Source organism: Streptomyces sp. NPDC055400, from assembly GCF_053644375.1.
The window spans coordinates 452,124-508,034 of the sequence record NZ_JBSHLM010000006.1; the positions used below are offsets into that span (position 1 = coordinate 452,124).

Consider the following 55,911-nt stretch of genomic DNA (forward strand, 5'->3'; position numbering starts at 1 on the left):
CCGCCGCCGTAGCCGCGATCCCGCTCCTCACCGCCTGCGGCAACGAGGCGCATCCCGGCGCCGCGGCCGTCGTGGGGAGGGACCGCATCACCGTCTCCCAGCTGCAGAACCGGGTGAACGAGGTGCGCGACGCCCAGCAGGCCGCCACCAAGGACGACCAGCAGTACGAGCAGGCCATCGCCAAGTCCGGCAGCCTCACCCGGAACACGCTGCACTCCATGGTCTTCGACCGCGTCCTGCACCGCGCGGCCGCCGACGCGGGCGTCACGGTGTCCCGCAGGCAGGTCCAGGAACGGGAAGCCGCGATGGCGCAGCAGGCCGGCGGCGTCCGGCAGCTCGAGCTCGCCCTGCTCCAGCAGTACAGCATCGCGCCCGAGCGCATCAGGGACAGCGCCCGCACCGACCTCGAGGTGATGGGCCTTGCCCAGAAGGTCGGCGCGAACATGCAGTCCCAGTCCGAGACCGACCAGGCCCCCTTCTGGAAGGCGCTCGACCAGGCCTCCAAGGAGCTGAACGTCGACCTGAACCCGCGCTACGGCACCTGGGACATCGCCAAGAGCCATGGCCGCGCCGACGCGAAGACGCCCTGGGTGCGCGAGGTCACGTCCCCGAAGACGGGTCAGCAGACGGCGTAGGGACTCTCGCCCGGCGTGCGGCGGGCGGCCTGGGTTACGTTCGAGGCGTGAACGCCGAGAACGCACCCGCCGCCGCCCCGACCGGCCGCATCGTCCTGCTCACCACCAGCCACCGTGTCGCGCCCGGCCTGCTGTCGTGGTCGGCCTGGCAGCTCCTGCACGCCGCCGACGAGGTGCTGTGCGCCGACGCCGCGCACCCGCAGCTGCCGTATCTGCGGGAGGCAGGCATCGAGGTGCGGGAGGCCGCGCCGAGTGCCGGTGAGCTCGTCGACGCCTGCGCCGGGGGCCGCACCGTCGTGGTCGTCGCCACCGCCGAGGGAGACCGGCGCCTGACCGACGGCCTCGCCGCGCTCGCCGGGTCGGGCCGCGTCGCGATGCCCGACCTGGAACTGCTCCCGGCCTCCTACGACCTGCCGGGCGCCCGCCTCCTCGACCTGGTCCAGGTCATGGACCGCATCCGCCGCGAGTGCCCGTGGTCCTCGCAGCAGACCCACAAGGGCCTCGCGAAGTACGCGATCGAGGAGGCGTACGAACTCGTCGAGGCGATCGAGGACGGCGACCGGGACGAACTGCGCGAGGAGCTCGGGGACGTGCTCCTCCAGGTCGTCTTCCACGCCCGGATCGCCGAGGAGGCCTCCGGCGAGGAAGGGGACGAGGCGTTCTCCGTGGACGACGTCGCCGGCGGCATCGTCGAGAAGCTCATCCACCGCCACCCGCACGTCTTCGGCGACGACACGGCGCTCACGCCCGAGGACGTGAAGGAGCACTGGCTGCGCACGAAGGCCGTGGAGAAGCAGCGCGAGTCCGTCACGGACGGGGTGCCGGTCGGCCAGCCCGGCCTCGCACTCGCGGCGAAGCTGGGGTCCCGGGTCCGCACGGCCGGCCTCGACGTGCCGGCGCCGGGCGGCGACGGCGTCGGCTACGAACTGCTCGCCCTGGCCCTGCGAGCCGAGTCCGACGGAGTCGACCCGGAAGCAGCGCTGCGGGCGGCGGCCCGGGCGTACCGAGACGCGATCCGCGCGGCGGAGGGGCTGGCCTAGGGCCTGTCTTCACATTCCCGCCTGCCCCGCGGCGTCTGGCACGCGCATCTGCGGCGTTGTCGTCGGTTGCCGACGCTCCGCGTCGACGCCCTCCTCCGCCTTGCAACTGCACGCACCAGACGCCGCGGGGCCCGCCCTTCGGGCGGACGACGGGAATGTGAAGACAGGCCCTAGGGCCTGTCGGCGGCGGGGTCCGGCCAAAGGGCCGCCCCGCGCCGGATACCGTCGACGCGTGACCGAAAAGCCCGCGCAGCGCACCGCTCCCGAACTCTTCACCTGGGAGTTCGCCACCGATCCGTACCCGGCCTACGCCTGGCTGCGCGAGCACTCGCCCGTTCACCGCACCACGCTCCCCAGTGGCGTCGAGGCCTGGCTGGTCACGCGGTACGCGGACGCGAAGCAGGCACTGGCCGACCAGCGCCTGTCCAAGAACCCGGCGCACCACGACGAGCCCGCCCACGCCAAGGGCAAGACCGGGATTCCGGGCGAGCGCAAGGCCGAGCTGATGACGCATCTGCTCAATATCGACCCGCCGGACCACACCCGGCTGCGCCGCCTCGTCTCGAAGGCGTTCACCCCGCGCCGGGTGGCCGAATTCGCGCCCCGGGTACAGGAGTTGACCGACCGGCTCATCGACGAGTTCGCCGCCAAGGGCGAGGCGGACCTCATCCACGACTTCGCCTTCCCGCTCCCCATCTACGCGATCTGCGACCTGCTCGGCGTCCCGCGCGAGGACCAGGACGACCTGCGGGACTGGGCGGGCATGATGATCCGCCACGGGGGCGGCCCGCGCGGCGGGGTCGCCCGCTCCGTGAAGAAGATCCGGAACTATCTCGTCGAGCTCATCCACCGCAAGCGCGACGAGCCCGGCGACGACCTGATCTCCGGCCTCATCCGCGCCTCCGACCACGGCGAGCACCTGACGGAGAACGAGGCCGCCGCGATGGCCTTCATCCTCCTGTTCGCCGGTTTTGAAACCACCATCAACCTCATCGGCAACGGCACATACGCCCTGCTCACCCACCCCGAGCAGCGCGAGCGCCTGCAACTCTCCCTGGGAAAGGGAGAATCGGGCCTCCTCGAGACCGGCATCGAGGAACTCCTGCGTTACGACGGCCCGGTGGAGCTCGCCACCTGGCGCTTCGCGACCGAGCCGCTGACCGTCGGCGGACAGGACATCTCCGTCGGCGACCCCGTCCTCGTCGTGCTCGCCGCCGCAGACCGCGACCCGGCGCGCTTCGAGGAGCCGGACACCCTCGACCTGTCCCGGCGTGACAATCAGCACCTCGGATACGGGCACGGCATCCACTACTGCCTCGGCGCGCCCCTCGCGCGCCTGGAGGGGCAGACCGCTCTCGCGACGCTTCTGACGCGCCTTCCGGACCTGCGACTCGCGGGAGAACCTACCGATTTGCGCTGGCGCGGCGGGCTCATCATGCGGGGATTGCGCACACTTCCGGTCGAGTTCACGCCGCATCAGGAGGGCCCGGACAAAGCCCCGTAACTGACGGATCGTCAAGACTGTGACTTTCACGTGATCTCTGCTGCATCGACTTGTGACAAGCGTTCGACTCCCGCTACGTTCACCAGTCATCGCGGCACCACCCGCCGCAGCATTCCCCGAGCCACCGAAAGGCGCCTCCATGCTCACCGGGAACGGTCGTCACCGTCGCCCCCGCCAGGCTCCCGCGCTCATCGTCGCCGCGGGAGTGGCCGGCTCCGCCATCGCGATCCCTCTGCTCGGCGCGACCAGCGCGAGCGCCGCATCGACGGCCACGTGGGACAAGCTCGCCGAGTGCGAGAGCGGCGGCTCCTGGAGCGCCGATCCGGGCAACGGGTACTACGGCGGGCTCCAGTTCTCCCAGGAGACCTGGGAGAACTACGGCGGCCTCGACTTCGCGCCGCGCGCCGACCAGGCCAGCCGCTCGCAGCAGATCGCCGTCGCCGAGAAGGTCCTCGCCGACCAGGGCCCGAGGGCGTGGCCGGTCTGCTCGGTCACCTCGGGGCTCACGGCGGACGACGCGGCGGCCAAGGTCGATCCCGGGGCGGCCCTGCCGACCCCGTCCGCGTCCGCCGGCGACTCCGGCAGCGACGACGCGGCGAACGGCGACACCGCGAAGGACGACGCGAGCGACGAGCCGGCGGACTCCGCGTCCTCGGGCGCGAAGGACGACTCCCGAGAGATGAATCACGACGGCTCGGGTGATACCGCAGGTAACACCGCGGATGACTCCAAGGGCGACAAGTCCGGCCGGGACGGCTCGACTTCGACCCCCGGCGCGCCCTCGTCGGAGGCCTCCGGCAGCTCGGACTCCACCACGGCGCCCGCCTCCGGCCGGCATCGCGGCGACGCCGCCGAGGACGATGCCACGGGCTCCTCGCGCGCCGACGACAGCTCGGGCCGCCACGCCTCGCGCGGTGGTGAAAACGGGCGCAAGGGCGCTAATGCGGATGAAGGCTCCTATACCGTGCGTGCCGGCGACAACCTCTGGGACATCGCCGACACCCATGACGTGGACGGCGGATGGGCCGCTCTGTATGCCGAGAACAAGAAGACGGTGGGTGCCGACCCGGACCTCATCCTTCCTGGTCAGAGTCTGGATCTTGGGCTCGAATCGGGCGAAAAGTAGCGGCAGTTCGGGCTGAATGTCTGCTTTGGCGAGAGTGAGAGATGGGTCTCAAAGGCCCTGATCGTCTTTGAAATTCCGGCGATCCGCTGCTTACGGTCATCACCGCTCGCCACAGCGGGCCCCGTCGGATGTCACGCCGAATCCTGCCAATGTCCGTACGGGAACAGTCGTCGCGTAAGCGCCGTAGGCAGGAGCGGGGGACCCAAGGTAAGTGCCGGCCCCGGCCGTTGAGAGACGGCCGAACGACCGGCTTGGGGTGAAGTCGCACGCAGGACGTGCGACCGGGCACTCATCCGGCCCGAACCCGACAGCTCACCTCGTAGGCGTCGGTGAGGGGATCTCTCGATGCTGTTTTCCAGCAAGGGCAAGCACCGCCGCCCGACTGCCATTCAGCGGTCTGTCCGCGTCGCCACGCTCGCCGGTGTCGCCGGTGCCGCTGTCGCCGTCCCGCTGATGGGTGCCACCGGCGCCTCCGCCGCCACCGCCTCCGAGTGGGACGCGGTCGCGCAGTGCGAGGCCGGCGGCAACTGGTCGATCAACACGGGCAACGGCTACTACGGCGGCCTCCAGTTCTCCTCGTCCACGTGGGCCGCGTACGGCGGCACCGCGTACGCCTCCACCGCCGACAAGGCCTCCAAGGCGCAGCAGATAGCCGTCGCCGAGAAGGTCCTGGCCAGCCAGGGCAAGGGTGCCTGGCCGAGCTGCGGCGTGGGCCTGTCCGCCGCCTCGACCGGCTCCGCCCCGGCCGCCGCCCCGCAGCCGGAGCGCAAGGCCGAGCAGCCGACCACCCGCAGCCAGGAGCGCACGACGCCTGCCGCGAAGCAGGAGTCGAAGAAGACCGTCGAGACCCCGGCCGGCAAGAAGGTCAAGAAGGGTGACGGCGAGTACAAGGTGAAGGCCGGCGACACCCTCAGCACCATCGCCGAGGCGCACCACACCAAGGGCGGCTGGGCGAAGCTCTTCAAGCTGAACAAGGACATCGTCGAGGACGCCGACCTGATCTACCCGGGCCAGCAGCTCCACCTCAAGTAAGCAACAGAGGAGCAGCAGCCCCCAGGCCGCTCGGGTACCGGCCTTCGGCGGACGGCCGGTACCACGCCAGGTTTCCCCAAGGACTCCCCGCCCCGGGTGCGCATTCCCCCGTCGCGCCCGGGGCGGGGCTCTGGCGCGTGAGGGGTCCTGGGCTTTCGTCCGTTGCCGGCCGGGATTCTTTGTTCCGTTCGGAAACAATTCGCTCTCGGTTTTGTCCACGGGCCGGTCGGTCGGCTGGCCGGTGCCTGGAGCCGGATAGGCTCACGTGTTGCCGGACCATGCGGCCCGGCGTAGTTGCGTCACATCCCAGAAGGAGATGCTCGTGCCGTCCATCGACGTCGTCGTAGCCCGGGAAATCCTGGACTCCCGAGGCAACCCCACGGTCGAGGTCGAGGTCGGCCTCGACGACGGCAGCACCGGTCGTGCCGCTGTCCCGTCCGGTGCGTCCACCGGCGCGTTCGAGGCCATCGAACTCCGCGACGGTGACCCGAACCGCTACCAGGGCAAGGGTGTCGAGAAGGCCGTCCTCGCCGTCATCGAGCAGATCGGCCCGGAGCTCGTCGGCTACGACGCCACCGAGCAGCGCCTGATCGACCAGGCGATGTTCGACCTGGACGCCACCGACAACAAGGGCTCGCTCGGCGCCAACGCCATTCTCGGCGTCTCCCTCGCCGTCGCGCACGCCGCCTCCGAGGCCAGCGACCTGCCGCTGTTCCGCTACCTCGGCGGCCCGAACGCGCACCTGCTGCCCGTCCCGATGATGAACATCCTCAACGGTGGGTCGCACGCCGACTCCAACGTCGACATCCAGGAGTTCATGATCGCGCCGATCGGCGCGGAGTCCTTCTCCGAGGCCCTTCGCTGGGGCGCCGAGGTCTACCACACCCTCAAGAAGGTGCTGAAGACCAAGGGCCTGTCCACCGGCCTCGGCGACGAGGGCGGCTTCGCCCCGAACCTGGAGTCCAACCGCGCCGCGCTCGACCTCATCATCGAGGCCATCAAGCAGGCCGGTTACGTCCCCGGCGAGCAGATCGCGCTCGCCCTCGACGTCGCCGCGTCCGAGTTCTACAAGGACGGCAAGTACGAGTTCGAGGGCAAGTCCCGCTCGGCCGCCGAGATGACCGAGTACTACGAGGAGCTCGTCTCCGCGTACCCGCTGGTCTCCATCGAGGACCCGCTGTACGAGGACGACTGGGCCGGCTGGAACGTCATCACCGAGAAGCTGGGCGACAAGGTCCAGATCGTCGGCGACGACCTCTTCGTCACCAACCCCGAGCGCCTCGCCCGCGGCATCGAGGAGGGCTCCGCCAACGCCCTGCTCGTCAAGGTCAACCAGATCGGTTCGCTGACCGAGACCCTGGACGCCGTCGAGATGGCCCAGCGCAACGGCTTCAAGTGCATGATGTCCCACCGCTCCGGCGAGACCGAGGACGTCACCATCGCCGACCTCGCCGTCGCGGTGAACTGCGGCCAGATCAAGACCGGCGCCCCGGCCCGCTCGGACCGCGTCGCCAAGTACAACCAGCTCCTGCGCATCGAGGAGATCCTCGACGACGCCGCGGTCTACGCCGGCCGCAGCGCGTTTCCCCGCTTCAAGGGCTGACGCCCTGCGCTCTGCGTTTCCCCGCTTCAAGGGCTGACGCCCTGCGCTCGGCGGTCCCTTGTTTCAAGGGCTGAGCCACACAGGCTTCGGTAGAAGCGTCGTACGTACGTCCCCGCACCCGGTCCCGTACCGTGTGCGGGGACGTACGCACGTAAAGGGGAGGCGCGAAGATGGCCGGGAGAGTCCGGGACAGGGACCGTGAACGGTTCTCCACCGCGACCCGGCTGCGTCTGCTCGGCGAGCAGACCGCCGAGCGCGTCTACCGCTCCCAGACCAGACGCCAGGCCCGCCGCTCCCGCCTCACCGGCCGCGCGGCACTCCTGGCCCTCGTCCTGTGCACGCTGGTCGTCGCGCTCGCCTACCCCATAAGGCAGTACGTCTCCCAGCGCGGGGAGATCGCCGACCTCCGGCGCCAGCAGCAGGAGGCCCAGAGCAGGGTCGACAGGCTGCGCGACGAGAAGGCACGCTGGCAGGACGACTCGTACGCGGAGCAGCGGATCCGCGAACGGCTCCACCTGGTGATGCCGGGCGAGACCGGCTACATCGCGCGCGACCCCGACGCGGCGAAGCGCACCCGCCCCGAGCAGGGCGCGGCGGGCCGGCCCTGGTACTCGAACGTCTGGGACGGCGTCGACAAGGCCGACCGCCCCGACAACTGACCCGCCTCACCAATGCCCGAAGCCGAAGCCCGAAGCCGAAGCCCCAAGCTCCGACCCCAAGCCCGAACCCGTAGTACCCCCACCGAAGTTCACTGAAGGAAAGCCCCCAGGCATGGACACGCCCCCGCCCCAGACCGAGCCGACCACGCCCACGGACGCCGACATCCAGGCGTTCAAGGAGCAGCTCGGCCGCCCGCCGCGCGGCCTGCGGGCCATCGCCCACCGCTGCCCGTGCGGCAACCCGGACGTGGTCGAGACGGCCCCGCGCCTCGAGGACGGCACGCCCTTCCCGACGACGTACTACCTCACGTGCCCGCGCGCCGCGTCCGCGATCGGCACCCTGGAGGCGAACGGCGTCATGAAGGAGATGACGGAGCGCCTTCAGACGGACCCCGAGCTCGCGGACGCGTACCGCAAGGCGCACGAGGACTACATCGCGCGCCGCGACGCCATCGAGGTCCTCGAGGGCTTCCCGAGCGCGGGCGGCATGCCGGACCGGGTGAAGTGCCTGCACGTCCTGGTCGGCCACTCGCTGGCCGCGGGCCCGGGCGTGAACCCGCTCGGCGACGAGGCCATCGCGATGCTGCCCGAGTGGTGGGCGAAGGGCCCGTGCGTGTCGGCCGCGCCCGAGGAGAGCGAGTGACCCGCGTCGCCGCCGTCGACTGCGGCACGAACTCGATCCGCCTGCTCGTCGCCGACGCCGACCCCGTGACGGGCGAACTCGTCGAGCTGGACCGCCGCATGACGATCGTGCGGCTCGGGCAGGGCGTGGACCGCACGGGACGCCTCGCGCCCGAGGCGCTGGAGCGCACCTTCGCGGCCTGCCGCGAGTACGCCGAGGTCATCAAGGCGCACGGCGCCGAGAAGATCCGGTTCGTGGCCACGTCCGCGTCCCGCGACGCCGAGAACCGGGACGACTTCGTGCGCGGGGTCATGGACATCCTGGGCGTCGAGCCCGAGGTCATCACCGGTGACCAGGAGGCCGAGTTCTCCTTCACCGGCGCGACGAAGGAGCTGACGGGCCGGGCCGACCTCGACAAGCCCTACCTGGTCGTGGACATCGGCGGCGGCTCGACGGAGTTCGTCGTCGGCGAGGACACGGTCATGGCCGCGCGCTCCGTCGACATCGGGTGCGTCCGTATGACGGAGCGCCACCTCGTGGGGGCGGACGGCACGGTCACCGACCCGCCGACGCCCGCGCAGATCGAGCGGATCCGCGAGGACATCGTCGCGGCCCTCGACCTCGTGACGCAGACCGTCCCCCTGACCGCGGCCCGCACGCTCGTCGGCCTCGCCGGCTCCGTGACGACGGTCGCCGCCCTCGCGCTCGGCCTGAACGAGTACGACTCGGTGGCCATCCACCACTCCCGTATCTCCTACGAGCGGGTCGCCGAGCTCACGGACTGGCTGGTGACGTCCACGCACGACCAGCGCTCCCTGAACCCGGTCATCCACCCGGGCCGTGTCGACGTCATCGCCTCCGGCGCCCTGGTGCTGCGCCTGATCATGGAGTGGATCGGCGCCAAGGAGGTCGTGGTGAGCGAGCACGACATCCTCGACGGCATCGCCTACAAATTGGCAGAAGACATCGAAGCGGGCCGAAAGGGCGACTGACTCGGCGCGCGCCGGTGAGTTCGGCGGTGAGCCGCGCGATGGTGGTGGCGGTGTCCTCGCCCTGCGGCGCGGCCATCGGCGTGGCCGGTGCTGCGGGGGCCGCAGGTGCGGCCGGGGCCGAGGGGGTGCCGGTGGGGGCGCTCTCGCTTCCCGTTCCGGATCTGGTCGCGGTGCTGGCGGTGTCGCTCTTGGGATCGGTTCCACTGCACGGATCTGATGTGGCTCCATGGACAGGCTGGAGGGGGCGGGAGGCGGTTTGATTCACGCCCCTGTACCAAGGTGATGTGGCCCCACTTGGGTGCTGAGGATCGGTTGTTGTGATCAGCTGCCGTCCATGGCTGTGATGGGCCCTTCGGGTGGTGCGGCCGCGATGGGGTGTCGCGGACGGCGAAGAAGCGTTGATGCCTGCGTGGAGCCACGTGAACTATGGGAACGCAACACGCTGCTGGCCGAGGCGTTCTGCAGCACTGATGATCGGGTGCGGGAGGCGCAGGGGGTGATGGACGAGGCGATGGCCAGCCGGACGAGGGCACTGGCCGCGTTTGCCGTGACTGTCGGCAGCGACGCAGCCGTAGCCGACCTGATGGGTTTGAACGAACGCGAGGTACGCGTCGCACGCCGTACGGTCGGCAAGGGGGACGCCCGTACCCTTGCTGACCAGTTGCTCAACCCTCCTGCAGAAACGTCCGCACAGCCGGCTCCGCCGGTCAGCCCTCCTGCCGAGGCGATTCCGCAGTCGCCTTCGCCTGTCCCGGATCTCGAAGGGGAGCCTCACATCAAAGCTGTGCAAGCCCATGTGCCCCATCCGCGCCCGGAAGCCGTGTCGCCTGCCCATCCACCTGTGGTGGAGAGCGGGACTTCGGGTGTCGCGGTGACCTGGACGGCCGGGATGGACTCCGTATTGCAGTGGAGCTGGCAATCCGGCCTGGACCTTCAGACCGTTGCGGAAGAACTCGGCCTGAACTCGAAGGACCTGCTCGTGCGAGCACAGACGCTTGCCGCCGAAGGACGACTGATGCCGAAGGCCCCGGCACACGACGTGAGCCAGTCCGGCCGCCACCGCCAACCCGACGCCAGGCAGTACACCTTCGTCCCCGACAGCCCGGAGACCCTGTACAGCTCGACAAGTCCCTACGTCTGAACCGTCATCGAGTCATCCCTTAAGGGCGGTGGCGGCGGTGCGGTGTTTCACAGCTCTCCCGAGCACATAGCAGACCGAGGGCGCTCAGGGGTTGCGGTAGACGTCCCGGCGGTCGCCCACCTTGACGACGAGAATGACGAGTTCACCGTCGTTGATCTGGTAGGCGACCCGGTAACTGCCGACCCGGAGCCGGTAGAGCCCGGACGGGCCGGTGAGTTTCTTGACGTCGGCGTCCTCGCGGTACGGATCGTCGCCGAGCGCGGTCAGCGCGGTCAGGATGCGCATGGCGTCCAGCCGACTGATGGCCCGTAGCTGCCGCTGTGCTGCCGTGGTGAAACGGAACGCGTACTTCACGCGGCGCCTTCACCACGCTCGCTGAACAGATCCGCCAGCAGCTCGGCCATCGAGACGGTGGGCCCGCCGTCGGCCAGGACCGCTTCCGCCTCCCGGGCCAGCAGCACGTCGGCCGCCTCCTCCAGTGCTTCGAAGTCGGTGATCGGCACGACTGCGGCGACCGGGGTGCCGTTGCGCGTGATGACCGTCGGATTGCCTTCCTCGGCCTGGTTGATGTGTTCCGCGAGGTGCGCGCGTGCTTCCCTGACGGTCACTGTGTGGTCGGTCATGGACCAAGTGTACGCATCTCCGTGTACACCATGTTAGGTGCGCGAGTCGCGTAAGTGCTCCCCCGGCTCCTCTTGCGACCCCTTCCGTGGCCCCTTTCGATCGGTGCCAGGCCCCACGGCCGCCTTCGTTTGAGCGGCCCAGGGGTCATCCGGGCGCCATGAAGGGGGGTGTGGGGGGTTCCGGCGACACGCCCTCGGGAAAGTTCGTGAAGTTCTTCACAAGGAATTCGGCACTCTTGGGCGAGGTTCTGGGCCGTAAGGCCCTCCGGAGGGGTCCGCTGCGCCCTGGCGGACATCGCGCCGCGTGTTCCACGCTTGTTGCGGGCAGGTGAACCGGGTGAGTGGTCCACCCCCGCCGAATGCCCGGAGCGGCAGCTCAAGAGGGGTGTGTAACGACCAGCGATATACCGTGGTTCCCCGCGAGCACCATGACCTCCGTCACGTGGGCGGCGCAGTGTAGCAGAGGTGCTACCCGAGCTTGTGAAGGGGCGCACGAGCGACCCCCTCCTGACGGGTGGATACTCGATGGCATGAGCACCACGGAGCGTCCCAGGATCCTCGTAGTAGGCGGTGGGTACGTAGGCCTGTACGCAGCACGACGCATTCTCAAGAAGATGCGTTATGCGGAAGCGACCGTCACGGTCGTGGACCCGCGCTCGTACATGACTTACCAGCCCTTCCTCCCCGAAACCGCAGCCGGCAGCATCTCGCCGCGCAACGTCGTCGTCCCGCTGCGACGCGCTGTGCCCGGAGCCGAGATTCTCACCGGCCGGGTCACCACCATCGACCAGGACCGCAAGGTCGCCACGGTCGCCCCGCTCGTCGGCGAGGCGTACGAGGTTCCCTTCGACTACCTGGTGATCGCGCTCGGCGCGGTCTCCCGCACCTTCCCGACGCCGGGCCTCGCCGAGGTCGGCATCGGCATGAAGGGCGTCGAGGAGGCCATCGGCCTGCGCAACCACGTGCTCGAGCAGCTCGACAAGGCCGAGTCCACGAACGACGAGGAGATCCGCCGCAAGGCGCTCACCTTCGTGTTCGTCGGCGGTGGCTTCGCGGGCGCCGAGACGATCGGTGAGGTCGAGGACCTGGCCCGCGACGCGGCCAAGTTCTACAAGAACGTGAAGCGCGAGGACATGCGCTTCGTGCTCGTCGACGCCGCCGACAAGGTGCTGCCCGAGGTCGGGCCCGAGCTCGGCCAGTACGGCAAGAAGCACCTGGAGTCCCGCGGTATCGAGATCTACCTGAAGACCACGATGCCCTCCTGCGTCGACGGTCACGTCGTGCTCAGCAACGGCCTCGAGGTCGACTCCAACACCGTCGTGTGGACCGCCGGCGTCAAGCCGAACCCGGCCCTCGCGCGCTTCGGTCTCCCGCTCGGCCCGCGCGGCCACGTGGACACCCAGGCCACCCTCCAGGTCCAGGGCAGCGACTACATCTGGGCCGCGGGCGACAACGCCCAGGTCCCGGACCTGGTGGCCATCAAGAACGGCACGCCGGCCGAGCGCGCCTGGTGCCCGCCGAACGCCCAGCACGCCATGCGCCAGGCCAAGGTCCTCGGCGACAACGTGGTCTCCGGCATGCGGGGCTTCCCGCAGAAGGAGTACAGCCACAGCAACAAGGGCGCGGTGGCGGGTCTCGGCCTGCACAAGGGCGTCGCGATGATCGTCATGGGCAAGATGAAGATCAAGCTCAAGGGCCGTCTCGCCTGGTACATGCACCGTGGCTACCACGGGCTCGCCATGCCGACCTGGAACCGCAAGACGCGCGTCATCGCCGAGTGGACGCTCAACATGTTCCAGAAGCGCGACATCACCGCGCTCGGTGCCCTCGAGTCTCCCCGCGAGGAGTTCTACGAGGCCGCCAAGCCGGCGCCGGCCCCGGCCGTCGCCGAGGCTCCGAAGGTCGAGGAGAAGGCCAAGGCCTCCTGACCCCGGTCCCGTACCACCCCTGAAGGGGCGCTCGCCATCCGTGGTGCGAGCGCCCCTTCGGCGTTCCCGGAGCCGCCCGGGACGGCAGGGAAACCGACGCGGCCGCCGCCCCGGCGCGCCGATATACATGCTCGCTACATGTATTTTGCCGATCCGTAACGCAGTAACGGGACTGCGAGAGCGCCCCGTTGGTGTTTACGTGGTGTTGGACGATTCCGGGATCGTCTCCCATCACGGAGGTGTGCGCCATGCAGGACGCCGCACAGCGGCTGAAGAACCTCGCCGAACAACTGCTCGGAACACCGCTGCCCGTCAGGCTTCGCGCCTGGGACGGTTCGGAGGCCGGGCCGCCCGCCGGACCCACTCTCGTCGTACGCAACCGCCGCGCCCTGCGCCGCCTGTTGTGGAAGCCGGGAGAACTCGGCCTGGCCCGCGCCTGGGTGGCCGGTGACCTGGATGTGGAGGGCGATCTGTACGAAGCCCTCGACCGGATGGCCGGACTCATCTGGGAACGCCCCGAGGAGGACAGCAGGGGCCTCGCCGAGGCCCTGAAGGAGCCTCGGGTCAGATCCGCCGTCGCCGAGCTGGTCAAGCTCGCCGGGCCCTTCCTGCCGCCCGCCCCGCCCGCCGAGGAGATGCGCAGGCGAGGCCGCCTCCATCTGCACACCAAGGGCAGCGACCGACGGGCCATCAGCCACCACTACGACGTCGGCAACGACTTCTACGAGATGGTGCTCGGCCCCTCGATGGTCTACTCGTGCGCGTACTGGGACTCGCCGGACGGCACGCTCGAGGACGCCCAGCGCGACAAGCTCGAACTCATCTCCCGCAAGCTCGGCCTCGCGCCCGGTCAGCGCCTGCTCGACGTCGGCTGCGGCTGGGGCTCCATGGCCATCCACGCGGCCCGCGAGTACGGCGTCAGCGTCGTCGGCGTCACCCTCTCGCAGGAGCAGGCCGCGTACGCCCGTAAGCGGGTGGCCGAGGAGGGGCTCACCGACCGGGTGGAGATCCGGGTCCAGGACTACCGCGACGTGCGCGACGGCCCGTTCGACGCGATCTCGTCCATCGGCATGGCCGAACACGTCGGCTCCGCGCGGTACCTCGAGTACGCCGAGGCGCTCTATGCCCTCCTCAAGCCGGGCGGCAGGCTCCTCAACCACCAGATCGGCCGGCGCCCCCAGAAGGACGAGTCGGCGTACGAGGTCGACGAGTTCATCGACGCGTACGTCTTCCCGGACGGGGAGCTCGCGCCGGTCGGCACGACCACCGGGCTCCTGGAGCAGGCCGGCTTCGAGGTCCGGGACCTGGAGGCGATCCGGGAGCACTACGCGCTCACGCTGCGCCGCTGGGTGGCCAACCTGGAGGCCGGCTGGCCCGCGGCCGTGAAGTTCACGAGCCCCGGCCGGGCCCGCATCTGGCGCCTCTACATGGCCGCGTGCGCGCTGAGCTTCGAGCGCAACAAGATCGGGGTGAACCAGATCCTCGCCGTGAAGACGCCCCTGTCGGGCGATCCGGGTATGCCCCTGCGCGCGCGTACCTGGAACTGACGGCCCGGACACACGGATGGGGCGCACCGGCACTCGGCCGGTGCGCCCCATCCGTCGTACCGCTACTCCGACTTGATGGCCGCGAGCATGTTCAGCCGGGCCGCGCGGCGCGCCGGCCACAGGGCCGCCAGGATGCCGACGAGGGCGGCCAGCGCGAGGAAGATCCCGATCCGGCCCCAGGGCAGGACCAGCTCGTACGTCGACAGGGTCAGCGCCAGGAGCCTGCCTGCCGCCCAGCCGAAGAACACGCCGAGGCCGACGCCGAGCACACCGCCGAACAGCGAGATCACCAGGGACTCCAGGCGCACCATGCGCTTGATGCCCTTGCGGTCGAGGCCGATCGCGCGCAGCATGCCGATCTCCTGCGAGCGCTCGAAGACGGACATGGCGAGGGTGTTGATGACGCCGAGGACGGCGACGACGACCGCCATGGCGAGCAGGCCGTAGAGCATGTTCAGCATCAGCGTGAACATCTTCGAGATCTCGTTGGAGATGTCCTGCTTGTCCTGGACGAGGATCGCCGGGTTGTCGCCGAGCGCCTTCTCGATGCGGTCCTTTGCCGCGGCGGACGCGCCGCCGTCGGTCTTCACCATGACCTGCATGTCGGACGGGTCCGTGACGTGCGGGGTCAGGACGGCGGAGTCCAGCATGATGCCGCGCATCATCTCGTTGCCCTCGTAGACCCCGGCGACGGTCAGCCGCTGCTTCTTGCCGTCCTCGAAGTTCGTGGTGAACGTCGAGCCGGCGCGCCAGCCGTGGTCCTTCGCGGTCTCGTCGTCCACGACGACGTCACGGCCGCCGATCCGGAAGGTGCCGCTGTCGACCTCGAGGTCGGTCAGCGAGCCGATCGTCGCGCCGTTGACGCCGGTCAGGAACTCGGTCTTCCCGTCGATGCGCGAGGGCGCGTTGCCCAGGCCACTGGTGGCGGTGACGCCGTCGACCCCGGCGAGCTTGCCGGCGACCTCGGGGGACAGGGAGTTCCTGTTCGCCATGGAGACGACGTAGTCGGCCTTGAGGGCGGACGACGCCATCTTGTCGATGGCCTGCTGGGCGCTGCCCGCGATGACGGTCAGGCCGGTGATCAGCGTGAGGCCGATCATCAGGGCGGAGGCGGTCGCGGCGGTGCGGCGCGGGTTGCGGACGGCGTTCTGGCGGGCCAGCTTCCCGGAGATCCCGAAGACGCGCAGGACCGGCCCCGCGGCCGCGATCAGCGGGCGCGAGAACAGCGGGGTGAGGACGAAGACGCCGATCACGAGGAGGGCCGCGCCGAGGCCAAGGGGGGCCTGCGCCGAGGTGCCGTCGCTCATCGTCGTCGCGTAGAGGGAGGAGGCGATGCCGGCCGCCGCGAACAGCGCGCCGATCGTGTTCCGTACGACGAGGGAGCGGGTGGTCGCCGTGGCGTGCACGCTGCTCATCGCCGCGACCGGCGGGATCTTCGCGGCGCGGCGGCCGGGCAGCCACGCGGCCAGCATCGTGATGACGACGCCGACGACGAGGGACGTGGCGATCGTGCCGGGCGAGACCACGAGCGGCCCGTCGGGGATCTGCGCGTCGGTCGCGCCCATCAGGGAGCGCATCCCGGCGCCGATGCCGATGCCCGCCGCCAGACCGGTGACGGCCGCGACCGCGCCGACGACGAACGCCTCCGCGAGGACGGAGCGCGTGACCTGCCTGCGCGAGGCGCCGACGGCCCGCATGAGCGCGAGTTCCTTGGTGCGCTGGGCGACGAGCATCGTGAACGTGTTGGCGATGATGAAGACGCCGACGAAGAGCGCGATCCCGGCGAAGACCAGCAGGCTCGACTTCATCGAGCTCATGCTGGAGGAGATCTGCTCGGCCTGGTCGTCGGCGAGCTGCTTGCCGGTCGTGGTCTCGGCCCGGTCCTTCAGCAGGGCCTTGTCGAGCGCGCTCCGCAGGGCGGCCTGGCTGGTGCCCGCGGCGGCCTTGACGTCGATCTCGTCGTACGAGCCCTGCTTGTGCAGGAGCTGCTGTGCGGTCGCCGTGTCGAACAGGGCGAGGCTGCCGCCGGCCGCGACGTTGCCGTCCTCGGTGGTGAAGATGCCGGTGACGGTGGGCGTCAGGACGGGCCCGTCGATGGACATCCGTACGGTGTCGCCGACCTTGTAGCCGGCGCGCTTCGCGGTCTGCGAGTCGAGCGCCACCTCGCCCTTGCCGCTGGGCGCCCTGCCGCTCTTGAGGGGGTAGCGCGGGTCTGTGTTCTTGGGGGAGCCCCAGTAGTTGGCGCCCTGGGTGGAGAAGCCGTTGCCGACGAGCTTGCCGTCCTTGTCGGCGACGGCCGCGAAGCCGCCGACGACGCCGATGGCGGACGCGGCGCCCGGCGTCTTCGCGGCCCGGTCGAGGGTCGCCTGCGTGAGCTTCGGGTCCTTGGCGAGCTTGTCGCCCTTCGACTCGGCGCTCTTGGGCGTGACGGCGACGTCGACCTGGTCGAAGCCCTTGGCGGAGCTCTTCTGGAAGGCGTCGGAGATGGTGTTGGTGAAGACCAGGGTGCCGGAGACGAAGGCGACGCCGAGCATGACGGCGAGCACGGTCATCAGGAGCCTGGCCTTGTGCGCGAACACATTGCGCAAGGCGGTACGGAACATGGGTTTCTCAGTCCAGGGGTACGGCGACGAAGCGTCGAGGCGGCGGGGCGGTGGCTGTGCGGGCGGGCGTCAGCTGGTGCGGCCCTTGGCGTCGAAGCCGGGGGTCTGGGGCGACCCCCCAGAAGAACGCGGCATCCGGTCCAGGACCGAGTCGGCCGTCGGGGCGTACACCTCGTCGACGACGCGGCCGTCGGCGAGGAAGATCACGCGGTCCGCGTAGGCGGCGGCGACCGGGTCGTGGGTGACCATGACGACGGTCTGGCCCAGCTCCCGCACGGAGTTGCGCAGGAAGCCGAGGACCTCGGCGCCGGAGCGCGAGTCGAGGTTTCCGGTCGGCTCGTCACCGAAGATGATCTCGGGCCGGGAGGCCAGCGCACGGGCCACGGCCACGCGCTGCTGCTGACCGCCGGAGAGCTCCGAGGGCCGGTGGCCGAGCCGGTCGGACAGGCCCACCATCGCGATCACGTTCTCCAGCCACTGCTTGTCCGCCTTGCGGCCCGCGATGTCCATGGGGAGCGTGATGTTCTCCAGGGCCGTCAGGGTGGGCAGCAGGTTGAACGCCTGGAAGATGAAGCCGATCTTGTCCCGGCGGAGCTTGGTGAGCTGCTTGTCCTTGAGGGACCCCAGCTCGGTGTCGCCGATGCGCACGGAGCCCGACGAGAAGTTGTCGAGGCCGGCGACGCAGTGCATCAGGGTCGACTTGCCGGACCCGGAGGGGCCCATGATCGCGGTGAACTCGGCCTGGCGGAAGTCGACGGAGACCCGGTCGAGGGCGACCACCTGGGTCTCGCCCTGTCCGTAGACCTTGGACAGATCCGTGGCGCGCGCGGCCACTGCGGTGGCCTTGTGGGCGATGGGGGTGGTGGTCACGGAAGGGTGCTCCTGTCGGACGACGGGTGGGGACGGGGTCCCGTTGGAGGGACCTCTCCATCGTCGTGGCCGTCTCGGCGCGTGAAGTCAGCCGCTGTTCCGGTTCCTGGGGGCGACTTCGGGGGGACCGGGGCCGCCCGGGTCATACCTGGGGATGACCCGGGACCCTGAGAGCGAAGATCACCGCGGGAGGTGAAATCCCGTCAATCCACGGTGACGGGGGTGAGGGCGCCGAGGGGTGTGGAAGGGCCTGCGGCATGTGCGGATGGCGGCTACCGTGGTCTGATGCACCCTCAGACCTCAATAAAATAAGACAACATCGAGGGGACGTTCCGCTGTTCGGGGGATCTGTCCCGATAGGCTCGGAACCTCGTTGCGGAGCCCACGGCCTGCCCGGATGGTGGAATGCAGACACGGCGAGCTTAAACCTCGCTGCCCCTTCGCGGGCGTACCGGTTCAAGTCCGGTTCCGGGCACCTCCCACTTTCCCTGCCGCTCCCGACCGAGCCGTTTCCCTTCGCCGCGTGCCGATCGCATCCGATCGCCGCGGCGTCTTTTTGTGCCCCCCGGAAGCCCTCGCATTCTCCGTTTTCTCCGCCCGGACCGTTGACAGCGTGTCGAGCCGGGCGGAGACTCCGCTGAGCACATTATGAACGAAAGTTCACCACGCGAACAAGGCTGAACGAAAAAGAAGGTACCCATGCGCACCACCGTCGGCATCATCGGAGCGGGCCCCGCCGGACTGCTCCTCGCCCGGCTCCTGCACAACGCCGGAATCGACTCCGTCGTCCTGGAGGGCCGCGACCGCGCGTACGTCGAACAGCGCCAGCGCGCCGGGATCCTGGAGCAGGGCACCGTCGACGTACTGCGCGCGGCGGGCGCGGCGGAGCGCATGGACCGCGAGGGCCTCCCGCACGACGGCATCGAGCTGCGCTTCGACCGGCGCCGCCACCGCGTCGACTTCCCCGCCCTGACCGGCGGCAGGTCCGTGATGGTCTACGCCCAGACCGAGGTGTGCAAGGACCTCATCGCCCTCCAGCTCGCCGAGGGAGGCCCGCTGCTCTTCGAGGCGGAGGCGCTGGCCGTCGAGGACGCCGAGAGCGAGCACCCGCGGATCCGCTATCGCCACGAGGGCCGCGAGGACGTCCTCGACTGCGACTACGTCGTCGCCTGCGACGGCTCGTGGGGCGTGGGCCGCAAGGCCGTACCCGCCGACGTCTCCCAGGTCTTCGAGCGCACGTACCCCTTCGGCTGGCTCGGCATCCTCGCCGATGTCGCCCCGTCCCACGACGAGTTGGTCTACGCCCGCCACGACCGCGGCTTCGCCCTCCTGTCCATGCGCTCCCCGTCCGTCACGCGCGCGTACCTCCAGGTCCCCGAGGCGACGAACGCCCACGACTGGAGCGACGAGGAGATCTGGGACGAACTCGACCGCCGCCTGGAGACCGACGACGGCTGGAAGCTGGAGCGCGGCACCATCACCTCCAAGTCCGTCACGCCGATGAGGAGTTACGTCCACGAGCCGATGCGCCACGGACGGCTCTTCCTCGCCGGGGACGCCGCCCACATCGTCCCGCCGACCGGCGCCAAGGGCCTCAACCTCGCCGTCGGCGACGTCGTCACCTTCGCCCGCGCCCTGGCCCACCGCCAGAAGACCGGCTCCACCGAGCGCCTCGACGCCTACTCGCAGACCTGCCTGCGCCGTGTCTGGCAGGCCGAGCGGTTCTCGTACGCGATGACGACGATGCTGCACCGCGCCCCCGGCTCGACGCCCTTCGACGACCGCATCCAGCGCGCCCACCTCGACCGGATCACGGCCTCGCCCGCCGCCGGGACCGACCTCGCCGAGGGCTACACGGGCTTCCCCCTCGACTGAGCCCGCACCACCGCACCACCGCACCGCCCACGAACCGCCGTACACCCGTCCCCCGCGTACGCACGACGAAGTGAGTGCTCATGTCCCCCGACACCTCCCACGGCACCGCCATACCCTCCCCGCCCCGCACCTTCAGGGCCGTCGCCCCCGTCATCGCCCTGTGCTGGCTCGTCGTCTTCTTCGACGGCATGGACGTCAACATCTACGGCGCCGTCATGCCGCACCTCCTCGACGACAAGGGCTTCGGCTTCACCGCGTCCACCGCCGGCACGATCGGCTCCTGGACCACGTTCGGCATGCTGATCGGCGCGCTCGGCTGCGGCACGCTGACCGACTGGCTCGGCCGCAAGCCGATGGTCACCGGCTCCGTCGTCCTCTTCTCCGCAGGCTCCGCCGTGTGCGCGCTCGCCCCGAGCGCCGCCGTGTTCGGCGGGGGCCGCTTCCTCGCCGGGCTCGGCCTCGGCGGCCTGATGCCGATCGGGCTCGCGATCGTCGCCGAGTTCGCCCCGCCCCGCAGGGCCGCCCTCGCCACCGGCCTGATGATGACCTCGTACCACGCGGGCGGCATGGCCGCGACGGGCCTCGGCCTCGCGCTCGGCCCCGACCACGGCTGGCGCGTCGTCTTCTGGGCCGGCGTCATCCCGGCCGTCGTCGCCGTCCCCCTCGTCCTGAAGTGGCTGCCCGAGTCCCCGGCCGTCCTGTTCGCCAAGGGGCGCACCGCCGACGCGAACGCCGTCGCCGCCCGCTACGGGCTGCCCGAGCCGACCCGCGCCGAGGCCCCCGCCGCCGGCGCCAAGGGCCGCTTCGCCGCCGTCGCGTCGCTCTTCGCACCCGGCACCCGCGCCGCGACCCCGCTCCTGTGGGTCGCCTCCTTCGCCGGCCTGCTCCTCGTCTACGGCGTCTCCACCTGGCTCCCCGAGCTGATGCGCGCCTCCGGCTACTCGCTCTCCTCGTCGGTCACCTTCCTCATGGTGATCAACGCGGGCGGCATCGTCGGCATGCTCGTCGCGGGCCGCGCGGCCGACCGGTTCGGCGCGGCCAGGGTGTCCGCGCTCTGGTTCGTCCTGACCGCCTGCGGCGCCTTCCTGCTCCGCGCCCACCTGCCGCTCGGCGTCGCGTACGCCCTGGTCTTCGTCACCGGCGTCTGGCTGTTCTCCGCCCAGGTCATGGTCTACGCGGCTGCCCCTTCCGTGTACACGCCCGGCCAGCGCGCCACCGGCCTCGGCTGGATCACCGGCGTGGGCCGCACCGGAGCCGTCGTCGGACCCTGGCTGGGCGGCGCGGTCGTCGCCGGAGGCAACGCGAGCCTCGGCTTCACCACCTTCGCCGTGGCCGCGGTCCTCGGCGCCGTCGCCATCTCCCTGGTGCCGCTCGTTCGGAGGAACACCGGGCATGCCCCGGACGTTGCGGGTAACAGGATGGGAAAGATCCTCCCTGAGCACTAGGCTGGGATCTTTGCCTGCCTATTACCCTTGAGCGCAAGGCCGCGCAGGGTGGCCATGGAGGAGTGAGATGAGGAGCAGTAACCCGGTCTTCTCGCGACGGGGGTTCAGCCGCGACAACGGCTATGCGGGCTTCAACGCGCAGCCGCAGGCCGGGGGACCCGCAGTCGGCACCCAGCAGAACCCCTACGCCGGCAACAACCCGTACGCCCAGAACCCCTACGCCCAGCAGGACCTGCAGTACGGCGCTCCGCCGCAGGCCCCAGCCGCCACCGGTCGCATGACGATGGACGACGTCGTCATGCGCACCGCCACCACACTCGGCGTCCTCGTCGTGACGGCCGCGCTCGCCTGGGCGCTGCTGCCGGTCGACGACGCGCACATCAACAAGTCGTACGGCATCGCGATCGGCGCAGGCCTCATCGCGATGGTGCTCGGCTTCGTCCAGGCGTTCAAGCGCAAGGCGTCCCCGGCGCTGATCCTCACGTACGCGGGCCTCGAGGGTGTCTTCCTCGGCGTCCTGTCGAGCATCGTCGACAACCGCATCGCGAGCGGCGCGGCCATGCAGGCCGTGCTCGGCACGATGGCGGTCTTCGTGGCCGTCCTCGTCGCGTACAAGGCGGGCTGGATCCGCGTCAACCGCCGGTTCTACGGCTTCGTGATGGCCGCGGCCATGGGCTTCATCCTGCTCATGGCGGTGAACCTGCTGTTCTCCGTCTTCGGCGGCGGTGACGGCCTCGGCTTCCGCAGCGGCGGCCTCGGCATCCTCTTCGGCGTCATCGGCGTGCTGCTCGGCGCATGCTTCCTCGCTCTCGACTTCAAGCAGGTCGAGGACGGCATCGCGTACGGCGCCCCGCGCGAGGAGGCCTGGCTCGCGGCCTTCGGCCTCACGATGACGCTGGTCTGGATCTACCTCGAGTTCCTGCGCCTCATCGCGATCCTGCAGGGCAACGACTGATCAGCCGGCAGTAAGTAGTACCCAGCCGGCACCAGTACCTGGCCGGCAGTAGTACCCAGAAGGGCCCGCGCACCGACGGTGTGCGGGCCCTTTCATGGGTGCGGCTGTCGTGGGGACGGTCGGGTCGGGGGTGGAATGCTCAGCCCAGGCGGCGGGCGGCCCGCCGCAGGTCGTACTCGTGGATGATCGCCTTGGCATGGCCGTACGCGAGGTCGTGCTCCCCGCGCAGCCAGCTGACCTTGTCTTCGAAGCGGAGGAAGCAGGGGCCTTCCTCGACGGTGCGCAGCCAGTCGGAGATCTCACGACCGGTGCAGTGGGGGATGCGAGCCAGCAGATTCTGGTGGGTCTCCTGCGAGAACACTTGGGACATCGGCGCCTCCGGACGCGTTGCGATGTAGCCGGTCCTTCAGGCCACCGTGCCTGAGCGTTCGGTTGTTGGCAACAGTCGAGGGAAGGCGCATAGGGTCGCGGCATGCTCGATACGACGCCGTTGACGGACGCAGTGGACCGATTCGCCGACCGGCTGCGCGCCGCGCCGCAGAGCAGGCTCCAGCGGGGGGCCGCCGCGGAGGCGCTCGCCCTCGCCAGGGAACTGTCCGCATGGGCGCAGCGCCTGGAGGACCCCGAGGGACCCGTACGGGAGATGCCGGACGCCGGGATGTTCGCCGGGTCCGACCAGATCACCGTCGCCGCACGCGACCTGGCCGTCGTCCTGGAGGACACGGCCCAGCTGACCCAGGCGCTCACGCTCGTCGAGGAGGCACAAAAACGCGCCGGGGTGTGAGCCGGCCCGGCGCGTTCTTCGATGTGTGGAGCGGGAGGCAGAGCGGGGGCGCTCAGACGGAGGCGATGACCCGGTCGGCCAGGATGTAGACGTTGTCGCGGCCGCAGGCGAACGTGAGCGCGTACGCGCCCGAGACACCCGAGCCGCCCAGCAGCACGGGGGACTCGCCCTCGCGCAGCGCCGCGGCCAGCTGCTCCGCGGTCTCGCGGTGCCCGGGCGTCATGCAGAGCGTCGTGCCGTCCACGAAGACGTACACGTCGAGCGTGCCGAGCGGCCCCGGGCGCACATCGGCGAGCGCGGTGCGGGCGTCGGCCAGCTCCTCCAGACAGGCCACCGTCCGCTCGTGGTCGCTGCTCCCGCCCGAGACGGGCGACTGCACCGGCACGAAGTCGGGGTGCGAGGGGTGACGGCGACGGGCGGCCGCGAGCTCCGCGGATTCCCCCGCGAACTCGTCCGCGCCCGCGTCGGCCGGCTCCACCACGGGCTCCAGGCCCGCCGCGAGACCCGGCTCCAGGCCCGCGAAATCGGCCTGGCGCGGCATGAACAGATCGTCACCGAGTCCCAGCGCGCCACCGAGCATGGACGGTGCGTCGGAGGCGTCCCGTGCCTCCTGCGCGGCCCAGAAGGCCCGCGCTTCGGCGAGCTCGCGCTCCCGCTCCTCGGCGAGGGCGTCGGCGACGGCCGCGCGTATCTCCTCGGTGTCGGGCGTGGTGCGCGCGGCGGGCACGCCACGACCGGCGCCGATGGCGCGGTCATGGGCGAGCTCGTCCCGCAGTTCGGTGATCTGCCTGCGCAGTCCGTGGACGGTGTGCAGGGCAGCGGCGCCCACGGCCGTGGCGGCGGCCGTGGCGATGAGCAGAGCAAGAGGCATGGCGCTCACTGACGTACTCCCGGTTTCAAGTCGACCCCCGACTTCCTACATCAGCTTGAAGCCTGGACCATCCCGCTGTCAGTGCATTACGTCACGAATTGGACAGTTCTTTTGGGCGGGTGTTTAGGGGGGTTATGCCCTGAGGGCCCCGCTGACCTGCAAAAACCGTCTCCCCCAGGAGATACGTCACATCCTGGGGGAGATTGGATCACGATTCAGCAGAGGCGCAACCCGACCGGTGGGTCAGCTGAGGCGCTCGATGACCATCGCCATGCCCTGGCCGCCGCCGACGCACATGGTCTCCAGGCCGAACTGCTTGTCGTGGAACTGGAGGCTGTTGATCAGGGTGCCGGTGATGCGGGCGCCCGTCATGCCGAAGGGGTGGCCCACGGCGATCGCGCCACCGTTGATGTTCAGCTTGTCCTCGTCGATGCCGAGGTCACGCGCGGAGGGGATGACCTGCGCGGCGAACGCCTCGTTGATCTCGACCAGGTCGATGTCGCCGATGCCGAGCCCGGCGCGCTTCAGGGCCTGCTTCGACGCCTCGACCGGGCCGAGGCCCATGATCTCGGGGGACAGGCCCGAGACGCCGGTGGAGACGATGCGGGCGAGCGGCGTCAGGCCGAGCTCGCGGGCCTTCGTGTCGGACATGATCACAAGGGCCGCGGCGCCGTCGTTGAGCGGGCAGCAGTTCGCCGCCGTGACCATGCCGTCGGGGCGGAACACCGGCTTCAGGCCCGAGACGCCCTCCAGGGTGACACCCGCGCGCGGACCGTCGTCCTGCGAGACGACCGTGCCGTCGGGGGTGGTGACCGGGGTGATCTCCCGCTCCCAGAAGCCGTTCTTGATGGCCTGCTCGGCCAGGTTCTGCGAACGCACACCGAACGCGTCCATGTCCGCGCGCGTGACGCCCTTGACCCGGGCCAGGTTCTCGGCGGTCTGGCCCATCGCGATGTACGCGTCGGGAACGAGGCCGTCCTCGCGCGGGTCGTGCCAGCTCGCGCCCTCGGACTCGGCGACGGCGGCCGTACGGGCCTCGGCCTCGGCGAACAGCGGGTTGTGCGTGTCCGGCAGCGAGTCCGAGTTGCCCTTCACGAAGCGCGACACCATCTCGACACCGGCCGAGATGAAGACGTCACCCTCACCGGCCTTGATCGCGTGCAGCGCCATGCGGCTGGTCTGCAGCGACGACGAGCAGTAGCGGGTGACCGTACATCCGGGCAGGTGGTCCATGCCCATCTGCACGGCCACGATGCGGCCCAGGTTGTTGCCCTGCTCGCCGCCGGGCAGACCGCAGCCGAGCATCAGGTCGTCGATGTCCCGGGGGTCGAGCTCGGGGACCTTGGCCAGCGCGGCCTGGATGATCGTGGCGGTCAGATCGTCCGGGCGCAGGTCCTTGAGGGACCCCTTGAAGGCGCGGCCGATGGGGGAGCGGGCGGTCGAGACGATCACGGCTTCGGGCATCACGGCTCCAAGAGGGTCTACGCGTACGAGCTATTCGCCTACCAGCTGGGAAGTTACCTGTACGTACTGTCTGGGTCACCGGTGTGCGCGTGTGACTCCCACCGCATTTTTCTAAGCGCTTGCTCAGGGCTCCCCCGGGGTAGGGGGAGCCTGGCTCGGGGGAGCCAGGCCCTAGATGTTCAGTGGTGTCGGGTCCTGCGTCGTCAGGCGCCGGCGCCTACGCCGCTTGAGCAGAGCCCACGGCCCCCTCGGACCCGTCGGCATCGCTGCCGTCACCTCCGTGCCGCCCTCTTCCGCCGCCTGGGCCGCCGCCCTGGCCACCGGCAGGAAGCCCTCGCGCCGCGACACGTCCGGACGCTCTTCCTCCGGCCACAGCCCCAGCGACGCGCACAGCGTCGGCAGCACCGCCATCGCCGCCGTCGCGTACCCCTCCGCCGACGGGTGGAAGTTGTCGGGACCGAACAGCTCCCGCGGGTTCGCCTGGAACTCCGGGCCGAGCAGGTCGCCCAGCGACACCGTGCGCCCGCCCTGCTCCACCGTGCCGATCGTCTGCGCCGCCGCCAGCTGCCGCGAGGCCCGCCGGGCCAGATACCGCAGCGGCTGGTTCACCGGCTCGATCGTGCCCAGATCCGGGCACGTCCCCACGACCACCTCCGCCCCCGCCGTACGCAGCCTGCGCACCGCCGCCGACAGATGGCGCACCGAGCGGGTGGCCGGCATCCGGTGCGTCACGTCGTTCGCGCCGATCATCACGACGCACACGTCGGGCACCCAGTCCGGATCCGAGAGGATCACCGCGACCTGACGGTCCAGATCGTCGGACCTGGCGCCCGGCAGCGCCACGTTGCGCAGCTCCACCGGCCGCTCGGCCACCGCCGCGAGCCCCGAGGCGAGCAGCGCGCCCGGGGTCTGCCGGGCCCGGTGCACGCCCTGCCCCGCCGCCGTCGAGTCACCCAGCATCGCGAACCGCAGCGGCTCCGTCTCCGCCACCTCCGTGGCCGTACGCTCGGCGAACCCCCTCCCGTAAAGACCGTTCGCGGACGGGACCTGCACGCCGCCCCTGTTGTGGTTGCCCACCTGCCGCTTCGCCAGCTGGACCTCCGCGATCACCAGACCGACCGCGGCCGCGCCGACCAGACCGATACCGCCGCCGCCGTACGCCGCGCCCGCGGCGATCCGCCGTGCCACCCTCGCCCTCGACATACGTCGCAGCCACCTGCCTCTGCGTAGTCCTTTTCAGCCGTACATCCAGTCATTGCCCCGTAAGTACGGTCGGCCAATCGCAACAGGCGGTGAAGGGGCGGCACTCGGCTTACGCTGACCGCACATCACATCGCGGATCCCTCACAGATCCATCGCAGCCCGGAGACAACGGTGCAATTCCACGACTCGATGATCAGCCTCGTCGGCAACACCCCGCTCGTGAGGCTCAACAACGTGACCGAAGGCATTCAGGCAACCGTCCTGGCCAAGGTCGAGTACTTCAACCCCGGCGGTTCGGTGAAGGACCGCATCGCCGTGCGCATGATCGAGGCGGCGGAGGAGAGCGGCGCGCTCAAGCCCGGCGGCACGATCGTGGAGCCGACCAGCGGCAACACGGGCGTCGGCCTGGCCATCGTGGCCCAGCAGAAGGGGTACAAGTGCATCTTCGTGTGCCCCGACAAGGTCTCCACAGACAAGATCAACGTGCTGCGGGCGTACGGCGCGGAGGTCGTCGTCTGCCCGACGGCCGTGGACCCGGAGCACCCGGACTCGTACTACAACGTCTCCGACCGGCTCGTGCGTGAGACGCCCGGCGCCTGGAAGCCGGACCAGTACAGCAACCCCAACAACCCCCTCTCGCACTATCACTCCACCGGCCCCGAGCTGTGGGAGCAGACGGAGGGCAGGATCACGCACTTCGTGGCGGGCGTCGGCACGGGCGGCACGATCTCCGGCACCGGCCGCTATCTGAAGGACGCGAGCGAGGGCCGCGTACAGGTCATCGGCGCCGACCCGGAGGGCTCGGTGTACTCCGGCGGCTCCGGCCGCCCGTACCTCGTGGAGGGCGTGGGCGAGGACTTCTGGCCGACGGCGTACGACCGCACGGTCGCGGACGAGATCGTCGCGGTCTCCGACAAGGACTCCTTCCAGATGACCCGCCGCCTGGCCAAGGAGGAGGGCCTCCTCGTGGGCGGCTCCTGCGGCATGGCGGTAGTGGCGGCCCTGCGCGTTGCGGAACGCCTCGGCCCGGAGGACGTGGTGGTGGTCCTCCTCCCGGACAGCGGCCGCGGCTACCTCAGCAAGATCTTCAATGATGAGTGGATGGCCGACTACGGCTTCCTCGCCGACACGGGCACGAGCGCGCGCGTGGGCGACGTGCTCCAGCACAAGGAGGGCGGCGCGCTGCCGTCACTCGTCCACATGCACCCGGAGGAGACCGTCGGCGAGGCGATCGAGGTGCTGCGCGAGTACGGCGTCTCGCAGATGCCCATCGTGAAGCCGGGCGCCGGCCACCCGGACGTGATGGCGGCCGAGGTCATCGGGTCCGTCGTCGAACGGGAGCTGCTCGACGCCCTGTTCACACAGCGCGCCTCGCTCGGCGACCCGCTGGAGAAGCACATGTCGGCCCCGCTGCCGCAGGTCGGCTCGGGCGAGCCGGTGGAGGACCTGATGTCCGTGCTCGGCTCCGCGGACGCCGCGATCGTCCTGGTGGAGGGCAAGCCCAAGGGTGTGGTCAGCCGTCAGGACCTGCTGTCCTTCCTCGCGAACAGCGGCGGGAAGTAGCGGGAGGCAACGGGAGCGGGTTCGTGCAATCGGTACGAGCGCGACACGTGCGCGCAGCACCCGCTTAACACGGGTCCGGCACATTGGTGGGTGTCGGCAGGGGTGGGAGCGGCTCCCCGCCCAGGCCGGCACTGTAGCGGCGTCAAGGACCTCCGGAGCGGCTCCCGGACCTCCATGGACGCCTGCGGACGCGGTGACCCGGTCCTGACCCGGTGCCGTGTCCTTCGCGGGGACCGCCGTCGTCCCGCCCCCCGTTCACGGGGGTGCGGCGGTCCCCGCGCATCACTCCTGTGACCCCTCTTCTATTCGACGAACAGGCCCCGTTCCGCGGCGCGCACGTCGAATTCCTCCAGGCGGGCCTGCGCCTCGGGCAGGTTGTCGCACATCGCTTCCAGGAGTACGCGGCCCAGCAGCATCGGTGAGCACGCCGTGTCGAAGGCGAGGCCCTCGCCGACCGCGGCGGGCAGGAGCAGGTCCGAGTGCTTGGCGACGGGGGCGAAGGCCGAGTCGGCGACGGTGATCACGGTGAGACCGGCCGACTTGGCGTAGGCGAGCGCGTCGACGACTTCCTTGGGGTGGCGGGGGAGCGCGAAGCAGAGGAGCGCGGTGGCTCCGGCGCGGACCGCGGCGTCGACGCGGTCGGCGAGCATCGTGCCGCTCTCGTCGAGGAGCCGTACGTCGGGGTGGACCTTCGCCGCGAAGTACGAGAACCCGTACGCCTGGGAGGCGGCGGCGCGCAGGCCGAGGACGAGGAGCGGGCGGGAGGCGGCGAGGAGACGGCCCGCGCGTTCGATCGGGGCGGGGTCGGCGAGGAGCTGGGCGAGGTGGCGCAGGTTCTCGATCTCGGCCTCGACGGCCTGCTGGTACTCGTTGGCCGAGGCGGGGGAGGCGGGTTCGGCGGGGGCGACCTCGCGCAGGTGTTTGCGCAGGGCGGGGTAGCCGTCGAAGCCGAGTGCCACGGCGAAGCGGGTGACGGAGGGCTGGCTGACTCCCGCGAGTTCGGCGAGTTCCACGGAGGAGAGGAACGGGACGTCGGCGGCGCGGCGCACCATGCAGTGGGCGATGCGTCGCTGAGTGGGTGTCAGGCGGTGGACCTCGAAGAGCTGTTGCAGTCGTGCGGCAGGGCTGTCGTTCATTCCGTCCCCCCAGGGCGGTCTGATCCGGCTGTCGCGGTGGCGGCCGGTCCGTCTGTTCCGTCGGCGATGCGGGTGAAGCTGTCCAGGAGTCCCGCCGCGGCCCGGGTGACATCTTCCGTCAGGGGGCGGTCGGTGGCGTCCTGGTCGAGGACCGTATCCGCGAGCGCGAAGGCGCGGCCGACCGGGAGTTCGGGGTCGGGACGCATGTCGCGCTGGCGCAACGCCCGTACGGCGGCGACGAGTTCGCAGCCCACGACGAGACGGTAGGCGTCGCAGACGCGCAGGGTCTGGCGGGCGGCGAGCGACGCGAAGCTGGCCTGTTCCTCGACGCCGCGGGAGAGGACCGCGTGGCCGAGTGACGCGGGGGCGGCGAAGGCGCGCAGGTCGCCGAGGGCCGCTCCGGCCGCGTATTCGAGGATCATCACGCCCGAGGAGGCGGGTTCGCCGTCGGCGAGGAAGGGGCGCAGGCGGGTGTAGGCCGGTTCGTTCAGGGTGGACAGGCGCGAGGTGGAGAGCCGGGCGACCTGGGTGATGGCGAGCCTGAAGTGGTCGAGTGCCAGGGCGAGTTGGGCCATGTAGAAGCCACCGTGGTGGTAGGCGGACATGTCCTGGGGGGAGATGAGGGGGTTCTCGGCGGCGGCGTTGATCTCGACGGTGAGTACGTCTTCGAGGGCGTCGGCGGCGTCCTGGGCGGGGCCGTGGATCTGGGGGACGCAGCGGAAGCCGTACGGGTCCTGGATGCGGCCCAGCGGCGGGGTCGGGCGTTCGGGGGCGCCGAGGATCGCGCGCATGCGGGCGGCGACGGCGTACGAGCCGCGGTGGTGGCGGGCCTCGTGGACGGGCAGGGCGTACGCCTCGTAGGAGCCGTCGACGGCCAGCAGGGAGAGCGCGGCGACGAGCTGGGTGGCGGAGATCAGGTCGCGCAGTTCGTGGAGTGCGAGGGCTGACTGGCCGAGGGTGAGGGCGTTGCTGCTGATGAGGGCGAGGGCGTCGTTGTTGTCGAGGGGCTGGGCCTCGGGGGCGCCGTCGCCGCGCCAGGGGTGCTCGCCGGCGAGGGCGAGGCCCATCTGGGCGAGGGCGGCGATGTCACCGGTGCCGACGGAGCCGAATTCGTTGACGACGGGGTAGGCACCGGTCTCCAGGGCTTCACACAGCGCCGTGACGACGGTGGGGCGCAGCCCCGCGCCGCCGGCGAGGAGCTGGTTGGCGCGGACGGCTAGCATGGCGCGGACCTGCCGTGCGGGCAGCTCGTCGCCGATGGCGCCGGCGTGGCTGCGGAGCAGGCGCAGGCCGTGGTCGGCGGCGGCCTCGGTGGGCACGTCCTCGTTCCGGTTGGCGCCGACGCCGGTGGATCGGCCGTAGACGCGGCCCCAGGCGGCGATCTCGCGGGCGGCGTTCCAGGACTCCTCGACGCGCTTCATGGCGTCGGTGCCGGGCACGGGCCTGGCGGCGGAGTCGGCCAGGCGTACGACGTCGGGCACGGGGAGACCGTGTCCGTCGAGCACGACGATGGGCGTGGGGCCCGGGGTGGCCGTCAGTCGGGGCTTACCCGCGCTGTCCGCGATGTGAGACGACATGATGCGCCAAACCCTCCTCAAACGGACGTCTTGTCTCGTTCCCCGGCCGCGTTAACCAGCGATTTACCTGGCGATGTGCGCCGGGGCATTGACAACTTATTCAGATACAGAGAACTCTGCATGACGATATGCAGCCCGGGCAAGGGGACTCCTCATGATCCAGTTCGATACGGTCCACAAACGCTTCCCGAACGGCACGACGGCAGTGCACGACCTGACGCTCGACATGCCGGAAGGGGGCGTGACCGTCTTCGTCGGGTCTTCCGGTTGCGGCAAGACGACCAGTCTGCGGATGATCAACCGGATGGTCGACCCGACCTCCGGCACGATCCGCGTCGGCGGCCGTGACGTACTGGAGCAGGACGCGGCCGAGCTGCGCCGCTCCATCGGGTACGTCATCCAGCAGTCCGGCCTCTTCCCGCACCGCACCGTCCTCGACAACATCGCGACGGTGCCGCTCCTGCTCGGCTGGGGCCGGCGCAAGGCGCGGGCGAGGGCGGCCGAGCTCCTGGAGACCGTCGGCCTCACCACCGAGGCCGGCAAGCGCTACCCGCACCAGCTCTCCGGCGGCCAGCAGCAGCGTGTCGGCGTGGCCCGCGCGCTCGCCGCCGACCCGCCGGTGCTGCTCATGGACGAGCCGTTCGGCGCGGTCGACCCGGTCGTGCGCACGCAGCTCCAGGACGAGCTCCTGCGCCTCCAGCAGGAGCTGAACAAGACCATCGTCTTCGTCACGCACGACATCGACGAGGCCGTACGGCTCGGCGACCGGATAGCCGTCTTCCGCACGGGCGGTCACCTCGTCCAGTGCGCGCCGCCCGCCGAGCTGCTCGCCCGCCCCGCGGACGACTTCGTCGCCGACTTCCTGGGCGCCGAGCGCGGCCTGAAGCTGCTGTCCCTGACCACGCTCGCGGACGTCGGCCAGGGGCCGGCCCCCGAGGGCACCGGCTGGGAACTGGTCCTCGACGCGGCCCGCAAGCCGCTGCTGTGGCGCGACGAGGGCACCTCCGCCGAGGTGCCGGTGCGCCCGCTGCGGGACACGGACTCGCTCCTGTCGGCGCTGAACGAGTCGATCGCGGCGCCCGGCGGCCTCGTGGCCCGGGTCGACGCGGACGGTGTCCTGACCGGCGTCACGTCCCGCGACGAGATCCACGACCGCGCGGGCCTCGCCCACATAGCCGCCGGTGCGGTGAGTGCCTCATGACCATCGACTGGTCCTGGATATCGGAGCACACCTCCGACCTCACCACGCTCACGCTCTCGCACCTCCAGGCAGCGCTCTTCGCCGTCCTGCTGGGCCTGGTCATCTCGCTGCCGCTGGCCGTCGTCGCCCATCGCGTCAAGCCGCTGCGCGGCTTCCTGCTCGGGTTCTCGAACGTCCTGTTCACGATCCCGTCGATCGCGGTGTTCGTCCTGCTGCTCCCGGTCTCCGGCCTCACCCGCACCACCACGGTCATCGGCCTGACGATCTACACGCTCGTGGTGCTCCTGCGGAACACCGTCGAGGGCCTCGACTCGGTGCCGGCGAAGACCAAGGAGGCCGCGAAGGCCATGGGGACGCGCCCGCTGCGCACCCTGCTCACCGTCGAACTACCCCTCGCCCTGCCGGTGATCATGGCCGGGGTGCGGATCGCGACCGTCATGGCGATCTCCCTGGTCTCCGTGGCGACGTACATCGGCGACGGCGGGCTCGGCCAGCTGTTCACCGACGGGTTCCAGCGCAACTTCCCGACCCCGGTCATCGCCGGCGTCGTGCTGACCCTGCTCCTCGCGCTCGCCGCGGACGCGGTCCTCGTCGCCGTGCAGTACGTGCTGACCCCCTGGACCCGCCGCCGGAGGAGTGCCTGAGATGTACGAACTCTTCAAGAACCTCGGCGCGTGGCTGGTCGACGGCGACCAGTGGGCGGGCTCCGACGGCATCGGGCACCGCCTCGCCGAGCACCTCCAGTACTCGCTGCTCGCCACGCTCATCGCGGCCGTCATCGCGCTGCCGCTCGGCCTGCTCATCGGCCACACCGGGCGCGGCGCGTTCCTCGCGATCAACCTGTCCAGCTTCGGCCGCGCGCTGCCGACCGTCGGCCTGGTCGTCCTCGTCTTCCTGGCGAGCGGCCTGTCCATGTGGCCGGTCTACATCGCGCTCGTGGCCCTCGCGGTCCCGTCGATCGTCACCAACACGTACGCGGGCATGAGCGCCGTCGACCCGGAGGTCAAGGACGCGGCGCGCGGCCAGGGCATGCGCGGCCACCAGGTCCTGTTCCAGGTGGAGCTGCCGCTCGCGATGCCGCTGATCATGACCGGCCTGCGGCTCGCCCTGATCCAGGTCGTCGCGACGGCGACCATCGCCGCGTACGTCTCCTTCGGCGGTCTCGGCCGCTACGTCTTCGACGGGCTCGCCCAGCGCGACCTCGTGCAGGTGCTCGGCGGTGCCGTCCTCGTGGCGGTCGTCGCCGTCGTACTCGACCTCGCGCTCTCGGCACTGCAGCGCGCCCTCTTCCGCCACCGCCCCGCCAAGTCGGCCTAGGAGCACGCAAGATGAACCGCAGGACTGTCATCGGCGGCCTGTTCGCCGCAGCCTCCGTCCCCGCGCTCGCCGCGTGCAGCGGCGGCATCACCTCTCTCGACGGCCAGGGCTCGGGCGGCGGGGGCGGCGGCTCCAGCAAGAACGGCGTCACCATCGGCACCGCCAACTTCACCGAGAACCAGGTGCTCGGCTACCTGTACGCGGCAGCGCTCGAAGCGGCCGGTGTGAAGACGAAGGTCCGCCCCAACCTCGGCACCCGCGAGATCCTCATCCCCGCCCTCAAGGGCGGCGACATCGACCTGCTCCCCGAGTACCAGGGCGCCCTCCTGCACTACCTCGACCCGAAGTCGACGGCCACCGAGGAGGGCGAGATGCAGAACGCCCTCGCCGTCGTCCTGCCCAAGGGCCTGCAGATCCTGCCCTACGGCCTGGCGGAGGACTCCGACGCGTTCGTCGTCACCGCCGAGACGGCGAAGAAGTACAAGCTGACCTCGCTCGCCGACCTGGCGAAGCACAACGGCAAGCTCGTCATCGGCGCCGCACCCGAGGTGAAGAAGCGCCAGGTGGGCGCGGTCGGCCTGAAGGACGTGTACGGCGTCGAGTTCAAGGAGTTCAAGTCCCTCGACTCGTCGGGGCCGCTGGTCAAGGGCGCCCTGAAGAAGGGCGACGTCGACGTGGCGAACCTCTTCACCACCGACACGGACATCGTCGACAACCACTGGGTCGTCCTCACCGACCCCAAGAATCTCGTCCCCGGCCAGCACGTCGTCCCGCTCGTCGCCGACCGCAAGGCCGACTCGACGGTCCGCAAGGCGCTCGCGCGCCTGGGCAACGTACTGACGACGGAGCAGCTCACCGAGCTCAACCGGCAGGTGGACAAGGACAAGAAGGATCCCGAGGACGTCGCCAACGCGTACGCGCGTCAGCACGGGATCAGCAAGGGCTGAAGGAGAGTCGGATCATGGCCGAAGCACTCGTGGAGCGGCGCTCCATCGACGTAGTCCCCGACGAGGAACGTCACGGCACGGCGTTCTCGCAGTTCACGCTCTGGCTCGGCGCGAACCTCCAGATCACCGCCGTCGTGACGGGCGCGCTCGCCGTCGTCTTCGGCGGGGACGTGGTCTGGTCGCTCGTCGGTCTCGTCGTCGGCAACCTGCTGGGCGGCGCCGTCATGGCGCTGCACTCGGCGCAGGGCCCCAGGCTCGGCCTGCCCCAGATGATCCAGTCCCGCGCCCAGTTCGGCGTGCGCGGTGCGGTCGTCCCGCTGCTCCTGGTGATCCTGATGTACGTCGGGTTCTTCGCCAGCGGCAGCGTGCTCGCCGGACAGGCCGTCGGCGAGCTCACGCACACCGGCGACACCACGGGCATCGTCGTGTTCGCCCTGGTCACCGGGGCGATGGCGACGGTCGGTTACCGCGTCATCCACGCGCTCGGCCGGGTCGCCAGCGTCGTGTGCGCCGTCGCCTTCGTCTACCTCGGCATCCGGCTCCTGGACCGGGTCGACCTGTCCGCGCTGCTGCACGACGCGCACTTCGACGCGCCGATGTTCCTGCTCGCCATCTCGCTCTCCGCGTCCTGGCAGCTCGCCTTCGGCCCGTACGTCGCGGACTACTCGCGCTATCTGCCCCGCAGGACGTCGGCCAAGGCCACGTTCTGGTGGACGCTGTCGGGGTCGGCGATCGGCTCGCAGTGGTCGATGACGTTCGGCGTCCTCGTCGCGGCGACGGCGGGCGCGAAGTTCCTCGACAACCAGGTCAGCTACGTGGTCGGCCTCGGCGGCGCCGGGATCATCGCCTCGTTCCTGTACTTCGTGATCGCGCTCGGCAAGCTGACCATCAACGTGCTCAACACGTACGGCGGCTTCATGTCGATGGTGACGAGCGTCAGCGGCTTCCGCGGCCAGAAGGTCCTCTCGCAGCGCGCCAGGGCCGTGTACATCGCACTGATCATGATCGCGGGCACGGCGGTCGCGCTCATCGGCAAGGACAGCTTCCTGTCGTCCTTCAAGGACTTCCTGCTGTTCCTGCTGACGTTCTTCACGCCCTGGTCGGCGATCAACCTGGTCGACTACTACCTGATCTCCAAGGAGCGGTACGACATCCCGGCCCTCTCCGACCCGCACGGGCGCTACGGGGCCTGGCGCTGGGACGCGCTCACCGTCTACGCGGTCGGGCTCCTCGCGCAGCTCCCGTTCCTCGCCACGCACTTCTACACGGGCCCCCTCGTCGAGCCGCTCGGCGGCGCCGACGTCTCCTGGATCGTGGGCCTCGTGGTGCCGGCCGTCCTGTACTGGGCCGTGGCCCGGCGCAATACGGCGCACATCCCCGAGCGGACGCTGCGGGAGCCGGTGGCGGCGGAGTAGGGCCCGGCCCAGGGACAAGAGGGGGGCTAGCCCCACTGTCACGGCGGGATTCGGTCCGTACCGTAGGCCGGTATGGAAGCCCGTGACGCCGAACTCAAGAAGGAACTCGACGCCACCCTGCACGCGCGCAGGGAACTCGGCGAAGAGTACGAGTCCGCGCTCGTCGACTCGTTCCTGGACAAGGTCGAGCAGCGCCTCGACGGTGCCGTGGACCGCCGTGTGCGGCGGCAGCTGGCGGAGCAGCAGATGGTCGTCGCCCGCGGCGCGCGCTCCCCGCGCGGCGACAGCGACAGCTGGGGCGAGCGCTTCGGCTTCGGCGTCGTCTCCCTGGTCCTCGCCATCCCGCTGTCCGCGATCGCCGTCGTCAACGCCGATCTCCCCGGCCTGCTGATCGCCTGGACGGGCATCGTCGGCGTGAACGCGCTGCACGCGGTGCGGTGGATGCCGAGGTTCGGGGCGACGCGCAAGCAGCGCGAGACGTCGGACTGGGAGGACTGAGCCCCGCTGCCGCCGCCTGGGAGCGCCGCGCCCGGCGGGGCGCGGCGCCGTCCCTGGGCGGCGGGAGGCTCAGACCTCGAGTTCGACCTCGATCTTCTTCAGCTGGTGGCGTGCCATCGCCAGATTGGCGCGGCTCTTGTCGAGGACCAGGTAGAGGAAGAGGCCGTTTCCTGAGCGCCCCGACAGCAGGCGGATCAGGTGGTACTGGGTGCCGAGCGTGATCAGGATGTCCTCGATCTCGTCCTTGAGGCCGAGGTGCTCCATGGTGCGGAGTTTGGCGCGTACGACGTCGGTGTTGCCGGCGGCGGCCACTTCGAGGTCGAAGTCCTTGGTGCCGCCGATGGTGCCGAGCGCCATGCCGCTCGTGTAGTCGACGAGCGCGGCGGCGGCGGCGCCTTCGATCGAGGTGACGGCGTCCTTGAGGGCGGCTTCGGTGTTGGCCATGGTCGGTCCTTTCGGGGGATCGCGTGTGCGGTGGTTTCGTTCAGGAAGCGGACTGGGGCGGTACGGGGCGGGTGGGCAGCCGCTGTTGCCGGGTCGACGGCCGGGGCTGGCGCCGGTCGGGCGTGGGCGGTTCGACGGGTGTCAGGACGTCCGCCACGAGTTCGCCGATACGCGCCCCGCTGCGGCGGCCCTCCAGGTGCAGGCGGCCGACGCTGACCTGGTCATCCGCGAGCAGCGTCAGGACCGCGGACGGGCCGGCCGCGTAGGTGGCCACATAGCCGTGTGTGCCGCGCACGAGGAGTTCGCGGAGATCACCGCGCCCCGTCGCGTCGGCCATGCGCAGGGCCACACCGAGCGAGGCGGCGGTGAGCGCGGCGATGCCCTCGGCCTCCACGCCCGGGGTGTCGTGGGCGAGGACGAGCCCGTCGACACCTGCCGCGAGCGCACCCGTGAGGCGGGGCACGCGGGCTCTCAACCGGTGCAGTTCTTCGAGGACTTCGGCCTCGGCCGTCATCAGCTGTCTCCTCTCGGCACGCTGGCGGAGCGCGCGTCTCACAGGGCCTCCAGCGCGTCTCTGAGGCGGCGTAACAGGGCGACATCGGGGTCGGTCGACGCCGCGCCCGCCCAGGCGGGCGCGGCCGGGGGCGGCAGCGGACGCGGTGCCGCAGCCCGTACGAGGCCGGCGGCGGCGAGCCTGCGCAGATCCACCAGGGTGTGGAAGGCGGGCCTGCCGAGGACGTGGGAGATGTCGGCCGCGGTGCGCGCCCCGTCGACCAGGGCGAGCACGGCGCGCTGGCGCGGCGGGACCGCGGGGCTGTGGCCGCCGCCCCGTTCGAGGAGTGCGGTGTCGGCGGCGGCGTCGGGCCAGATGCCGTGCAGCAGCTCGCGCCGGCGCAGCGTCTCGGCCTCCACGGACGCGACGGAGACAGGGTGGACGGTGCCGAACCAGTGGGCGGCGCCGTAGCGGAAGCGGGCCGGGGCGCCGCTGGGCGCGAGTGCGAAGAACGCGGCGTCGTAGAGGGCGCCCAGGTGGCACAGTTCGAGCGCGCCGTCGGTGAGCCGGCCGCTCTCCACGAGGTACCGGCCGACCCGCTGCCGTGTCCCGGCCGCGTCGACGGCCTCCCACCAGCCGTCGGGGTGCAGGGCGCCGCCGGTGGTGAGCAGGACGTCGATGCCCGGCGTCGCGGGGCTCTCGGCGTGCACGACCTGTCCGTCGGCGAGGTAGAGCGTGCCGCGGTCGCGCAGCAGGGCGCCGGTGGCCCGTTCCTCGGCGAGGCGGCGCAGCATGGGGGAGACTCCGGCCGGTGTCGTGGTGCGGCCCTCGGCCCTGGCCGCCGCCGTCGTGGTCACCCGAGCACCAGCCGGTCCGCCATCTCGCCGAGCCGGATGCGGGACAGCGCCAGGTTGCCCTGTTCCCGGTCGAGCCAGAGATGGAGGAAGACGCTGCTGTCGAACGTGGTCCGCACGAAGCGCAGTACGTGATAGCCGTCCCGGCTGGTGACGATGACGTCCTCGACCGGCAGCTCGCCGGCGGACCAGTCGGCGCCGTCTGCGGGTGCGAAGGCACGGTGCTCGGCCGTCATCCGGGCCAGCTCGGCGGCCTCCGCGGCGGTCGCCTCGTGGTCCCCGTTCGGCGAGTCCCCGACGGTGCCGAGGGCGAGTCCGCTGGTCCAGTCGACCACGGAGGCACCCCGCGCACCGGGCAGCCGCATGGCTTCCAGCAGGCACTCGTCGATTCCGGGCACACCGGACTCCTCCCGTACGTGACGTTCGGCCGTGTGCACGACGCTACGCAACGTACGGAGGCCAGGTGAGGGTTCTGGCATTTTCCAGTGGAACATGCAGGGAGCGACTAAAATCCGCCAACCGGCCTGATAACCGCGGGAGTCGAGGCGCCGCCCTACTCGGAGGAAGCCTCTCCGCATGGCCCTCTCGGAGCCCCCTCGGAGCCCCGTCAGGGCCCCGGCAGCGCCTCCGGAGCGTTGCCCGCCGGACCTCCTGAAGACCTCTGTGGCCAGGCAATCACCTATGTCCGGCGCGGCGGCGCGGCAACCGGCCGATGAGATGTATTGACTAGCTCTATTCAGAACGCCAGGATGTGAATAACTACGGCAACAGTTTCTAGGAGGCAGCCATGTCAGGACCCCGCCCCGTACGAGCCCCGCGCGGCACGGAACTGAACACCCTGGGATGGCAGCAGGAGGGCGCCCTCCGGATGCTCATGAACAACCTCGACGCGGAGGTCGCCGAGTACCCCGACAAGCTGGTGGTCTACGGGGGCACCGGCAAGGCGGCCCGGTCCTGGGAGGCGTACGACGCGATCGTGCGCACGCTCAAGACGCTGAAGTCGGACGAGACCCTCCTCGTGCAGTCCGGCAAGCCGGTCGGTGTCATGCGCACCAGCGAGTGGGCGCCGCGTGTGCTGCTCGCCAACTCCAACCTCGTGGGCGACTGGGCCAACTGGGAGGAGTTCCGCAAGCTGGAGGCCGAGGGCCTCACCATGTACGGCCAGATGACGGCCGGTTCGTGGATCTACATCGGCTCGCAGGGCATCGTCCAGGGCACGTACGAGACCTTCGGCGCGGTCGCCCGCAAGAAGTTCAACGGCACTCTCGCCGGCACGATCACCCTCACCGCCGGCGTCGGTGGCATGGGCGGCGCCCAGCCCCTCGCCGTGACGATGAACGAGGGCGTCGCGATCTGCGTCGACGTCGACGAGACCCGCATCGACCGCCGCATCGGCACCCGCTACCTGGACGTCAAGGCCGACAACCTGGACCACGCCCTGGAGCTCGCGGTCCAGGCCCGCGACGAGCGCCGCGGCCTGTCCATCGGCGTCGTCGGCAACGCCGCCGAGATCTTCCCGGAGCTGCTGCGCCGCGAGGCCCCGATCGACATCGTCACCGACCAGACCTCCGCCCACGACCCGCTGGCCTACCTGCCCGTCGGCATCTCGGTCGAGGACTGGGACAAGGAGCGCGAGGCCGACCCGGCCGGCTTCACCGACAGGGCGCGCCACTCGATGCGCCTCCACGTCGAGGCCATGCTCGGCTTCCTCGACAAGGGCGCCGAGGTCTTCGACTACGGCAACTCCATCCGCGACGAGGCCCGCAAGGCCGGCTGCGAGCGCGCCTTCGACTTCCCCGGCTTCGTCCCGGCCCACATCCGCCCGCTGTTCGAGGAGGGCCTCGGCCCGTTCCGCTGGGCCGCCCTGTCCGGCGACCCGGAGGACATCGCCAAGACGGACAAGGCGATCAAGGAGCTGTTCCCGGAGAACAAGCACCTGCACCGCTGGATCGACATGGCCGGCGAGCGGATCGCCTTCGAGGGTCTCCCGGCGCGTATCTGCTGGCTCGGCTACGGCGAACGCCACCTGGCCGGCCTGAAGTTCAACGAGATGGTCGCCTCCGGCGAGCTCTCCGCCCCCGTCGCCATCGGCCGCGACCACCTCGACTCCGGCTCGGTCGCCTCCCCGTACCGCGAGACCGAGGCGATGAAGGACGGCTCCGACGCCATCGCCGACTGGCCGCTGCTCAACGCCCTGGTCAACACCGCCTCCGGCGCCTCCTGGGTCTCCATCCACCACGGCGGCGGCGTCGGCATGGGCCGCTCCATCCACGCCGGCCAGGTGTGCGTCGCCGACGGCACCGAGCTGGCCGCGCAGAAGATCGAGCGCGTCCTCACCAACGACCCCGGCATGGGCGTCATCCGTCACGTCGACGCGGGCTACGAGCACGCGGCCGACGTCGCGGCCGAGCGCGGGGTGCGGGTGCCGATGCGCGAGGGTGACGACGCGTGACGAGTCCTTCCTTCGGCGAGATGTGGCGCGACCTCGCGCCCATCGGCCGCAACGACGAGAGCGGCGGCTACCGCCGCTACGCCTGGACCGGCGCGGACGCCGACTGCCGCGCGTGGTTCAAGGCGCAGGCCGAGTCCCGAGGCCTGACCTACGAGCTCGACCGCAACGGAAACCAGTGGGCCTGGCTCGGTGACCCGGCCGCCGGGGACGCCGTCGTCACCGGCTCCCACCTGGACTCCGTACCGGACGGTGGCGCGTTCGACGGGCCTCTCGGGGTCGTGTCGTCCTTCGCCGCCCTCGACGAACTCCGCCGCAGGGGAGCGGAGTTCACCCGCCCCCTCGCCCTCACCAACTTCGGTGACGAGGAGGGGGCCCGGTTCGGCCTGGCCTGCGTCGGCTCCCGCCTCGCGGCGGGCAAGCTCACGCCGGACCGTGCGGCCGAGCTGCGCGACGGCGACGGCGTCAGCCTCCCGCGCGCCATGGAGCGGGCGGGCTACGACCCGGAGGCGATCGGCCCCGACCCCGAGCGGCTCGCGCGCATCGGCGCCTTCGTCGAGCTGCACGTGGAGCAGGGCCGCGCCCTTGACCTGTCGGGCGACGCCGTGGGCATCGCGAGCGCGATCTGGCCGCACGGCCGCTGGCGCTTCGACTTCCGCGGCGAGGCCAACCACGCGGGCACCACGCGTCTCGTGGACCGCCGCGACCCGATGCTGTCGTACGCGCAGACCGTCCTCGCGGCCCGCCGCGAGGCGGAACTCGCGGGCGCGGTCGCCACGTTCGGCAAGATCTCCGTCGAGCCGAACGGCGTCAACGCCATCCCGTCCCTGGTCCGCGGCTGGCTCGACTCCCGCGCCGCCGACCAGCAGACCCTCGACACGGTCGTCACGGCCGTCGAGAAGGCGGCCCGCGAGTACGCCGACGCGCACGGCATCGACCTGGAGACCGTGCGCGAGTCGTTCACGCCCGTCGTCGAGTTCGACCACGCGCTGCGCGACGAGCTCGGTCGCATCCTCGGCACCGACGACAAGCTCACCGTCCCCGTGCTCGGCACCGGCGCGGGACACGACGCCGGAATCCTCGCGGACTCCGTGCCGACCGCCATGCTGTTCGTGCGCAACCCCACGGGCGTCTCGCACTCCCCGGCCGAACACGCCGCGGAGGACGACTGCCTCGCCGGGGTGAACGCACTCGCCGACGTACTGGAGGGTTTGGCGTGCAGGTGACGTACTGGCTGGAACATGCCTGGCTCGACCCGGAGGTCGAGCCGGGCGTGGTCGTCGAGGTGTCGCAGGACGGCCGCATCGCGGACGTGCGCACCGGCGCCGACACCCCGCCCCCCGGCGCGACCGTGCTGCGCGGCCTGACCGTCCCCGGCCTGGCCAACGCCCACAGCCACGCCTTCCACCGCGCCCTGCGCTCCACCGTCCAGGTGGGCTCGGGCACGTTCTGGACGTGGCGCGAGGTCATGTACTCGGTCGCCGACCGGCTGACTCCGGACACGTATCACGCGCTCGCCAGGGCGGTGTACGCGGAGATGGCGCTCGCCGGGATCACCACCGTCGGCGAGTTCCACTATCTGCACCACGCGCCGGGCGGTACCCCGTACGACGACCCCAACGCGATGGGCGAGGCCCTGATCGCGGCCGCCGCAGAGGCCGGCATCCGCATCACGCTCCTCGACACCGCGTATGTCTCGTCGGGCTTCGGAAAGGAGCCGGACCGCCACCAGCTCCGCTTCTCCGACGGCACCACCGAGGCGTGGGCCGAGCGGGCCACGCTCCTCAAGGACCGCGACCACGCGCGCATCGGCGCGGCGATCCACTCCGTGCGGGCCGTCCCCGCGGACCAGCTCGGCACGGTCGCCGAGTGGGCGGGCACGCGCGGTGCGCCCCTGCACGTCCACCTCTCCGAGCAGACCGCGGAGAACGAGGCGTGCCTGGCCGCGCACGACTGCACGCCGACCCGGCTCCTCGCGGACCACGGCGTGCTCGGCCCGAACACCACGGGCGTCCACAACACGCATCTCACCGACGAGGACATCGCCCTGCTCGGCGGTTCCCGGACGGGCACGTGCATGTGCCCCACCACGGAACGCGACCTGGCCGACGGCATCGGTCCCGCCGTCGCCCTCCAGAAGGAGGGCTCACCGCTCTCCCTGGGCTCGGACAGCCACGCCGTCATCGACCTCTTCGAAGAGGCGCGGGCGATGGAGCTGAACGAGCGGCTGCGCACGCGCACCCGGGGCCACTGGACGGCGGCGGCCCTGCTGCGCGCCGCCACGGCCGACGGGCACGCGGCGCTCGGCTGGACCGACGCCGGACGGATCGAACGCGGGGCCCTCGCCGACCTCACGACGGTGGCCCTGGACTCCGTACGGACGGCGGGCCCGCTGCCGCGCCTCGGGGCGGAGACAGCGGTGTTCGCGGCGTCGGCCGCGGATGTCCGGCACACGGTCGTGGGGGGCCGCCAGGTGGTCCGTGACGGGCAGCACGAGCTGGTCGGGGATGTCGCGGGGGCGCTGACGGCGGCGATCGGGGCGCTGCGGGGGTAAAGCTGTTTCCTCCCCCAGCCCGCCCCTTCCCGAATGTCCTCGAACGCCGGACGGGCCGACACAACAGCCCGTTGGGGGCCCCCGGACGGAGTCTGGGGGAGTTTGAGGATTCCCCACCCACGGAGAGGAACCATGACCACCACCGTCATCACCAACATCGGCTCCCTGGTCACCAATGACCCGGCCCACGGCGACAGCCCCCTCGGGCTCATCGAGAACGCGGCGGTGGTCATCGAGGACGACCGGATCGCCTGGGTGGGGCCGCGGGCGAAGGCGCCGGCAGCCGACGCCACCCACGACGCCGAAGGCCGCGCCGTCATCCCCGGCTTCGTCGACTCGCACTCCCACCTGGTGTTCGCGGGCGACCGCACCCAGGAGTTCAACGCCCGCATGTCGGGCCGCAGTTACTCCGCCGGAGGCATCCGTACGACGGTCGCGGCCACCCGCGCCGCGACGGACGCGGAGCTGGAGGCGAACCTCACCCACTACCTCGCCGAGGCGCTGCGCCAGGGCACGACGACGTTCGAGACGAAGTCGGGCTACGGCCTGACCGTCGAGGACGAGGCGAGGGCGCTGCGCGTCGCGGCGCGGCACACCGACGAGGTCACCTACCTCGGCGCGCACATCGTGTCGCCGGACTACGCGGACGACCCGGCCGCCTACGTCGCGCTCGTCACCGGCGAGATGCTGGACGCCTGCGCCCCGCACGCCCGCTGGGTCGACGTCTTCTGTGAGAAGGGCGCCTTCGACGGCGACCAGGCGCGCGCGATCCTCAACGCCGGCAAGGCCCGCGGCCTGCACCCCCGCGTCCACGCGAACCAGCTCAGCTACGGGCCCGGGGTCCAGCTCGCCGTCGAGCTCGACGCGGCGAGCGCCGACCACTGCACGCACCTCACGGACGCGGACGTCGACGCCCTCGCCAACAGCGGGACGGTCGCCACGCTGCTGCCCGGCGCCGAGTTCTCGACGCGCGCCGAGTGGCCCGACGCCCGTCGTCTCCTGGACGCGGGCGCGACCGTGGCGCTGTCCACGGACTGCAACCCGGGCTCGTCCTTCACGTCCTCGGTGCCGTTCTGCATCGCCCTGGCCGTACGGGACATGGGGATGACGCCGGACGAGGCGATCTGGGCCGCGACGGCGGGCGGCGCGCGGGCGCTGCGCCGCGACGACGTCGGCCGCGTGGCGCCGGGCGCGTACGCGGACCTGGCCCTGCTCGACGCGCCGAGCCATGTGCACCTGGCGTACCGGCCGGGCGTGCCGCTGGTGTCGGCCGTCTGGCGGCGCGGAGTGCGCGCCGCCTGAGCCGCGCGCGCGTCGCCTCCGTACACACACATCGCCTCCGCGCTGCATGCGCGGAGGCGATGGAGTCATGGCCGCGGCGTGAGGGCTATTCCTCCAGCGTGAGGCCCTTGCGCAGGCGCACCAGCGTGCGTGAGAGCAGCCGGGACACGTGCATCTGGGAGATGCCCAGCTCGTCACCGATCTCCGACTGCGTCATGTTGGCGACGAAGCGCAGGGAGAGGATCTTCCGGTCCCGGGAGGGCAGTTCGGCGATCAGGGGCTTTAGGGACTCGACGTACTCGATGCCCTCGAGCTCGTGGTCCTCGTACCCGATGCGGTCCGCGAGCGCGCCCTCGGAGTCGTCCTCCTCGGGCTGTGCGTCCAGGGAGCTGGCCGTGTAGGCGTTGGAGGCGGCCATGCCCTCGACGACCTCGTCGTTCGTGATGCCCAGGCGCTCGGCGAGCTCGCCCACCGTCGGTGCGCGGTCGAACTGCTGGGCGAGTTCGTCGCCCGCCTTGGCAAGGTCGAGACGAAGCTCCTGGAGCCGCCGCGGAACGCGGACCGACCAGGACGTGTCACGGAAGAAGCGCTTTATCTCGCCGACGATGGTCGGCATGGCGAACGTGGGGAACTCGACGCCACGGCTCAGCTCGAAGCGGTCGATCGCCTTGATCAGGCCGATCGTGCCGACCTGGATGATGTCCTCCATCGGCTCGCTGCGGGAGCGAAACCGGGACGCCGCGAACTTCACCAGGGCGAGATTGAGTTCAACCAGCGTGTTACGGACATACGCATACTCGTGGGTGCCCTCTTCGAGGGACTCCAGCCGCTCGAAGAGCGTTTTTGACAGGGCCCGCGCGTCCTGGGGAGCCACCTCGTCGAAAGGCGGGATCTCCGGCAGGCCGGCCAGGTTGTCGAAGGCCTCGTGTTCCGGTGGGGGTGTCGACGTCGACGCCTGGTCAGTACGCGATTCGTCGAGCCGGGGTGACATGATGTCCTCCATCGTTCTCGGCATATGGCTGCCGATGCCAATACGTGCACTGCGGTGTGCGGCGCCTCCGTAGCCGGCCGTGGTTGAAACTGTCCTTACTAGGCCTACCCGCTTTTACGCTCCGCCCGCAAGTGCGGTATGTGTGTAAATGTCCGATTCCTAGGGGTTGTTCGGGTACCGGAGGGCGTAGCAAAGGCGTAGTGTTCGAGGGCGTCATTCAACAGCCACGACGGTCGGAAGACTCGGAAGAGAGAGACGTCATGGACCGCGGGACAGTCGGCAGCGCGCATCGGGGCCGGCTTCTGGTCGAGGTGCGGGAAGAGGGCGCCAGCGCCGTCGTGACTCCGGTGGGTGAGCTGGATCACCACACCGCCGATCTATTGCGAGAACCTCTTGAGAGCTGTCTCACCACCGGATTCTCACGGCTGGTGATCGACTGCTCACGGCTTGAGTTCTGTGATTCGACCGGGCTCAATGTGCTGCTCGGCGCCCGCCTCAAGGCGGAAGCCGCCGGTGGCGGAGTCCATCTGGCCGGGATGCTGCCCGTGGTGGCCCGGGTCTTCGAGATCACCGGCGCGGAGGCCGTCTTCACCGTCCATGAGTCGCTGAGCGCGGCTCTCGAGGACTGACGGGGCGCGTACGCAGGTGAAGCACGGAAGTTACGCGTCAGTTGTCTCTACGTGATCGAGGCGTTACCAGCGTCACACCAGCCATGCCGAACAAGTGGGTGTTCTCACGGATCGGTCGGGCAGGAGACATGCTGGGTCCCACGCCGGACCTCGCCGTCACGGCGGTTCGTTTCCACACATCACACGTCAAGAGTCTCGGTGAGGTGAAGTGCTGATGGGCACCACCCGGCCTTACTCGCCGGGCGACCGCGGCCCGGAGCCGGAAGCCGCCGGCGAAACCGGTGGCACGCCAGGTCTGCCCCCCGCCGACGTCGGGCGGGCAGTCGGGCACCAGAGCCGCAGGCTGAACCTGGTCGGGGCGGCCGGCATCGTCCCCCTGGCCCGTGACTTCACCCGTGAGGCGCTGCACGCGTGGGGCTGGATGCCGGCGGACACCGCCGACCGGCGGGCCGCCGCCGAGGACGTCCTGCTCGTCGTCTCCGAGCTGGTCACCAACGCCTGCCTGCACGCCGAGGGCCCCGACGAGCTGCGCATCTCCTGCGACAGCAAGGTGCTGCGCATCGAGGTCTCCGACCGGGGGGCCGGGCAGCCCGCGCCCCGGACGCCGCACCGCGCCGGCCGGCCCGGCGGGCACGGGATGTTCATCGTGCAGCGCCTGTGCATGGACTGGGGGGTCGTCAGGACCGCAGGTGTGCCCGGCAAGACCGTGTGGGCCGAAGTCGGGGCGCCCGCCTGACGGGAGCCCTTGGGGGGCCTGGGGTTACCCCGGGTTCGTACGTCTCTTCGCACGCGCCGGATCCCGTCGGATCCGGCGCGCACTTATGTCTTCCCTCGACAAGGTCCCCGGCGTACCTTGAGCGCCCAATCTGATGTGCCGTCAGTAACTTGGCGCAACTCAGGAACTCCCGGCATGAGGGGAACTCGAGGTGTCGTACCGGACGTACCAGAAGCGAACGGCAGCGCTCGCGCTGGCCGCGGCCCTGGCCGGCTCCGGGGTGCTGATGGCCGCCCCCGCAGCCCACGCCGATGTGCAGGACGTCAACTACCAGTGCAAGACGCCGATCGGGAACAAGGGTGCGGTCTCCCCGATCGACATCAAAGGCGTGAAGAGCGGCAGCGGCTACAAGATCACCATGTCCTTCCAGAAGGGTGTCTCGTCCAGCCCGGTCGAGCTCGGCAAGGGCGCGATGAAGCCCAGCGCCGTCATCAAGCTGGGCGGCGCGGAGACCGGCTCCCTGCCGGTGTCCGGGCCGCCGAACGCGGAGGCGGTCCCCGCCAACACCCCCATCAAGATCAGTGACCTGTCGGGCACCTACACGCCGGCGAAGAGCGGCAAGGTCACCTTCACGGCGGGTGTCCTCACCATCAAGGCGCTCGGCACCACGACCACGTGCACCCCCGCGAACAGCCCGAAGCCGTCACTGACCCTGGACGTCAAGTCGGCCGGGGGCGGCGGCACTTCGGGCGGCTCGCAGAGCCCGTCCGGCGGCGAACTGCCGCAGACCGGACCCGAGGACTCCGCGATCGCGCTCGGCACCCTCGGCGGCACGGTGCTGCTCGCGGGCGCGGCGGGCGTGCTGTGGCTGACGCGGCGCAACCAGGCGGCGCGCTGACCTCGGCGGCCGTGCCCGTCCGACACCCGTACGCGATGACCTGGAGCCGCCGATGCCGTCCAGTCCCCGGGCCCGCGCCCGCCTGCGCGCTCTGTGCGGGGCCGCCGTCCTGCTGACCGCGGGCGCGGGGGTCCCGGCGGCCGCGGCCGGTACGGCGCCCGCGTGGTCGGTCGCCCCGTCGGCCGGCGGCGGCACCAGACCCGCGCAGGACGGGCGCCCCTACTTCTACGCGGAGGGGGTGCCCGGCACCGTGCTCCAGGACACGGTGGCCGTCACCAACCCCGGCGGCCGCCCCCTGACCGTAAAGCTGCGCGGCGCCGACGCCGACAACACCGGCACCGGCGCCCTCTCCCTGCGCGCGAAGTCGACCGACACGGGCGCGTGGATCACCTTCGCCCGGCGCGAGGTGAAGATCCCGGCGCGCACCCGCGCCGAGGTGCCCTTCACCGTCACCGTCCCGGCCGACGCCACACCCGGCGACCACCCCGGCGCCGTCGTGGCGAGCGCGAACGGGCGCGACACCGGGGTCAGCGTCCATCTGCGGGTCAGCGGCCCCACCCTGTCGGCGCTCACCGTCGAGCGGGTGCGGGTCACCGGAGGCCGGATCTCGTACGACCTCGTCAACCGCGGCAACACCGTCCTGACGCCGAGGCTGGCCGTGCGTGCCGACGGCGTGCTCGGCCGGGCGCTCGACCGGCGTCCGCGCACGCTGCCGGTCGAACTGCTGCCCGGCCGCCGCGTCACCCTCAGCGAGCCCTGGAAGAACGCCCCCGCCCTCGACTCGGTCCGGGTGCGGCTCACGGTCACGGCCGGGGGCGGCGCCCACGACGAGGCGACGGCGACGAAGCGGTTCGTGCCGTGGGCGGCGGTCGCGGCAACGTGCGCCGTGATCCTGGCCGCCGGGTGCGCGGCCTTCTGGCTCGTACGCCGACGGCGGCATGCGAACGGCGCGGACAGCGGGAACCACGGGAGCCAAGAGGTCCAAGAGATCCAAGGGAGTTGGTCATGAACCGCCGCCACCGCTGCGGGCCCCGGCTGTGGGCGGCAGCGCTCGTCCTGGTCACCGCGCTCGGCCTCGCCGCCGTGCCACAGCTGACCGCCTCCGCCGCCTCCGCCGCGGAAGGGCCGGCCGTCACGCTGTCCAAGTCCCAGGCGGGCACGGGCGGTTCGATCACCGTCAGCGGCTCCGGATGGCGTTCCAAGACGCTGCTCATGATGCTCATCTGCGGCCAGTCCGAACCCGGCAGGGGAGTCATCGGCGGCACGAACTCCTGCGCCAACGCCGACGGCCGCGCCGTCACCACCGGGGACAAGGGCACCTTCAGCAAGAAGCTCCCGGTCGCCGAGCCGCCCGTGCCCTGCCCGTGCGTCGTCCACGTGGCGACCGTCACCGGCGACAAGGCGCAGGCGGACGCGGTGCTCAAGGTCGCGGGCCATCCGGTCGAGGCGCTCCCCGCGCAGTCGGGCGGCGGGAAGCTGTCCGTCCTCACCGACACCCGGCTCGACGGTTCGAGCGGCGTGCTGACCTGGTTCGGCGCCCCGGCGTCGCGCACCTTCGTCTTCACCGTCGGCAACGTCGGCTCGGCCCCCCTCAAGGACCCGGTCTTCCAGGTCGGCACCTCCCACGGCGTGTTCGCCCCGCAGTGGGAGGACCAGCAGTGGCGCGGCACGATCGCCCCCGGCAGGAAGGCGCAGATCAAGCTGCCCGTCGAGCTCACCTCGGGGGCGCACGGCAACTACCTGGTCTCCCTCAAGTTCGGCGGCAAGGTCCTCGCCGAGCAGCCGTGGGGCGTGGGCCGCCCCTGGGGCGTGACGCTCTTCTGGATCCTGCTGTGCGTCGTCGTACCGGCCGCCGTGTTCCGTATCGGGATGGCCGTCGTCGACCGCGTACGGCCGCGGCGGTCCGGCGGCGCGGGCCGGCACCGGGGCGTGCTGCGCTTTCCCGAACTGGCCGCGCGCAGGCCCAGCTTCCACCCGCGCACGGCGCGACAGCCGGACGGCCCCACGGAAGCCGGCACGCGTACCACCACTACGGCCCTGCCCTGGTTCACCCCGGACACCGATCCGGGCGCACCGGCCGGTCAGCTCTCCGCACCGTCAGACAACAGCCCGACAACGAAGGGAAACACGTGAGCACCCAACGGAGAGTGAGCGCGGCCGGCGTCGCCCTGATGCTGGGCGGTGCGGGCCTGCTGCTCGCCGCCGCACCGGCACAGGCCGCCGAGGTCGCGTACAAGACCGAGTGCATCCCGCCCTCGATCTCCGGCCTGCCCCCCGTGGAGGGCACGACCAAGGTGGAGATCACGGCGCCCGCCGAGGCGAAGGTGGGGGACGAGGTGGAGGTCGTCTGGAAGACGACACAGGCCGCCTCGAACAACCCCGACGTGCTCGACCTGGACAAGGACACCGTCAAGCCGACCGGCACCGTGAAGGTGGCCGGCGCGCAGACCGCGGACCTGGCGGTGGAGGGCCCGCGCAGCAACCCGCCCATCAAGAAGAACAGCCCGATGGTGCTCTCCGACATGAAGGGCAAGATCAAGCTGACGGCGCCCGGCGAGGTGACGCTGACCCCGGACGCGTACAACATCAACGTCAGCAAGCCGATCTCGACGGACACCAAGTGCTCGCCCAAGGAGACGGTGAAGCCCGGCGCGACCATCAAGGTCAGCGGCGGGAGCGGTACAGGCGGCGCGACGACGGGCGGCCTGCCCACGGCGCTTCCGACGGGCGTGCCCACCGGCCTGCCCACCGCGCTCCCCACGGGCCTGCCGGGCGGCGGCACCGGCGGCTCCGGTTCCGGCGGCAGTGACAGCGGCGGCTCCGGCACCGGCGGCAGCGGCGGGGGAGGCAAGAGCGACTTCACCGGCAAGGAAGTCCAGATCCCCTACAAGTGCAAGACGCCCATCGGCGACAAGGACGCCACCTCACCGGTGCAGATCAACGCCAAGAAGGACGGCGGGAACTACGGCCTCACGGTCCAGTTCAAGAAGTCCGTCATGGACAGCCCGGCCGACATCCCCGCGGACTCGGTCAAGCCGTCGATGGAGGTCAAGCTGGGCGGCGCCGACAAGGGCACCGTCCCTGTGGAGGGCCCCACGAACAAGGAGCCCATCAAGTCCGGTGACCCCATCAACATCCCCGACCTGACGGGCACCTACAAGCCGGGCGCCGACGGCAAGTCGACCCTGTCGCCCGGCGTCCTCACGGTGAAGGCCCTCGGTACGACGACCACGTGCACCCCGTCGAAGACGGAGGTCTCGCTGGAGATCGACACGGCGGCCCAGCCCGGCGGCGCGGCGGGCGGCTCGGGTTCGGGCTCGGCGGGCGGCTCGGACACCTCCGGCGGCCTCGCGGAAACGGGCTCGTCGAACGACGGCATGCTGCGAGCGCTCGGCCTGGTGGCCGGGACCGTAATTCTGCTGGGCGGAGCCGTGTTCACGTTCCTGCCGCGGCGGGGCCGGGCGGGCTGAACGAAGAGCTCAGCCAACGGGCCCGGGGCGCGCACCGTCGCCCCGGGCCCTTGTCGGCTTCCCCGGGCCAGTAGCTTCTTGACCCTCACACCGTGTCAGGCGGTCAGCTCGGAGACATCATGTTCACCATCGGAGACTTCGCCCGGCACGGCCGCGTCTCGGTCCGGATGCTGCGTCACTACGACGCGACCGGCCTGCTGCGCCCGGCCCACGTCGACCCTGCGAACGGCTATCGCTACTACACCGCTGCTCAGCTCGCCCGCCTCAACCGGATCATCGCGCTCAAGGACCTCGGATTCGTCCTTCAGCAGGTGCGGGACATCGTGGACGAGAGGGTCAGTGCCGAGGAACTGCGCGGCATGCTGCGGCTGCGGCGGGCGGACCTGGAGTCCGCGATGGCTGCCGCGGGGGCACGGCTGGTCCAGGTCGAGGCGAGGCTCCGGGCGATCGAGAGTGAGGGGCACATGCCCACGAACGACGTTGTCATCAAGAGCGTCCCCGCAGTCCGGGTGGCGGAGCTGACTGCGACCGCCGCGAGTTTCGAGCCCGAGGACATCGGCCCGGTCATCGGGCCGCTCTACGACGAGCTGTTCCGGTGCCTGGGCTCGGCGGGTATCACCCCCACGGGCCCCGGAGTCGCGTACTACGAGGACGCTCCGGAGGGCGGCGGCAGGATCAGCGTGCACGCCGCCGTCCAGGTCTCCGCCCCTCTTCAGGACGGCGTCTTCCGTGTCCTCGACCTGCCGTCCCTCGACCGGGCGGCGACCATCGTGCACCGCGGTTCGATGGACACCGTGCTCCCCACCGCCCAGACCCTGGCCCGCTGGACCGATGCCAACGGCTACCGGTCGAACGGTTACCCCCGCGAGGTCAGCCTGGAGTGTCCTGAGGACGTTGACGACTGGGTGACGGAATTGCAGGCACCGGTGGCCCGGGCCTGATCGAACGCCGAAGGGCCGCCGCACCGGATCCGGTGCGGCGGCCCTTCAGACGTACTGGCGGAGCGGAGCGACTAGTGCACGTCGCCCATGAGCTCCTTGACCTTCTTGCGGTACATGAAGACCGCGCCACCCGCGATCACCGCGAGTGCGGCCTCCAGGGCCACGACGCCCGAGCCGTTGAGGTCGGCGCCGTAGGTGGAGAGCAGACCCGTCACCGCGTCGCCCGCCGTCACCGCGAGGAACCAGACACCCATCATCTGGGAGCCGTACTTCGCCGGGGCCATCTTGGTGGTCACCGAGAGGCCGACCGGGGAGAGGGTCAGCTCGCCGACCGTCTGGACGAAGTAGATCAGGACGAGCCACCAGGGGCTGACCTTGCCGTCGCCCGCGGCCGTCAGCGGCAGCAGGAAGACGAAGAAGGAGATACCGATGAGGGCCAGACCCAGCGAGAACTTGGTGACCGTGCTCGGCTCCTTGCCCTTGCGGGCCAGCGCCAGCCAGATCATGGCGGCGACCGGGGCCAGCGCCATGATGATCACCGGGTTCACGGACTGGAACCAGGAGACCGGGAAGTCCCAGCCGAAGACGCTCGTGTTGGCGTGGCTGTCGGCGAAGATCGACAGGGTCGAGCCGCCCTGGTCGTAGATCATCCAGAAGACGGCGGCGGCGACGAAGAACCAGATGTAGCCGGAGACCTTCGACTGCTCGGCGTTCGTCAGTTCCTTGTCGCGCTTGATGCGGCCGAGGACCACGATCGGGACGATCAGGCCGATCAGCATGAGCGGGACCATCACCCAGTTCAAGGTGTAGGTGCCGGTGCCCACGACGATGCCGTAGAAGACGACCGCGATGAGCAGCCAGATCATCGACTTCTTCAGCGTGGCGGCACGCTCGGCGGCGTCCAGCGGCTTCGGGACGACCGACGACTTCTCCGACAGGTGACGCGTGCCGAGCAGGAACTGGCCGAGGCCGATCGCCATGCCGACCGCGGCGAGCGCGAAGCCGACGTGCCAGTTCACGTTCTGGCCGACGGTGCCGATGACCAGCGGCGCGGCGAACGCGCCGAGGTTGATGCCCATGTAGAAGACGGTGAAGCCGCCGTCACGGCGCGGGTCGTCCGGGCCGTCGTAGAGGTGGCCGACCATCGTCGAGATGTTGGACTTCAGCAGACCCGAACCGACGGCCACGAAGAGCAGACCGACGTAGAAGATGCCGTTCGACGGGACGGCCAGCAGCAGGTGACCGAGCATGATCACCGCACCGGCGATCGCGGTCGTCTTGCGGGGTCCCCACACACGGTCGCCGAACCAGCCGCCGGGCATGGCGAGCAGGTACACCGTCGAGACGTAGACGGAGTAGATGGCGATCGCGGTGCCGGCGTCGAGGCCGAGCCCCTCGGGGGCCACCAGGTAAAGCGGAAGCAGGGCGCGCATGCCGTAGTAGGAGAAACGCTCCCACATCTCGGTCATGAACAGAGTGGCCAGACCGCGAGGGTGGCCGAAGAAGGTCTTACCGCCGGAGGGTGCTCCGGTGGATTCCTTCGTCAGGCTGGTCGCCATGGAAGTTCCTTGCTGGTACGGGTCGCGGGTCGTGGGTGACCGCGCGGCCAGTGAGGGGGGTGGCCGGCACCGGGACCTACCGTCCTCCTCCCCACGCCCACAGGGGATCGCCTCCGCGTACGAAGACGCTTACGGAGACCAGGTACGGCTGTCCCGGGATCCACGCCCCGTACGCGACTTCGCGTCCGGGGCCCGGCCCACAGGTCATTCCTTCAACGCTGGCGGTGACCAGCGCACACATGAAAGAGACCCTTGCAGCGCAGTACGCTCAAAGGCCTTCTTTAGTGCATCAGGCGTTCAGTCACCATACGACACGACAGTGCGGCATATGGAAGGACTTGAGAGATGGATCACAGGTCCTGACGGAACCGTTCGCGCGGATTCGAAGGCGTCCCCCAGGATCTCATCCCACAGCCGCAGGCCCGCCCGGCCAGGTCACGGCCCTGCCGGATCACCTCCCGGCCGCCGTGCCGCGCGGACTACCATCACTGCATGACCCGTGTACTGCTCGCCGAGGACGACGCGTCCATCTCGGAGCCACTGGCCCGCGCCCTGCGCAGGGAGGGTTACGAGGTCGAAGTGCGTGAGGACGGCCCGACCGCGCTCGACGCGGGACTTCAGGGCAGCATCGACCTCGTCGTACTCGACCTGGGGCTGCCCGGCATGGACGGCCTGGAGGTCGCCCGGCGGATGCGCGCCGAGGGGCACACGGTGCCCGTCCTCATCCTGACCGCCCGCGCCGACGAGGTGGACACCGTCGTCGGCCTGGACGCCGGCGCCGACGACTACGTCACCAAGCCGTTCCGCCTCGCCGAACTGCTCGCCCGCGTACGGGCCCTGCTGCGGCGCGGCGCCGCCGAGCCCCAGCAGCCGCCCGCCACGCACGGGGTGCGCATCGACGTCGAGTCGCACCGCGCGTGGATGGGCGACGAGGAACTCCAGCTCACCGCCAAGGAGTTCGACCTGCTGCGGGTCCTGGTGCGCGACGCCGGCCGGGTCGTCACCCGCGACCAGCTGATGCGCGAGGTCTGGGACACCACGTGGTGGTCGTCGACGAAGACCCTCGACATGCACATCTCCTGGCTGCGCAAGAAGCTCGGCGACGACGCCGCCAACCCGCGCTACATCGCCACGGTGCGCGGCGTCGGCTTCCGTTTCGAGAAGAGCTGACGTACTGGTACAGCTATGCGCCGCCGTCTGATCAACTCCACGCTCGCCGTCGTGCTCGTCGTGATCGCTGTCTTCGGGGTCTCGCTCGTCATCGTCGAGACCCGCACGATCACCAACAGCGCCCAGGAGCGGGTGGACTCCGAGGCGGTCCGGCTCGTCAGCATCGTCGACAGCCGGCTCCTCGGCGACGAACAGGTCAGCGGCGCGATCCTGGAGAACCAGGTCGGCCCCGACCGGTACGCCAGGATCGAGCTGCCGGGGCGCGCCCCCATCGAGATCGGTGAGCGCCCCCGAGGGGACGTCATCCAGGGCACCGCCAAGGGCGAGAAGGGGGAGACGGTCACCGTCGAGGAGCCCCGCTCCTCCGTCACCCGCGAGGTCGGCCGCACGCTGCTGATCATCGCCGGGGTGGCGCTGCTCGCCGTCATCGCCGCGGTCCTGCTCGCCGTACGCCAGGCCAACCGGCTCACGTCCCCCCTCACCGACCTCGCCTCCACCGCGGAACGCCTCGGCTCGGGCGACCCCCGCCCGCGCCACCGCCGCTACGGAGTGGCCGAGCTGGACCGGGTCGCCGACGTCCTCGACTCCAGCGCCGAGCGGATCGCCCGCATGCTGACCGCCGAGCGGCGCCTGGCCGCCGACGCCTCGCACCAGCTCCGTACGCCCCTCACGGCGCTCTCCATGCGCCTGGAGGAGATCACCGTCACCGATGACCTGGACACGGTGAAGGAGGAGGCGACGATCGCGCTCGCGCAGGTCGAGCGGCTCACGGACGTCGTGGAGCGGCTGCTGACCAACTCGCGCGACCCGCGTACGGGGTCCGCGGTCTCCTTCGATCTGGACGAGGTCATCAAGCAGCAGCTGGAGGAGTGGCGCCCCGCCTACCGCAGCGCGGGCCGCGCCATCGTCTCCTCGGGCAAGCGGCATCTGAAGGCCGTGGGCACGCCGGGCGCCGTCGCCCAGGTGCTCGCCGCGCTGATCGAGAACTCGCTCATGCACGGCGGCGGCACCGTCGCGCTGCGCACCCGCGTCACCGGCAACCAGGCCGTCGTCGAGGTCACGGACGAGGGGCCCGGGGTGCCGGGGGACCTGGGGGCGCGGATCTTCGAGCGGACCATCAGCGGCCGCAACTCGACGGGCATCGGCCTCGCGGTCGCCCGCGACCTGGCCGAGGCGGACGGGGGCCGCCTGGAGATGCTTCAGACGAACCCGCCGGTGTTCGGCCTTTTCCTGTCGCGTACGCCGCTGAAGAAGCCGGCGCCGGGTCAGGGGACGGAGACGGTTCGC

The 55,911-nt window shown here is 70.7% G+C and carries 52 protein-coding genes, 1 tRNA gene and 1 riboswitch (2 of these 54 running past the window's edge); of the genes, 37 read left to right on the top strand and 16 right to left on the bottom strand.

What is annotated here, in order from left to right:
- The 10 genes from ACWIGU_RS19030 to ACWIGU_RS19075 form a co-directional block, all read left to right on the top strand.
- Positions 1–635 carry the 3' portion of a SurA N-terminal domain-containing protein gene (locus ACWIGU_RS19030; RefSeq protein WP_454402259.1) on the top strand. Its footprint begins 52 nt before the window's first position, so 635 of the gene's 687 nt are visible here — the last part of the coding sequence; its start codon lies off the left edge, out of view; it ends in the stop codon at positions 633–635.
- Between the two features lie 47 nt (positions 636–682).
- On the top strand, positions 683–1,675 hold the full coding sequence (locus tag ACWIGU_RS19035) for a nucleoside triphosphate pyrophosphohydrolase (protein WP_454402261.1): 993 nt from the start codon (positions 683–685) through the stop codon (positions 1,673–1,675).
- A 232-nt stretch (positions 1,676–1,907) separates the two neighbouring features.
- On the top strand, positions 1,908–3,179 hold the full coding sequence (locus ACWIGU_RS19040) for a cytochrome P450 family protein (RefSeq protein WP_454402263.1): 1,272 nt from the start codon (positions 1,908–1,910) through the stop codon (positions 3,177–3,179).
- Between the two features lie 139 nt (positions 3,180–3,318).
- Positions 3,319–4,305, top strand: coding sequence for a transglycosylase family protein (locus ACWIGU_RS19045; protein ID WP_454402265.1), 987 nt, complete (start codon positions 3,319–3,321; stop codon positions 4,303–4,305).
- Positions 4,306–4,474: 169 nt separating this feature from the next.
- Positions 4,475–4,646, top strand: a riboswitch (cyclic di-AMP (ydaO/yuaA leader).
- A gap of 4 nt (positions 4,647–4,650) precedes the next feature.
- Complete coding sequence (locus ACWIGU_RS19050; protein WP_356275858.1) at positions 4,651–5,337, top strand: transglycosylase family protein; 687 nt, start codon at positions 4,651–4,653, stop codon at positions 5,335–5,337.
- A gap of 316 nt (positions 5,338–5,653) precedes the next feature.
- Positions 5,654–6,940, top strand: a complete 1,287-nt coding sequence (gene eno, locus ACWIGU_RS19055) for a phosphopyruvate hydratase (protein ID WP_454402268.1) — start codon at positions 5,654–5,656, stop codon at positions 6,938–6,940.
- A 170-nt stretch (positions 6,941–7,110) separates the two neighbouring features.
- Entirely contained in the window at positions 7,111–7,599 is a 489-nt protein-coding gene (locus tag ACWIGU_RS19060; RefSeq protein ID WP_454402270.1) for an FtsB family cell division protein, read from the top strand.
- Positions 7,600–7,711: 112 nt separating this feature from the next.
- Complete coding sequence (locus ACWIGU_RS19065; protein WP_116512579.1) at positions 7,712–8,242, top strand: DUF501 domain-containing protein; 531 nt, start codon at positions 7,712–7,714, stop codon at positions 8,240–8,242.
- A complete protein-coding gene (locus ACWIGU_RS19070) occupies positions 8,239–9,213 on the top strand; it encodes a Ppx/GppA phosphatase family protein (protein ID WP_454402272.1) in 975 nt (324 codons plus the stop codon). Before ACWIGU_RS19065 ends, ACWIGU_RS19070 begins: the two co-directional genes overlap by 4 nt.
- Before the next feature lie 409 nt (positions 9,214–9,622).
- Entirely contained in the window at positions 9,623–10,354 is a 732-nt protein-coding gene (locus ACWIGU_RS19075) for a hypothetical protein (RefSeq protein WP_454402274.1), read from the top strand.
- 84 nt (positions 10,355–10,438) lie between these two features.
- On the opposite strand, the gene ACWIGU_RS19080 is transcribed toward ACWIGU_RS19075, so the two are convergent.
- A complete protein-coding gene (locus tag ACWIGU_RS19080) occupies positions 10,439–10,708 on the bottom strand; it encodes a type II toxin-antitoxin system RelE family toxin (protein WP_454402275.1) in 270 nt (89 codons plus the stop codon).
- On the bottom strand, positions 10,705–10,977 hold the full coding sequence (locus ACWIGU_RS19085) for a type II toxin-antitoxin system Phd/YefM family antitoxin (protein ID WP_454402277.1): 273 nt from the start codon (positions 10,975–10,977) through the stop codon (positions 10,705–10,707). Before ACWIGU_RS19085 ends, ACWIGU_RS19080 begins: the two co-directional genes overlap by 4 nt.
- A gap of 530 nt (positions 10,978–11,507) precedes the next feature.
- On the opposite strand from ACWIGU_RS19085, the gene ACWIGU_RS19090 reads away from it, so the two are divergent.
- Complete coding sequence (locus tag ACWIGU_RS19090) at positions 11,508–12,905, top strand: NAD(P)/FAD-dependent oxidoreductase (protein ID WP_454402279.1); 1,398 nt, start codon at positions 11,508–11,510, stop codon at positions 12,903–12,905.
- A 248-nt stretch (positions 12,906–13,153) separates the two neighbouring features.
- Positions 13,154–14,452, top strand: a complete 1,299-nt coding sequence (locus tag ACWIGU_RS19095; RefSeq protein ID WP_454402281.1) for a class I SAM-dependent methyltransferase — start codon at positions 13,154–13,156, stop codon at positions 14,450–14,452.
- Between the two features lie 62 nt (positions 14,453–14,514).
- Here ACWIGU_RS19095 and ACWIGU_RS19100 read toward each other — a convergent pair whose 3' ends face one another.
- Both ACWIGU_RS19100 and ACWIGU_RS19105 read right to left on the bottom strand, forming a co-directional pair.
- The gene (locus tag ACWIGU_RS19100; protein ID WP_454402283.1) at positions 14,515–17,055 is read right to left on the bottom strand and encodes an ABC transporter permease; all 2,541 of its coding nucleotides are present in this window, start codon (positions 17,053–17,055) and stop codon (positions 14,515–14,517) included.
- Between the two features lie 69 nt (positions 17,056–17,124).
- Positions 17,125–17,925, bottom strand: coding sequence for an ABC transporter ATP-binding protein (locus ACWIGU_RS19105; protein ID WP_356275880.1), 801 nt, complete (start codon positions 17,923–17,925; stop codon positions 17,125–17,127).
- Positions 17,926–18,316: 391 nt separating this feature from the next.
- On the opposite strand from ACWIGU_RS19105, the gene ACWIGU_RS19110 reads away from it, so the two are divergent.
- The 4 genes from ACWIGU_RS19110 (at position 18,317) to ACWIGU_RS19125 (ending at position 22,200) form a co-directional block, all read left to right on the top strand.
- A tRNA-Leu gene (locus ACWIGU_RS19110) sits at positions 18,317–18,400 on the top strand.
- Between the two features lie 224 nt (positions 18,401–18,624).
- Positions 18,625–19,800, top strand: coding sequence for a 4-hydroxybenzoate 3-monooxygenase (locus ACWIGU_RS19115; protein WP_454402286.1), 1,176 nt, complete (start codon positions 18,625–18,627; stop codon positions 19,798–19,800).
- An 80-nt stretch (positions 19,801–19,880) separates the two neighbouring features.
- Positions 19,881–21,245 carry an MFS transporter gene (locus ACWIGU_RS19120; RefSeq protein WP_454402288.1) on the top strand — a complete coding sequence of 455 codons (1,365 nt, stop codon included), beginning with the start codon at positions 19,881–19,883 and terminating at the stop codon, positions 21,243–21,245.
- Between the two features lie 67 nt (positions 21,246–21,312).
- The gene (locus tag ACWIGU_RS19125; RefSeq protein WP_454402290.1) at positions 21,313–22,200 is read left to right on the top strand and encodes a Bax inhibitor-1/YccA family protein; all 888 of its coding nucleotides are present in this window, start codon (positions 21,313–21,315) and stop codon (positions 22,198–22,200) included.
- 139 nt (positions 22,201–22,339) lie between these two features.
- Here the strand turns inward: ACWIGU_RS19125 and ACWIGU_RS19130 are convergent, their stop codons facing one another.
- A complete protein-coding gene (locus ACWIGU_RS19130; RefSeq protein WP_199842040.1) occupies positions 22,340–22,570 on the bottom strand; it encodes a DUF4287 domain-containing protein in 231 nt (76 codons plus the stop codon).
- Positions 22,571–22,672: 102 nt separating this feature from the next.
- On the opposite strand from ACWIGU_RS19130, the gene ACWIGU_RS19135 reads away from it, so the two are divergent.
- Positions 22,673–22,984: a hypothetical protein gene (locus ACWIGU_RS19135; protein ID WP_356275894.1), complete on the top strand. Its 312-nt coding sequence runs from the start codon at positions 22,673–22,675 to the stop codon at positions 22,982–22,984.
- 52 nt (positions 22,985–23,036) lie between these two features.
- Here the strand turns inward: ACWIGU_RS19135 and ACWIGU_RS19140 are convergent, their stop codons facing one another.
- The 3 genes from ACWIGU_RS19140 to ACWIGU_RS19150 all read right to left on the bottom strand — a co-directional run bounded on the left by ACWIGU_RS19140 (position 23,037) and on the right by ACWIGU_RS19150 (position 26,522).
- Positions 23,037–23,855, bottom strand: coding sequence for a hypothetical protein (locus tag ACWIGU_RS19140; RefSeq protein WP_454402292.1), 819 nt, complete (start codon positions 23,853–23,855; stop codon positions 23,037–23,039).
- Positions 23,856–24,098: 243 nt separating this feature from the next.
- Positions 24,099–25,319 carry an acetyl-CoA C-acetyltransferase gene (locus ACWIGU_RS19145; protein ID WP_454402294.1) on the bottom strand — a complete coding sequence of 407 codons (1,221 nt, stop codon included), beginning with the start codon at positions 25,317–25,319 and terminating at the stop codon, positions 24,099–24,101.
- Between the two features lie 171 nt (positions 25,320–25,490).
- The gene (locus ACWIGU_RS19150; RefSeq protein WP_454402296.1) at positions 25,491–26,522 is read right to left on the bottom strand and encodes an SGNH/GDSL hydrolase family protein; all 1,032 of its coding nucleotides are present in this window, start codon (positions 26,520–26,522) and stop codon (positions 25,491–25,493) included.
- Positions 26,523–26,693: 171 nt separating this feature from the next.
- Between ACWIGU_RS19150 and ACWIGU_RS19155 the strand changes: the two genes are divergently transcribed.
- Complete coding sequence (locus tag ACWIGU_RS19155; protein WP_454402298.1) at positions 26,694–28,085, top strand: cystathionine beta-synthase; 1,392 nt, start codon at positions 26,694–26,696, stop codon at positions 28,083–28,085.
- Between the two features lie 302 nt (positions 28,086–28,387).
- Here ACWIGU_RS19155 and ACWIGU_RS19160 read toward each other — a convergent pair whose 3' ends face one another.
- Together ACWIGU_RS19160 and ACWIGU_RS19165 are read right to left on the bottom strand one after the other, a co-directional pair.
- Positions 28,388–29,221: a MurR/RpiR family transcriptional regulator gene (locus tag ACWIGU_RS19160; RefSeq protein WP_454402300.1), complete on the bottom strand. Its 834-nt coding sequence runs from the start codon at positions 29,219–29,221 to the stop codon at positions 28,388–28,390.
- Positions 29,218–30,798 (bottom strand): aromatic amino acid ammonia-lyase, encoded by a 1,581-nt coding sequence (locus ACWIGU_RS19165; protein ID WP_454402302.1) that lies wholly within the window; start codon positions 30,796–30,798, stop codon positions 29,218–29,220. Before ACWIGU_RS19165 ends, ACWIGU_RS19160 begins: the two co-directional genes overlap by 4 nt.
- A gap of 154 nt (positions 30,799–30,952) precedes the next feature.
- Here ACWIGU_RS19165 and ACWIGU_RS19170 point away from each other — a divergent pair, with 154 nt between their 5' ends.
- The 6 genes from ACWIGU_RS19170 (at position 30,953) to ACWIGU_RS19195 (ending at position 36,176) form a co-directional block, all read left to right on the top strand.
- Complete coding sequence (locus tag ACWIGU_RS19170) at positions 30,953–31,999, top strand: ABC transporter ATP-binding protein (RefSeq protein ID WP_454402304.1); 1,047 nt, start codon at positions 30,953–30,955, stop codon at positions 31,997–31,999.
- The gene (locus ACWIGU_RS19175; protein WP_454402306.1) at positions 31,996–32,643 is read left to right on the top strand and encodes an ABC transporter permease; all 648 of its coding nucleotides are present in this window, start codon (positions 31,996–31,998) and stop codon (positions 32,641–32,643) included. Before ACWIGU_RS19170 ends, ACWIGU_RS19175 begins: the two co-directional genes overlap by 4 nt.
- Position 32,644: 1 nt before the next feature.
- Complete coding sequence (locus tag ACWIGU_RS19180; protein WP_454402308.1) at positions 32,645–33,316, top strand: ABC transporter permease; 672 nt, start codon at positions 32,645–32,647, stop codon at positions 33,314–33,316.
- An 11-nt stretch (positions 33,317–33,327) separates the two neighbouring features.
- Positions 33,328–34,263 (top strand): ABC transporter substrate-binding protein, encoded by a 936-nt coding sequence (locus ACWIGU_RS19185; protein WP_454402310.1) that lies wholly within the window; start codon positions 33,328–33,330, stop codon positions 34,261–34,263.
- Positions 34,264–34,277: 14 nt separating this feature from the next.
- Positions 34,278–35,678: a purine-cytosine permease family protein gene (locus ACWIGU_RS19190; RefSeq protein WP_454402312.1), complete on the top strand. Its 1,401-nt coding sequence runs from the start codon at positions 34,278–34,280 to the stop codon at positions 35,676–35,678.
- 72 nt (positions 35,679–35,750) lie between these two features.
- A complete protein-coding gene (locus ACWIGU_RS19195; RefSeq protein WP_454402314.1) occupies positions 35,751–36,176 on the top strand; it encodes a hypothetical protein in 426 nt (141 codons plus the stop codon).
- 69 nt (positions 36,177–36,245) lie between these two features.
- Here ACWIGU_RS19195 and ACWIGU_RS19200 read toward each other — a convergent pair whose 3' ends face one another.
- From ACWIGU_RS19200 to ACWIGU_RS19215, 4 genes are read right to left on the bottom strand one after another with little or no spacing between them, the layout of a single operon-like run.
- Complete coding sequence (locus ACWIGU_RS19200; RefSeq protein ID WP_454402316.1) at positions 36,246–36,620, bottom strand: hypothetical protein; 375 nt, start codon at positions 36,618–36,620, stop codon at positions 36,246–36,248.
- A 40-nt stretch (positions 36,621–36,660) separates the two neighbouring features.
- A complete protein-coding gene (locus tag ACWIGU_RS19205; protein ID WP_454402318.1) occupies positions 36,661–37,134 on the bottom strand; it encodes a roadblock/LC7 domain-containing protein in 474 nt (157 codons plus the stop codon).
- 38 nt (positions 37,135–37,172) lie between these two features.
- Positions 37,173–37,907, bottom strand: coding sequence for a transcriptional regulator (locus tag ACWIGU_RS19210; protein ID WP_454402415.1), 735 nt, complete (start codon positions 37,905–37,907; stop codon positions 37,173–37,175).
- Positions 37,908–37,966: 59 nt separating this feature from the next.
- Positions 37,967–38,365, bottom strand: a complete 399-nt coding sequence (locus ACWIGU_RS19215) for a hypothetical protein (protein ID WP_454402417.1) — start codon at positions 38,363–38,365, stop codon at positions 37,967–37,969.
- A gap of 389 nt (positions 38,366–38,754) precedes the next feature.
- Between ACWIGU_RS19215 and hutU the strand changes: the two genes are divergently transcribed.
- From hutU to hutI, 4 genes are all read left to right on the top strand, one after another.
- A complete protein-coding gene (gene hutU, locus ACWIGU_RS19220; protein ID WP_454402320.1) occupies positions 38,755–40,419 on the top strand; it encodes a urocanate hydratase in 1,665 nt (554 codons plus the stop codon).
- A 20-nt stretch (positions 40,420–40,439) separates the two neighbouring features.
- Entirely contained in the window at positions 40,440–41,642 is a 1,203-nt protein-coding gene (locus ACWIGU_RS19225; protein WP_454402419.1) for an allantoate amidohydrolase, read from the top strand.
- Positions 41,633–42,970, top strand: a complete 1,338-nt coding sequence (locus ACWIGU_RS19230) for a formimidoylglutamate deiminase (RefSeq protein WP_454402322.1) — start codon at positions 41,633–41,635, stop codon at positions 42,968–42,970. The genes ACWIGU_RS19225 and ACWIGU_RS19230 overlap by 10 nt, the downstream gene beginning before the upstream one ends.
- Positions 42,971–43,102: 132 nt before the next feature.
- Positions 43,103–44,272: an imidazolonepropionase gene (gene hutI, locus ACWIGU_RS19235; RefSeq protein WP_454402324.1), complete on the top strand. Its 1,170-nt coding sequence runs from the start codon at positions 43,103–43,105 to the stop codon at positions 44,270–44,272.
- 85 nt (positions 44,273–44,357) lie between these two features.
- Here hutI and ACWIGU_RS19240 read toward each other — a convergent pair whose 3' ends face one another.
- Complete coding sequence (locus tag ACWIGU_RS19240; protein WP_454402326.1) at positions 44,358–45,242, bottom strand: RNA polymerase sigma factor SigF; 885 nt, start codon at positions 45,240–45,242, stop codon at positions 44,358–44,360.
- A 260-nt stretch (positions 45,243–45,502) separates the two neighbouring features.
- Between ACWIGU_RS19240 and ACWIGU_RS19245 the strand changes: the two genes are divergently transcribed.
- The 7 genes from ACWIGU_RS19245 to ACWIGU_RS19275 all read left to right on the top strand — a co-directional run bounded on the left by ACWIGU_RS19245 (position 45,503) and on the right by ACWIGU_RS19275 (position 51,895).
- Positions 45,503–45,871: an STAS domain-containing protein gene (locus ACWIGU_RS19245; RefSeq protein WP_454402328.1), complete on the top strand. Its 369-nt coding sequence runs from the start codon at positions 45,503–45,505 to the stop codon at positions 45,869–45,871.
- 214 nt (positions 45,872–46,085) lie between these two features.
- Positions 46,086–46,607: an ATP-binding protein gene (locus ACWIGU_RS19250; protein ID WP_454402330.1), complete on the top strand. Its 522-nt coding sequence runs from the start codon at positions 46,086–46,088 to the stop codon at positions 46,605–46,607.
- Positions 46,608–46,797: 190 nt separating this feature from the next.
- Positions 46,798–47,484 (top strand): LPXTG cell wall anchor domain-containing protein, encoded by a 687-nt coding sequence (locus ACWIGU_RS19255; protein ID WP_454402332.1) that lies wholly within the window; start codon positions 46,798–46,800, stop codon positions 47,482–47,484.
- A 52-nt stretch (positions 47,485–47,536) separates the two neighbouring features.
- A complete protein-coding gene (locus ACWIGU_RS19260; protein ID WP_454402334.1) occupies positions 47,537–48,493 on the top strand; it encodes a COG1470 family protein in 957 nt (318 codons plus the stop codon).
- Positions 48,490–49,617: a hypothetical protein gene (locus ACWIGU_RS19265; protein ID WP_454402336.1), complete on the top strand. Its 1,128-nt coding sequence runs from the start codon at positions 48,490–48,492 to the stop codon at positions 49,615–49,617. The genes ACWIGU_RS19260 and ACWIGU_RS19265 overlap by 4 nt, the downstream gene beginning before the upstream one ends.
- A gap of 38 nt (positions 49,618–49,655) precedes the next feature.
- The gene (locus ACWIGU_RS19270; protein WP_454402421.1) at positions 49,656–50,954 is read left to right on the top strand and encodes a hypothetical protein; all 1,299 of its coding nucleotides are present in this window, start codon (positions 49,656–49,658) and stop codon (positions 50,952–50,954) included.
- A gap of 119 nt (positions 50,955–51,073) precedes the next feature.
- The gene (locus ACWIGU_RS19275; RefSeq protein ID WP_454402338.1) at positions 51,074–51,895 is read left to right on the top strand and encodes a MerR family transcriptional regulator; all 822 of its coding nucleotides are present in this window, start codon (positions 51,074–51,076) and stop codon (positions 51,893–51,895) included.
- 71 nt (positions 51,896–51,966) lie between these two features.
- On the opposite strand, the gene ACWIGU_RS19280 is transcribed toward ACWIGU_RS19275, so the two are convergent.
- Entirely contained in the window at positions 51,967–53,454 is a 1,488-nt protein-coding gene (locus ACWIGU_RS19280; RefSeq protein ID WP_454402340.1) for a peptide MFS transporter, read from the bottom strand.
- Between the two features lie 492 nt (positions 53,455–53,946).
- On the opposite strand from ACWIGU_RS19280, the gene ACWIGU_RS19285 reads away from it, so the two are divergent.
- Entirely contained in the window at positions 53,947–54,624 is a 678-nt protein-coding gene (locus tag ACWIGU_RS19285; protein ID WP_100597941.1) for a response regulator transcription factor, read from the top strand.
- A gap of 15 nt (positions 54,625–54,639) precedes the next feature.
- Positions 54,640–55,911 carry the 5' portion of an ATP-binding protein gene (locus ACWIGU_RS19290; RefSeq protein ID WP_454402342.1) on the top strand. Its footprint extends 3 nt past the window's final position, so the window shows 1,272 of its 1,275 coding nt (coding positions 1–1,272); its start codon is at positions 54,640–54,642; its stop codon lies beyond the right edge, outside the window.

Coding starts and splice junctions, on each gene's coding strand:
- ACWIGU_RS19045 (WP_454402265.1), top strand. CDS start 3,319: ATGCTCACCGGGAACGGTCGTCACCGTCGCCCCCGCCAGGCTCCCGCG.
- ACWIGU_RS19050 (WP_356275858.1), top strand. CDS start 4,651: ATGCTGTTTTCCAGCAAGGGCAAGCACCGCCGCCCGACTGCCATTCAG.
- eno (WP_454402268.1), top strand. CDS start 5,654: ATGCTCGTGCCGTCCATCGACGTCGTCGTAGCCCGGGAAATCCTGGAC.
- ACWIGU_RS19060 (WP_454402270.1), top strand. CDS start 7,111: ATGGCCGGGAGAGTCCGGGACAGGGACCGTGAACGGTTCTCCACCGCG.
- ACWIGU_RS19065 (WP_116512579.1), top strand. CDS start 7,712: ATGGACACGCCCCCGCCCCAGACCGAGCCGACCACGCCCACGGACGCC.
- ACWIGU_RS19085 (WP_454402277.1), bottom strand. CDS start 10,977: ATGACCGACCACACAGTGACCGTCAGGGAAGCACGCGCGCACCTCGCG.
- ACWIGU_RS19090 (WP_454402279.1), top strand. CDS start 11,508: ATGAGCACCACGGAGCGTCCCAGGATCCTCGTAGTAGGCGGTGGGTAC.
- ACWIGU_RS19095 (WP_454402281.1), top strand. CDS start 13,154: ATGCAGGACGCCGCACAGCGGCTGAAGAACCTCGCCGAACAACTGCTC.
- ACWIGU_RS19100 (WP_454402283.1), bottom strand. CDS start 17,055: ATGTTCCGTACCGCCTTGCGCAATGTGTTCGCGCACAAGGCCAGGCTC.
- ACWIGU_RS19115 (WP_454402286.1), top strand. CDS start 18,625: ATGCGCACCACCGTCGGCATCATCGGAGCGGGCCCCGCCGGACTGCTC.
- ACWIGU_RS19120 (WP_454402288.1), top strand. CDS start 19,881: ATGTCCCCCGACACCTCCCACGGCACCGCCATACCCTCCCCGCCCCGC.
- ACWIGU_RS19125 (WP_454402290.1), top strand. CDS start 21,313: ATGAGGAGCAGTAACCCGGTCTTCTCGCGACGGGGGTTCAGCCGCGAC.
- ACWIGU_RS19130 (WP_199842040.1), bottom strand. CDS start 22,570: ATGTCCCAAGTGTTCTCGCAGGAGACCCACCAGAATCTGCTGGCTCGC.
- ACWIGU_RS19135 (WP_356275894.1), top strand. CDS start 22,673: ATGCTCGATACGACGCCGTTGACGGACGCAGTGGACCGATTCGCCGAC.
- ACWIGU_RS19140 (WP_454402292.1), bottom strand. CDS start 23,855: ATGCCTCTTGCTCTGCTCATCGCCACGGCCGCCGCCACGGCCGTGGGC.
- ACWIGU_RS19145 (WP_454402294.1), bottom strand. CDS start 25,319: ATGCCCGAAGCCGTGATCGTCTCGACCGCCCGCTCCCCCATCGGCCGC.
- ACWIGU_RS19150 (WP_454402296.1), bottom strand. CDS start 26,522: ATGTCGAGGGCGAGGGTGGCACGGCGGATCGCCGCGGGCGCGGCGTAC.
- ACWIGU_RS19160 (WP_454402300.1), bottom strand. CDS start 29,221: ATGAACGACAGCCCTGCCGCACGACTGCAACAGCTCTTCGAGGTCCAC.
- ACWIGU_RS19165 (WP_454402302.1), bottom strand. CDS start 30,798: ATGTCGTCTCACATCGCGGACAGCGCGGGTAAGCCCCGACTGACGGCC.
- ACWIGU_RS19170 (WP_454402304.1), top strand. CDS start 30,953: ATGATCCAGTTCGATACGGTCCACAAACGCTTCCCGAACGGCACGACG.
- ACWIGU_RS19175 (WP_454402306.1), top strand. CDS start 31,996: ATGACCATCGACTGGTCCTGGATATCGGAGCACACCTCCGACCTCACC.
- ACWIGU_RS19180 (WP_454402308.1), top strand. CDS start 32,645: ATGTACGAACTCTTCAAGAACCTCGGCGCGTGGCTGGTCGACGGCGAC.
- ACWIGU_RS19185 (WP_454402310.1), top strand. CDS start 33,328: ATGAACCGCAGGACTGTCATCGGCGGCCTGTTCGCCGCAGCCTCCGTC.
- ACWIGU_RS19190 (WP_454402312.1), top strand. CDS start 34,278: ATGGCCGAAGCACTCGTGGAGCGGCGCTCCATCGACGTAGTCCCCGAC.
- ACWIGU_RS19195 (WP_454402314.1), top strand. CDS start 35,751: ATGGAAGCCCGTGACGCCGAACTCAAGAAGGAACTCGACGCCACCCTG.
- ACWIGU_RS19200 (WP_454402316.1), bottom strand. CDS start 36,620: ATGGCCAACACCGAAGCCGCCCTCAAGGACGCCGTCACCTCGATCGAA.
- ACWIGU_RS19205 (WP_454402318.1), bottom strand. CDS start 37,134: ATGACGGCCGAGGCCGAAGTCCTCGAAGAACTGCACCGGTTGAGAGCC.
- ACWIGU_RS19210 (WP_454402415.1), bottom strand. CDS start 37,907: ATGCTGCGCCGCCTCGCCGAGGAACGGGCCACCGGCGCCCTGCTGCGC.
- hutU (WP_454402320.1), top strand. CDS start 38,755: ATGTCAGGACCCCGCCCCGTACGAGCCCCGCGCGGCACGGAACTGAAC.
- ACWIGU_RS19225 (WP_454402419.1), top strand. CDS start 40,440: ATGTGGCGCGACCTCGCGCCCATCGGCCGCAACGACGAGAGCGGCGGC.
- hutI (WP_454402324.1), top strand. CDS start 43,103: ATGACCACCACCGTCATCACCAACATCGGCTCCCTGGTCACCAATGAC.
- ACWIGU_RS19240 (WP_454402326.1), bottom strand. CDS start 45,242: ATGTCACCCCGGCTCGACGAATCGCGTACTGACCAGGCGTCGACGTCG.
- ACWIGU_RS19245 (WP_454402328.1), top strand. CDS start 45,503: ATGGACCGCGGGACAGTCGGCAGCGCGCATCGGGGCCGGCTTCTGGTC.
- ACWIGU_RS19250 (WP_454402330.1), top strand. CDS start 46,086: ATGGGCACCACCCGGCCTTACTCGCCGGGCGACCGCGGCCCGGAGCCG.
- ACWIGU_RS19260 (WP_454402334.1), top strand. CDS start 47,537: ATGCCGTCCAGTCCCCGGGCCCGCGCCCGCCTGCGCGCTCTGTGCGGG.
- ACWIGU_RS19265 (WP_454402336.1), top strand. CDS start 48,490: ATGAACCGCCGCCACCGCTGCGGGCCCCGGCTGTGGGCGGCAGCGCTC.
- ACWIGU_RS19270 (WP_454402421.1), top strand. CDS start 49,656: ATGCTGGGCGGTGCGGGCCTGCTGCTCGCCGCCGCACCGGCACAGGCC.
- ACWIGU_RS19275 (WP_454402338.1), top strand. CDS start 51,074: ATGTTCACCATCGGAGACTTCGCCCGGCACGGCCGCGTCTCGGTCCGG.
- ACWIGU_RS19280 (WP_454402340.1), bottom strand. CDS start 53,454: ATGGCGACCAGCCTGACGAAGGAATCCACCGGAGCACCCTCCGGCGGT.
- ACWIGU_RS19285 (WP_100597941.1), top strand. CDS start 53,947: ATGACCCGTGTACTGCTCGCCGAGGACGACGCGTCCATCTCGGAGCCA.